Raw genomic sequence first — 45,400 nt, 5'->3', positions numbered from 1 at the left:
CGGTCCTGGGGGCAGCCGTGCCGGGGCGCGCGGCGGACCGGGCCGGGGCGCTCCGCGGCGCGGCCGTGCGGCGGCCCGCGGACGACGGCGCCGCGGGCTTGCGGCCGGCGGACGCGCCGGAGGCCGACCGCGGTGTCGCCCTGGTCCGCGGTGAGCCGGCTGCCCGGGGCGACGACCCGCCCGGCTTCCTGACGGCGCCCTGCGTTGTCGTGCTCTTGCTCGTCGTGTTCTTGCCCGCCGAGCTCTTGCCCGTCGTTCCCTTGCCCGCTGTCCCCCTGCTCGTCGCCCCCCGGGGCGTGGCGCCCTTGGCTGTCGAACCGGACGGCTTCTTCGGCGCGGACTTGCCGGTGGGCCCGGGAGTCGCCCCCTTGGTCTTCTTCGCGCCCGCAGCACCCGACGCCGCGCGCGGGGTCGATGACGGGCGCGCGCCCGAGCCGCGCGCCGCACCCGAGGGTCGCGCCGGGCGACGTGAGGAAGGCATGGGTCGATTGTGCCGATTCGCCAGGCCTTTGTACCGGCATTACCTCCGGCGCGCCGTGTGTCAAAGCAAAGGTCCGCCCCGACCAAGCCCTCCGGCACGCGTCTCGGACGAGACACATGCCGGGTCGCTTGGTCGAAGCGGACTCCTCAGAGCCGCCTGGTGAGCGGGCTCGACCAGTCGGCCTCTGTCAGCTCTGTCGGGCTCAGCCCTGGAAGCGCGGGAAAGCCGACCGACCGGCGTACGTGCCGGCCTCGTCGAGCGCCTCTTCGATGCGCAGCAGCTGGTTGTACTTGGCGATGCGCTCGCCACGGGCGGGGGCACCGGTCTTGATCTGGCCCGCGTTGGTCGCGACGGACAGGTCCGCGATGGTGGTGTCCTCGGTCTCGCCGGAGCGGTGCGAGGTCATCGTGGTGAAGCCGTTGCGCTGGGCCAGCGTCACGGCGTCCAGCGTCTCGGTGAGCGTGCCGATCTGGTTGAGCTTCACCAGCAGCGAGTTCGCCGACTTCTCGGAGATGCCGCGGGCGAGACGCTCGGGGTTGGTGACGAACAGGTCGTCACCCACGATCTGCACCTTGTCGCCGACCTTGCTCATGAGCCCGGCCCAGGCGCCCCACTCGTCCTCGGACAGCGGGTCCTCGATCGAGACCAGCGGGTAGTCGGCCACGAGCTGCTCGTAGTACGCGATCATCTCGTCCGAGGTCTTCTTGCCGCCCTCGAACGCGTACACGCCGTCGGAGAAGAACTCCGTGGCGGCGACGTCGAGCGCGAGCGCGACGTCCTTGCCCGGCGTCAGGCCGGCCCGCTCGATGGCGACGAGGATCAGGTCGAGCGCCTCACGGTTGCTGCCGAGGTTCGGCGCGAAGCCGCCCTCGTCGCCCAGACCGGTGGCCAGGCCCTTCTCCTTCAGCACGGACTTGAGGGAGTGGTACACCTCGGTGCCGGTGCGCAGCGCCTCACGGAACGTCGGGGCGCCGATCGGGGCGACCATGAACTCCTGGACGTCCACGTTCGAGTCCGCGTGGGACCCGCCGTTCAGGATGTTCATCATCGGCACGGGCAGCACGTGGGCGTTCGGGCCGCCCACGTAGCGGAACAGGTCCAGGCCGGCGCTCTTGGCGGCAGCCTTCGCGACGGCGAGCGACACGCCCAGGATCGCGTTCGCGCCCAGCTTGCCCTTGTTCGGGGTGCCGTCCAGGTCGAGGAGCGCCTGGTCGATGATGCGCTGCTCCTCGGCGTCGTACCCGACGAGCTCGGGGGCGATCACGTCGTTGACGGCCGCGACCGCCTTCTCGACGCCCTTGCCCAGGTAACGGCCCTTGTCGCCGTCACGCAGCTCGACGGCCTCGAACGCGCCGGTCGATGCGCCGGACGGGACCGCCGCACGGGCGAAGGTGTCGTCGTCCAGGACGATCTCCACCTCCACGGTGGGGTTGCCGCGCGAGTCGAGGATCTCGCGTGCTCCAACGGCTTCGATGCTAGCCACGGGGTCTCCTTCTAAGGATGTTGCTCGGAGGTTACGGCCTCAGCCTAGGACGTCCCGCGACGAGGCGGGCAACCGTCCACGGTCCGCCCGCCCCGGACGGCCAGGGCGTGGGACGACGCCGTACGCCTGCGGTTCACAGGGTCACCGCAGGTTGACGACAGGCTCACCACAGCAGGCCCACCTAGCGTCCGGATGGTCCGGCGCGGACCGCCCCGTGAGGCGATCGCCCCGCCCCTCACCCGTTCCCCGGGGCGCGGCGCTACGGCCCGCGAGACGGTCCGCGCACGGACACCAACGTCCCGTATGCCCCATCCCGACCCCAGGCAGGAACCCATGTTCTTCACCTATCTGCGCAGAGAGCTGCGCAACAGACGCAAGCAGACCGTCGTGGTGGCGATCGGTCTCGCGGTAGCTATCGCGCTGGTCATCGTCGTCAACGCGGTATCGACCGGCGTCAAGGACGCCCAGTCCGAGGTACTCGCGTCCGTCTACGGCGTCGGGACCGACATCACCGTCGACCAGCCCAGCGAGGGACCGGTCGCGGCCGGTAGCAGTCCGGGCCGTTTCGACTTCGACGAGGGAGAGGGTGAGGCGAACGAGGACGGCACGCGCGACCTCTCGGACGACCGCCTCAGCACGGCGATGGGTACTGCGCCGTTCGACGCCTCCGCCCTGGAGACGGTCGCCGGGCTGGACCACGTGTCCGGCGTCGCCGCGTCGCTCGACCTGGAGAACATGTCCTTCTCCGGCGAGATGCCGGACCTGGCGGCCATGGAGGAGAGCGGCGCCGGCGACGTCACCTTGCGGATGGGACAGGACGGCACCGGCGACGGCTCGGCGGGCGGCTCGTCCTTCGAGATCAACCGGTTCACGGTCACGGGCGTGGACCCCGACGCCGCCGCCGTCGGACCGCTGACCACTGCCGAGGTCGCCGACGGCCGGACGCTGGAGGCCGACGACAAGAACGTCGCCGTGCTCGATGCCACCTACGCCGAGCAGCAGGAGCTCGCCGTCGGCGACACGATCACGGTGGGCGGCAAGGACCTGGAGATCGTGGGCACCGTCTCGTCCACGACGGGTGACGGCGTCGCGACTGCGTCCGACGCCTACCTCCCGCTCGCCACGGCCCAGACCCTCGCGGACCTCGCGGACCAGGTCACCGACGTCTACGTACAGGTGGACTCGGCCGAGAACGTCGACGCGGTGGCCGCCGCCATCGAGAGCGAATTGCCCGACGCGTCGGTGAGCACCCAGTCCGACCTCGCCGAGGGCGTCACCGGATCCCTCTCCACCGCGTCCGACCTGGTCGGCACGCTCGGCACCTGGCTGAGCGCGATCGTGCTCGCGGCCGCCTTCGGCCTCGCGATCCTGTTCACCGTCTCCGGCGTGAACCGCCGGACGCGCGAGCTGGGCACGCTCAAGGCGATCGGCTGGAGCCGGAACCGGGTGGTGGGGCAGGTGGCCGGCGAGTCCGTGGTGCAGGGCCTCATCGGCGGAGCTGCGGGCCTCGCGCTCGGCGTGCTGGCCGTGTGGGCGGTGAACCTGGCGGGCATCACGCTCAGCGGCGCATCCGGCGGTCTCACCATGGGCGGGGCGAGCGAAATGATGCGCGCCGGCCCCGCCGGCACCGTCCAGGGCGGCGGCACCGCACCGGACGGCGGCGGGGGCGGTGCGTTCGGCGAACGCCCCGACGCGTTCGCCGGCGCCGCGGGCGACGCGGTCGACATCGTGCTGCAAGCGCCCGTGAGCCTGTGGATCGTCCTGGCGGCCATCGGGCTGGCCGTGCTGGGCGGGCTGCTCGCCGGTGTCGTCGGCGGGCGGCGGGCGGCGAAGCTGCGCCCCGCCGAGGCCCTCCGTTCCCTCGCGTGAGCCCGACCGAGCCCCGACCCGAGAAGAGGTAGACCCATGTACCAGATCGACGACCTGACCAAGACGTACCGCCAGGGCAAGCGCGAGGTACGCGCGCTCAAGAACGTGTCCCTGACGATCGGCGACGGCGAGCTCGTGGCCGTCCAGGGGCCGACGGGTGGCGGCAAGTCCACCCTGCTGCAGATGCTGGGCGGGCTGGACCGTCCGACGTCGGGCACGGTGAAGCTCGACGGCAAGGATCTCGCCGCCATGAGCGATACCCAGCTCACCGCCGCGCGTGCCGAGACCATCGGCTTCGTGTTCCAGAACTTCAACCTCATCCCCACGCTCACCGCGCTGGAGAACGTGGAGACGGCGCTCGTGCCCTCGAAGATCGCGCGGCAGAGCCGGACGGCGCGCGCCCTCGCCGCGCTGGACTCGGTGGGTCTCGGCGACCGGGGTGATCACCTGCCGGGTGAGCTGTCGGGCGGACAGCAGCAGCGCGTCGCCATCGCGCGTGCGCTCGTGAAGAACCCGAAGGTGCTGCTGGCGGACGAGCCCACCGGCAACCTCGACGAGGAGACCCGCGACGAGATCGTGGACCTCATCGAGGGCCTGTGGAAGGAGCAGGGCCTGACGATCGTGCTGGTCACGCACGACTCGGTGGTCGCGGCCCGGACGCCCCGCCGGCTGCGCATCGCGAAGGGAGCGATGAAGGAACTCCCGGCCTGAGCCGCACCCCGGCGTCTACCCAGTGATTGGGCCCGAAGTCCGTACGAGTTCGGGCCCAACCGCTGGGTAGACGCCGGGCCTTTCGTCGGCGTCCAGCGGCGCCTCTCGACTGCGGCGCCACCGCTGGCTACGCTGCCCCTACGACCGCCGCAGCACCGTCGCTCCGGCGTTCGCCCCCATCGGAGACACGCGCAAGGGAGCGCAGCATGCCGCGTCGAAATCGTTTCACCCCGGTAGACCCACCAAAGCGAAATCGTTTCACAGCCGCTGGCCTCGCAGTGCTCGTCGCTGCCGGAGCCCTCGGGGCGGCGCCCGCGAGCGCCGCCGGCGCCAGCACGACGCCGGCCACTACAGTCACAGCCACCGCCCGCACCACGGCCGACACGGTCGTCACCTCCGTCGACTTCGAGGACGGCACCACCGGCACCTGGACACCCAGCGGCGGCGCGGGTCTCGAGGTCGTACCCGACCCCGGCCCCGACGGCACGGGCAAGGTCCTCGCCATCACCCGAGCGGCCGACTACGAGGGCCTCCAGTCCCCCACCGGGATCTTCCAGCCCGGCTCCACCTACACCTTCAGCATGCGCGCCCGCCTCGCCGAGGGCGCCGACCCCGGCCAGCCCGCGCCCGCCAGCTCGGGTGTCCGGTTCGTCATGAAGCCGACCTACACCTGGGTCGGCAACACGACCATCGGCTCGGACTGGACCACCGTCACCGGCACGTACACGGCCGACGGCGACCCTGCCGAGCTGCAGGCCTACCTCGGCAGCGCCGACCAGGACGCGCCCTACACGATCCTCGTGGACGACATCATGGTGACCACCTCTGACCCCGTCGCGCCGGGCGACGTCGTCCCGGGCGGCGCGATCAACCCCGTACCGACCCCCGCCTACGCGGCGGGAGGCAGCGGCGACGTCTCGGCCCTGACCTTCGACGACGGTCCCAACCCCGGCACGACACCCGCCCTGCTCGACTTCCTCGCGGAGCACGACATCAAGGCGGTGTTCTGCGTGATCGGCCAGAACATCCAGGCCGACGGCGGGGCCGCGCTCCTTCGCCGGATCGTCGCGGACGGCCACGTGCTGTGCAACCACTCGACGGGCTACGCCGACATGGGCTCCTGGTCCGAGGAGCGGGTGCGCGCGGACCTGGTCGCGAACATGGGCATCATCCGCGACGCGCTCGGCAACCCGAACCAGAAGATCCCCTTCTGGCGCGCCCCGAACGGTTCGTGGGGCGTCACCCCCGGCGTCGCCGTCGAGCTGGGCATGCAGCCGCTCGCGGTCCGGAACACGATCGCCGACTGGGAGACGCAGGACGTCGACACCCTGACCGGCAACCTGCGCGCCGCGATGGTGCCGGGCGAGCTCGTCCTGGCCCATGACGGCGGCGGTGACCGGTCGGGCACCCTCGCCGCGGTCCGGACGGTCGTCACCGAGCGGCTGGCGGACGGCTGGGAGTTCGTGCTCCCCCAGGGCACTCCCCCGGCGTCGGGCCCGGTGATCAGCACCGACTTCGAGGACGGCACGCTCGGCGGCTGGGAGCCGCGCAACGGCACCGAGGCCTCGGACTTCATCCTCGCGGTCACCGACTCCGACGCCCACGACTCCACCCGCTCGGCGGCGCTCACCGGCCGCGATGCCACGGGCGACGGCATCGGCCGCGACGTCACCGGCGTGCTGCGCGCGGGCGTCACGTACGACGTCTCGGCCTGGGTCCGCTTTCCCGAGGGCCAGGCGACCGGCGACATCTGGCTGAGCCTGGCGACCGCCACCGACGGCGCCCAGACCTTCGCGACGCTCGGCCAGTTCGACGGCATCACCAGCACCGGCTGGACCCAGGTGACCTCCACCTTCACCATGCCGGCCCACGACAGCGCCCTGCTGTACTTCGAGACCGCCTACAACGGCGGGAACACCAGCGACTGGCTCGTCGACGACATCGTGGTCTCGGTCCCCGAGCCGCCGCTGATCGAGGACCTGACCGGGATCAAGGAGACGACCGACTTCCCCGTGGGCGTCGCGATCGACAGCCGCGAGACGTCGGGCGCCGCCGCCCAGCTCCTGGACCGCCACTTCGGCCAGATCACCCCCGAGAACCACATGAAGCCAGAGGCCTGGTACGACACCGACGGCACGTTCCGCCGGCATCCCGAGGCGACGGCGCTCATGGACTTCGCCCAGGCGAACGACCTGCGTGTCTACGGTCATGTGCTGGCCTGGCACAGCCAGACGCCCGACTGGTTCTTCCAGGACGACGCCGGCGAGCCGCTGCCCGCCGACGAGACGGGCAAGGAGATCCTCCGCGAGCGCCTGCGCGAGCACGTGTTCGCCATCGCGGAGGACCTCAGCGCCGACTACGGGCCCTTCGGCTCGGACACCAACCCGCTGGTCGCGTTCGACGTGGTCAACGAGGTCGTGTCCGACGGCGGCGAGAACCCGGACGGCCTGCGCCGCAGCGAGTGGTTCCGGGTCCTGGGCGAGGAGTACATCGACCTGGCGTTCCGGTACGCGGACGAGGCGTTCAACGAGACGTACGCCGCGCCGCCGTCGGCCGGTGCGGACCGGCCGGTGACCCTGTTCATCAACGACTACAACACGGAGCAGGGCGGCAAGCAGGACCGGTACCGCGCGCTGGTGGAGCGGCTGCTGGAACGCGGGGTTCCGGTGGACGGTGTCGGGCACCAGTTCCACGTGTCGCTCGCGATGCCGGTGAGCGCCCTGGAGGGAGCGATCGAGCGGTTCGCGGACCTGCCGGTGACGCAGGCGGTCACCGAGCTCGACGTCACGACGGGCACGCCGGTGAGCCAGGCCCGGCTGATCGACCAGGGGTACTACTTCCGGGACGCGTTCGACGTGTTCCGCACCCACGCCGAGCACCTGTTCTGCGTGACGGCGTGGGGCCTGACCGACGGCCGGTCGTGGCGGGTCGACAGCGGCGCGCCGCTGATCTTCGACGACCGGTACCAGGCCAAGCCCGCCTACTACGGTGCGGTCGGGGCGGAGCTCCCCGCGCGTCTGCGCACCGCGAACGTGTTCGCGGGTGACGTGCCGCTGGACGGGACCGCCACGGCGTCCCCGGAGTGGGACCGGCTGCCGAGGCACACGTTCGCCGCGCCGGACGGCGGCGAGGCCGCGTTCCAGCTGCGCTGGGCGTCCGACCACCTGACGGCGTTCGTCTCCGTGGACGACGCCGAGGCCATCCCCGGCGACGCCGTCACGCTCGTGCTCGGTGGCACGGAGGCCGGTCCTGACGCGGAGTACGTGGTCGGCCGCGACGGTTCCGTGACCGGCGACGGCGCGGATGCCGTGGTGACGGAGCGGGAGGGGGGCTACGACGTCGTCGTGCACCTGCCCGGGGCCCTCGAAGAGGGCGGCACTGTCACCTTCGACGCCCAGGTGACCAGCGGCGACGCGTCGACGGCGTGGAACTCGCCGGGTGCTCTCGGCACACTGACGCTGATCGAGGAGCTGTCGTACCTGGAGGTCCCGCGGGCCACCGCGGCACCGGTGATCGACGGCGACGTCGACGACGTGTGGGCCACGGCCGGCGAGGTGTCCACCACCAAGGAGGTGGAAGGCTCGGGCGGCGCGGTGGCAGAAGTCAGCACGTTGTGGCGGGACGGCACGCTGTACGTCCTGGCGGACGTCGCCGACCCCGCCGTCGACGTCTCCGGCTCCGACCCGTGGATCCAGGACTCCGTGGAGATCTACGTGGACGGCGGCAACGCGAAGAACGGTGGCTACCGGGCCGACGACACACAGATCCGCATCTCGGCCGAGAACGCCGTGTCGTTCGGGACCGGTGACGAGGCGGCGCAGCGCGCTCGCGTGGCGACCGCCACCACCCGGACCGACGGCGGGTACCGGGTCGAGGCATCGGTCGACCTGCTGTCCTACGGCGGGCTCGGCACGTTCCACGGCCTGGACTTCCAGGTCAACGACGCGACGGACGGCGCACGGACCGCCGTCCGGAACTGGGCGGACCCGACCGGGACCGGCTACCAGTCCACCGCCCGCTGGGGCGTGGGCCTGCTCGTGGCCGACGCCGGGCTGGTCAGCCTCACCCCGCCGCTGGTGACGGGCAAGGCAGTGAAGGGCAAGGTCCTCACGGCCGAACCGGGCACGTGGTCGCAGGAGGCGACGTACACGTACCGGTGGCTCCGGGACGGCGAGCCGGTCCACGGCGGCGGCAAGTCGTCCGGCGACGGCACGACCTACAAGGTGAAGCCGTGGGACGTCGGGCACGCGCTTTCCGTGCAGGTCACGGCCCGGGCCGCGGACGGCGCGACGGCGTCCGCGACGAGTGATCCGGTGACTGTGCGGCGCTGAGCCAGGGGCCGGAGTTGTTGCTGTCCCGAAAGGTTGAAACAGAAACAACTCCGGCCTCCACCCGGTCCGGACCTGGTTCCTCCTGCCCCAGGGAGGAAGGGGCCCTGACGAATCGTTACAGATGGTTTACACGAGTTTCCACGCAACGGGCCTCCCGTGGCGATATGGTCCAAACCTCCCCAACCTCTGATCGGGGAGACGAACTGGGGAGGCAAGCAATGACGCATGCACGAGCAGGACGAAGGGCGCCGCTCGCCACGGTTGCCGCGTGCGCCGCCGTGGCGCTGGCGCTCGCAGGATGCACCCCGAGCCAGACCGCGGACGACGACGCCGAGGGCCCGGTCACGCTCGAGACCTGGATCAGCCAGGACATGGAGACACTGTTCCCCGGCGACGCCGGCGCGTACGACAACATCAGCGTTCTCGACGTGGTCTACGACGGCCTGGTGCGGTACGACCCGGAGACCACGGAGCCGTACAACTACGTGGCCGAGTCGATCGAGCCGAACGACGACAACACGGTCTGGACCATCAAGATCAAGCCGGACCTGACGTTCCAGAACGGGGAGCCCGTCGACGCCGAGGCGTTCGCCCGCGCCTGGAACTACACCGCCGACGGTGACAACGGTCTGTACTCCGGTTACTTCTTCAGCATCATCCAGGGCTACGACGAGATGCAGCCGGAGACGGACGACGACGGCGAGATCGTCAAGGAGGGCGCGGCTGACGAGCTGTCCGGACTGAACGTCGTCGACCCCCTGACGCTCGAGGTCACGCTGAACTCTCCGTTCGCCGGCTTCGCGACGATGCTCGGCTACACCGGCTTCTTCCCCGTCGCGCAGGAGTGCCTGGACGACGTCGAGAAGTGCGCCCTCGAACCCATCGGTAACGGCCCGTTCCGGGTCACCGAGTGGTCGCAGGGTCAGGAGCTCACCGCGGAGAGGTGGGCGGACTACCCGCTCGACGAGACCCCTGAGTACGACACGATCCACTGGACCGAGTACGCGACGGGCGAGACCGCGGGGTGGGCCGACTTCAAGACCGGCGACCTCGACCTCTCGTTCCCGCCGACCGCAGAGGTCGAGGCGGCCAAGAACGACCCCGAGCTCGCCGAACGCTACATCGAGCGCCCCGGGGCCGCCCTGACGTACCTCGGATTCTCCGGTTACACCGAGGGCCCGTGGAACGACAAGGAGTTCCGCAAGGCCATCTCGATGGCGATCGACCGCGAGGGCATCATCGGCTCCCTGGGCAGCGGCCAGGCCACCCCTGCCGACTCCTGGGTGGTCCCTGGTGGCGTGCCCGGTGGCGAGGCGGGCACCTGCGAGTGGTGCGTCTTCGACCCGGAGGCCGCCAAGGCGGCGCTGGAGAAGGCGGGCGGCTGGCCCGAGGGCGAGAAGCTGCAGATCAGCCTGGGCGACGACGAGGCGGAGGTGGAGTACTTCACCGCGATCGGCAACTCGATCGAGGAGGTGCTCGGCATCCCGTACGAGCTCAACATCGACCCTGACTACTTCACCACCCGTGCGGAGCAGGGCTACGACGGCATGTTCCGGAACAACTGGTTCCCGGACTACCCGCTGAACGAGAACTACCTCAGCTTCTACGCCTCGGGCGAGCCCGGAGCGGGGCACTGGGGCTGGTACAGCGAGGAGTTCGAGGACAAGCTGGACGAGGCAGCCAGGGCCGGGTCGCTGGACGAGTCCGTCGCCCTCTACCAGGAGGCGGAGGCCATCCTGGCCGAGGAGTTCCCGACCATCCCGTTCCGCTGGAGCTTCAGCGCCACGTACTACAGCGAGCGGCTCGACAACGTGATCCTGAACCCCTTCTCGGGTGCGCCGATCCTGCGTGAGATCGAGGTCTCGGCAAGCTGACCACCCGCACGTGATCACCGCGAGGTAGTGCCACCGACGCACCACGGCACTACCTCGCGGTCATGGACGACCGAAGGAATCCATGGGCCGCTACATCTTCAGGCGTGTGCTGCAGGCCGTCGGCACGCTGCTGCTCGTGATGCTCCTGCTCCACCTGCTCACGACAGTCGCCATCCAGCTCAACGGCAACCCGGCGCAGGCGTTCTTCGGGGACAAGGTGGCGTCGCCGGCGCAGATCGCCGTCGTCGAGCAGCGTTTCAACCTCGACGACCCCTGCTTCGACCAGGTGGGCAACCCGTGCCTCGGCCCGTTCGTCGAACGCCTCGGCCAGTACGCCCAGGGCGACTTCGGCACCAACCTGCGCGGGCGTGAGGTCTCGGACATCGTCGCGACCGCGGCACCGAACACGCTCCGCCTGTTCTGCGTGGTCCTGGTCACCTGGCTGGCGCTCGGCATGGTGCTCGGCTCCGTCGCCGCCCGCTGGCGCGGCTCTCCGGGAGACCACGGCATCCGCCTCACGTCGGTGCTCATCGACGCCTTCCCCGTCTTCGTGCTGCTGATCGTCTACCGCTACGTGGTCGCAGTCCCCCTCAGCAGATGGGCCGAGGAGACGTTCGGCGAGGACAGCTGGCCGCCGTACTGGTTCAAGCCGTCGTTCGACCCGGAGCATCCGTGGGCCACGGTGCTCGTGCCGGGCATCCTGCTGGGCCTGGCCGGTTCGGCGGCGTTCATCCGCCTGGTCCGCGCGGGCCAGCTCGAGTCCTACCAGGGCGACCACGTGCGTACGGCGCGGTCGAAGGGCCTGGGCGAGCGGCACGTCGTCGTGCACCACGTGGTGCGCAACTCCTCGGTTCCCGTGGTGACCGCCGTCGGCCTGACCTTCACGGAGGCCCTGGGTGGCGCCGTGATCACCGAGGGCCTGATGAACATCTACGGGATGGGCGGCGTCCTGTGGGGCGCCGTGCGCGACGACGACGTCGGGCTCGTGCTCGGCATCGTCACCCTGCTGGCCGCCGTGACCGTCGTGGTGATGATCGTCGTCGACATCGCCTACGCCCTGCTCGACCCGAGGATCCGCTATGAGTGACGCCGCCACCCCCACTCCTACGGTGCCGCGGGGATCGGGTGCGTCGTCGAGCCCGGTGGCCGACGCCTGGCGCACGCTCCGGCGCAGGCCTGACACGATCGCTGCGGCGGCCGTCCTCGTCTTCTTCGCGGTGATGGCGGCCTTCCCCCGGCTGTTCACGGACACCAGCCCGCGGAGCTGCCCCATCCGGGAGGCTCGGACGGCGCCCCAGGGCTGGGGCGGTGAGCACCCGCTGGGCACCGATGCGCTCGGCTGCGACGTGCTGGCCACGATGGTGCACGGCGTCCGCCCGTCGCTGCTGCTCGCGATCGTCGTGGTCGGCGTCTCGCTGGTCATCGGCGTCACGCTCGGCCTGCTCGCCGGGTACTACCTCGGCTGGGTGGACTATCTGGTGTCCCGCACCGTCGAGGTGTTCCTCGTGATCCCGCTGCTGCTGGCGGCGCTGCTGGTGCTGTCCCTGTTCAAGGGTGTCGACCTGGGTGCCGGGACGTTCGACGTCATCCTGCTGCCCGCGGTCGTGCTCATCCTGTTCGGCTGGATGCCGTACGCCCGCTACGTCCGGGCCGCCACGCTGGAGGCCAAGAACCTCGACTACGTGACGGCCGCGCGGTCCCTCGGTGCCTCCGACCTGCGCATCATGGGCCGGCACGTGCTGCCGAACGCGATAGGCACGGTCACGGCGCTGCTGCCCACCTCGGTAGCCGGCGTGATCAGTGCGGAGGCGGTGCTGTCGTTCCTCGGTATCGGGGTGCGCCCCCCGGCGACGAGCTGGGGCATCCAGATCGAGCAGGGCTCGCAGTGGGTGCTCGGCGGCTCGCCGCACGTGTTGCTCGCACCCCTGATCTGCCTGGTCGCCACCGTGCTCGCCCTCGTCGTGCTCGGTGACGCCCTGCGTGACGCCCTCGACCCGAGGCTGAGCTCATGAGCCGCACGCGGAGCGCGGCGGAGGAGAAGACCGTGAACAAGGACGAGAGTTGCGCGCCTCCTCCGCTGCTGGAGGTGACCGACCTCAGCGTCGAGTTCCGTACCCCGGCCGGCCAGGTGCGTGCCGTGGACGGGCTGTCCTACCGGGTGGAGGCAGGCCGCACCCTCGCCATCGTCGGCGAGTCCGGCTCGGGCAAGTCGGTCTCGTCGCTGGCCGTGCTGGGCCTGCTGCCGGACACGGCCACCGTGACGGCAGGCACCGCGCGCCTCGACGGCGTGGACCTCCTCGCGCTGAGCCGCAAGGAGCACAGGGCGCGCTGTGGCGACCAGGTGGCGATGGTGTTCCAGGACGCGCTGGCCGCGCTCAACCCCGTGCACACGGTGGGCTACCAGCTCACGGAGGCGCTGCGCGCACGGCGGGGGATGTCCCGCGCGGACGCCCGCAAGCGGGCCGTCGAGCTGCTCGATCTGGTCAAGGTGCCGAACGCCAAGGCACGGGTCAAGGAGTACCCGCACGAGTTCTCCGGCGGCATGCGGCAGCGCGTCATGATCGCCTCCGCCCTGTCCTTGGACCCGGCGGTGCTCATCGCGGACGAGCCCACGACCGCCCTCGACGTCACCGTCCAGGCGCAGGTGCTGCGGCTGCTCGCCGAGATCCAGGCGGAGCGGCAGATGGGCCTGGTGCTGATCACCCACGATCTCGGCGTCGTGGCCGGCGTCGCGGACGACGTCACGGTCATGTACGCGGGCCGCGCCGTCGAGCAGGCACCCGTGGTTCCTGCCTACACCGCGCCGGCCCACCCGTACACCCGGGCGCTCCTGCGCTCGATCCCGTCCGCCTCCGGAACGGGACGGCTCTCCGTGATCCCCGGGCGCCCGCCGAGTCTTGCGGCGAGGCCGTCGGGCTGCCCGTTCCACCCGCGCTGCGACGCCGCCCGCGACGTGTGCCGCACCGAGGTACCGCCGGCCGCCGTCCCGGCCAAGGGCCGGATGTCGGCCTGCCACTTCGCGTCCGACATCATGGCGGGCCAGGAGCCGGCACCGGACGGCGCCGACGAGCACAGCACGGGTCGCACCACGGCCGCCGGGAACGCGGCCGCCACGGCGTTCGACCGTGGGGACGACCGCGGAGACTCTGGAGGGGACCATGGCTGAGCCCGTGCTCGAGGTGCGTGACCTCGTCAAGCACTACCCCGTGCGCAACGGCCTGCTGCGCCGTTCGGTCAGCGCGGTCAAGGCGGTCGACGGTGTCTCGCTCACCCTGGACCGGGGCCGCACCCTCGGGCTGGTGGGCGAGTCCGGTTCGGGCAAGTCGACGCTCGCGCGCGTGCTGGTCGGCGTCGAGACGCCGACCAGCGGCCAGGTGCTCGTGGACGGCGAGGACGTCTCCCGCCTGTCCCGGGCCGGGCGCAAGCAGCTGCGCCGGGACGTGCAGATGGTGTTCCAGGACCCGTACACCTCGCTGAACCCGAGGATGTCGGTGAACGAGATCGTGGGCGAGCCGTTCGCCATCCACGGCATCGACCCGGCCGGCGGACGGCGGGCCGCGGTGAGCGAGCTGCTGGAGCTCGTCGGCCTGGACCCGGATCACGCGAACCGATACCCCCACCAGTTCTCGGGCGGGCAGCGGCAGCGTGTCGGGATCGCCCGCGCACTCGCGCTGCGGCCGAAGATCCTGGTGTGCGACGAGCCCGTGTCCGCGCTCGACGTGTCGGTGCAGGGGCAGGTCATCAACCTCCTGGAGGACCTCCAGGCGGAGCTCGGCCTGTCGTACCTGTTCGTGGCGCACGACCTGGGCGTGGTGCGGCACATCGCCCACGACGTCGCGGTGATGTACCTGGGGCGGATCGTGGAGCAGGGAGCCGAGGCCGAGGTGTACGACGCGGCACAGCACCCGTACACCCAGGCACTGTTGTCGGCCGTGCCCGTGCCCGACCCGTCGGTCCGCCTGGTCACGTCGAGCCGCCCGGTGGAGCCCACGCCGGTGGCCGGGCCTGTCGAGACCCGGGTCCCGACAAGCTCGACCGGCAGCGTCGGTGCGATCGGCAGCGTCGGTCCGACCGGCAGCGTCGGTGCGATCGTCCTGGAGGGTGACCCACCCTCCCCGGTCGACCCGCCGTCCGGCTGCCCGTTCCACACGCGCTGCTGGCTCGCGCCGACACTGCCCGAGGCACGCACGGACGCGGCCCCGGCGCAGCCGCCTGCCGGCCGGCCCGACCTGGGTCTGCGGCTGGTCCCGACGATGTGCGAGACGGACGTGCCCGCGCTGGTCCCCCGCTCCGCGGACACCTCTCCTGGTGCCGCCTCGGACGTTTCCCACGTGGTGGCCTGTCACTTCGCGCGAGAGCTGGTGGACCCTAGGGTCGAGGTATGACGCGTGTCCTGGTTGTCCTGAACTCGCCCACCAGCCTGATGGGCCGGCTCGAACAGTGGCTGCCCGAGGCCGGCCTCGAGCCCGTCCTCGTTCCCGGCGCCGAGCTCCCCGAGAGTCTCGACGGGTTCGGGGGCCTGGTCCTGCTGGGCGGCGGCTTCATGCCGGACGACGACGTGCACCACCCGTTCCTGGCGCGCGAGCGGCGGCTGACCGTCGAGGCGCTGGACGCCGGGATGCCGCTGCTCGGCCTGTGCCTCGGCGGCCAGCTGCTCGCGCACGTCGCGGGCGGCGGCGTGACGGCACGGTCCGGCGAGACGGAGCGCGGCATGTGCCCGCTCACGGTGCTGCCCGCCGCCGCCGACGACCCCGTCTTCGGTGTGCTACCGGGGGTCCCGGACGAGCCGCTGTGGATGATCGAGAACCATGAGGACTCGGTGACCACCCTGCCGCCGTCGGCGACGCTGCTGGTCTCGAGCGGCGAGTGCCCGATCCAGGCGTTCCGCGTGGGCGATCGCGCCTGGGGCCTGCAGTTCCACCCCGAGGCGCGGCCGGAGCGGGTGGCGACGTGGGACGAGGCGGCGCTCTCCGAGCAGGGCATCGACCGGGAGGCGCTGGCCGCGGCCGCGATGGTCCATGCAACCGAGAATGAGGCGCAGTCGCGCGCGCTGGTCCACGCGTGGGCCGACGTCGTCCGCGAGGCCGCGAAGGAGGACGGGACGAAGCAGGACCGGGGCTAGGTAGGACCGGAGATCAGCAGGACCCGGGCGTCGTACGGCCAGGGCGAGGATCGACGAGAGGACGGACCGAGATGGTGTCCACAGGGACGCACAGCGACGGGGTACCCGTGGTGGCCTACCGGATAGCCCGGGCGTCGGGCGAGGTGCTGGCGGCGCGCCAGGACTACCTGGACTTCTACGCGGCCTCGACGGTGAAGCTCGCGGTGCTGGTGGCCGCGGCCCGCGAGCTCGACGCCGGGACGGCGAGCCTCGACGAGACCTGCACCGCCACCCGCACCTTCACGTCGCAGGTGCCCGGCGCGGGCGAGTACACGATCGAACCCGACGACGTCGACGGCGGCCTCCCGCTGGACGGCACGCCGATGCCGCTGGGCGACGTCGTCGAACGCATGATCGTGGTGTCCTCCAACGAGGCCACGAACATGGTCGCCGATCGCGTGGGCCTGCCCGCGGTGAACAAGGTCCTGGCCGACGCCGGCGCCATCGACTCGGTGTTCGGCCGCAAGTACTCCGACCTGGCCGCGGAGCAGGCGGGAGCCTCGCACCGGACGACGGCGGCCGACCTGTGCCTCCTGATGTCCGCCCTGGTCACCGGCAGGCTGGCGAGCCCAGAGCGGACCATCTGGATGTGCGAGATGCTCGGCCGCCAGACCGACCGCCTGCTCACGGCCGCCGTGCCGCACGGGACCCCGTTCGGCTCCAAGTCCGGCTGGGTCGACGGCATCCGGCACGACGTCGCGTTCGTGGGTGAGCCCGGCCCGGACACACTGGTCATCTCCGTGTGCACCCGCGGTTACGACGAGCAGGCCGCGGAGGAGACCCTCAAGTCCCTGGGCTCCCTGGCGCTCTCCCTGACCTGACCGCGTCGCCGTCACCTTCGAGGTCTAAGTTTCTCCGTTCTGAACCGATTCAGAACGGAGATACTTGGACCTCGTAGTGGTGTGGCGGCCGCTCCATGGCCGACGGCGGCGCCTCGCCCGGCCCCTCGCCCGACTCTCGCCCCGCCCCGCGCCGGGGTTGATCCGCGTGCCCGTTTCCTATTGAATGCGAGTGCAATAGCGGCGAGCCAAAGGGGGCGACGTGGTGACCACCGGAGCGACAGGGACACGACCCGACGGCCTGGCGCAGGTCGACCGCCGGGAGAACCTGATCAACCAGGGCTTCCATCTCGTCCGGTCGGGCGTCCTCGCCCCCGGCCTGCGCGTGCACCGGGACGTCGGCGCGATCTGGCAGCTGATCACCTGGGGGCCGTCGATCGCGGGCGGGTACCGCGCCAGTGCCGTCCGCGCCCCGCACCAGACCGGGGTCGTCGACGACCGGCGCACCCTGACCTTCCGCGAGCTCGACGACCGCACCAACCGGCTGGCCAACGCCCTCCGGGACCAGGGCGTCGGCGTCGGCACCCCGGTCGGCCTGATGTGTCGCAACCACGGCGGCCTGATCGAGGCGATGGTGGCGCTGGCGAAGGTCGGCGCGACGACGTTGCTGTTCAACTCCGGCCTGTCCCCCGCGCAGGTCTCGGCCGTCGTCGCCGAACAGGGTCCGGCCCTCTTCCTCGCCGACCAGGAGTTCCTGGACAAGGAGCCCGACCTGCCCACAAGCCTGCGCATCCTGAGCACCTGGTCGGACGACGGCGCTCCCGGCCTCGCGGAGCTCATCACCGCGGGCGACCCCGCCAAGGTTCCCGTACCCGAGCGGCCCGGCCGGACGGTCGTCATGACGTCCGGCACCACCAGCACGCCCAAGGGTGCCCGCCGCCCGCAGCCCCACGGGCTGAGCGAGGCGGCGTCGCTGCTGTCGGTCATCCCGCTGCGGACCGGCGACCGCATGATGATCACCACGCCCATCTTCCACACCTGGGGTCTCGCGGCCCTGCAGCTGGGCATGGCGCTGCACGCCGAGCTGGTCCTGCAGCGCCGGTTCGACCCGGAGCAGGTGCTCCGGGTCATCGCGGAACGCCGGGTGACCGCGCTGATCGCGGTGCCGGTCATGCTGCAGCGCCTCCTCGACCTGCCGGCCGAGGTGAAGGCCCGGTACGACACGTCCTCGCTGCGCGTCGTCGCCTACTCCGGCTCGGCCATGCCGCCCGACCGGGTCACCCAGTTCCTCGACGAGTTCGGCCCGGTCCTGTACGGGCTGTACGGCTCGACGGAGGCCTCGTGGGCCTCGATCTCCACCCCCGAGGACCTGGCCGCCGAGCCCACGACCGCGGGCCGCCCGCCCCTGGGCACCCGCATCGCCATCCTGGACGACGACGGCCGCCCGGTCCCCCGCGGCGACGTCGGCCAGATCTGCGTCGGCAACGGCATGCTGTTCGAGGGGTACACCAACGGCGCGGGCAAGCCGATGTTCGGCGACCTGATGGCCACCGGTGACCGCGGCCGGATCGACGCAGAGGGCCGGCTCTACGTGGTCGGCCGGGCCGACGACATGATCGTCTCCGGGGGCGAGAACGTCTTCCCCCGACCCGTGGAGGACGCGATCGCCGCCCTGCCGGAGGTCGCGGACGTCGCCGTGTTCGGCGTGCCCGACGACGAGTTCGGCAACCGGTTCGCCGCGTACGTGGTGCTGCACGACGGCGCGACGCTCACCGCCGACGCCCTGCTCGACCGACTACGGGACCGGCTCCCGCGGTTCTCGCTGCCGCGCGACGTCCATTTCCTGGAGTCGCTGCCCCGCAACCCGACGGGCAAGGTCGTCCGCCGAAACCTCCCCTGACCACCCCCGCTCGTTTCAGTGCTGGGTATTTGTGCGGTCAGAACGTTTCGACCCCACAAATATCCAGCACTCAACGGGGTGAGGTGGTTCGTCAGCCCACGAGGTCTCGGATCAGCCAGAGGCCGTTCGCGACCTCCGTGAAGCTCGTGCTCAGCGGGGACAAGCCGACGCGCAGGCCCTGCGGTGGCCGGAAGTCCGGCACCACTCCGCGCTCCCAGGCGGCCGCGACCACGCGCTTGAAGTCCGGGTGGTCGAGCATGATGTGGCTCCCCCGGCGCTGGGGGTCACGCGGCGAGGACACGCGCACGCCGGCCAGGTACTCGTCGGCGATCTCCGTCGCGAACCCGGTCAGCGCCAACGACTTCTCGCGCACCGCGGGCATGCCGGCCTCCTCGATGAGCGCGAGCATGTCGCGCATCGGCAGCATCCCGATCACCGGCGGCGTACCGCTGATGAGCTGGCGGATCCCCGCGGCGGGCTCGTACTCGGCGCCCATCGCGAACGGGTCGGCGGCCCCCATCCAGCCCTGGACCGGCTGACGCACCTCGTCCTGCAGGCCGGCGGCCAGATAGGCGAAGGCCGGCGAACCGGGCCCACCGTTCAGGTACTTGTAGGTGCAGCCGACGGCGATGTCCACGCCGTCGGCGTCCAGGTCGAGCGGGACGGAGCCCGCCGAGTGGCACAGGTCCCACAGGACGAGCGCGCCGGCGTCGTGCACGATCCGCGTGATCGCCGGAAGGTCCGCGACGTACCCGGACTTGTAGGCGACGTGGCTGAGCAGGACCAGGGCGGTGTCCTGCCCGACGGCGGCCGCGACGTCCTCCGGTGTCACGCCGGACTCGGCGTCGGGCGTGATCCAGCGGAGCTCCAGGCCGCGCTCGGCGGCGATGCCCTGCAGCACGAACCGGTCGGTGGGGAAGTTCTCCGTGTCGGCGACGATCACCCGGCGGCCCGGCCGGGCGTCGACCGCGGCGCGGGCCAGCTTGTAGAGCAGCACCGTCGTGGAGTCGGCGACGACCGTCTGCCCCGGGGCCGCGCCGAGGACCACTCGGCCCAGCGTGTCGCCGAGCTCGGTCGGCGCGTCCATCCAGCCCTCGTCCCAGGACCGGATCAGGCGTGCGGCCCACGGCCCGTCCACGAAGGACGCCAACCGCTCGCGCGTGGCGGCCAGCGGCCGGCCGAGCGAGTTCCCGTCCAGGTAGGCGACGAGGCCGTCACTCGGGGCGAAGCGGTCGCGGTAGCCGGCCAGCGGATCGGCAGCGTCGAGCGCGGTGGCTCGGTCGCGCAGGGCGTCGGGCAGGTTCACCGACAGGTTCTCGGGCAGGGGTACGGGTGTGGCGGGGTCGGTCACGAGTGCTCCAGGTCGTTCGGCTTCGTGCCGAGCGTACGTCCCGGACGGGCCCGACCGAACCGGTCCACGCCATGCGGCCCTTGACGCCCCAACCGTGCCGTCAGTACTGTCCGAGACGTCACAGCGCAAGAAGTCGACAACTTACTGCACATTTATCAACAGAGTCGCGGCAAGTACCGAAGATCTATCCAGTGACGACACCCGTCAACGACGACGGGAGATCGGGGACGACGATGTTCCGCAACGCCACGCCACGCCATGTACCGGGCCGGGGACCCAGACCGGGACGAGCTCCCGCTCTCCTGTCGGCGCTGACGACGGCCGCCCTCACGGCGGCAACCCTTGTGCCGGTGACCGCCGCCGCCGCACCGAACGTCCTCTCCACAGGCGCGCCCGCGGCAGCCAGCAGCAACAACGCGCCCTACCTCGCCGACAACCTGACCGACGGCAACCCGGCCACCTACTGGGAGTCGACCAACGGCAACTTCCCGCAGTGGGCCCAGGTGGACCTGGGCAGCGGCGCGACGGTCGACGAGGTGGTCCTCCGGCTGCCCACCACGTGGGAGGCCCGGACCCAGACCCTGTCCGTCCAGGCCGGCACCGACGGCTCCAGCTTCACGACCCTTGCCGCGAGCGCCCAGCGGCGGTTCGATCCGGCGTCGGGCAACACGGTGACCATCGACGTCCCGGACACGAAGGCGCGCTACCTGCGGGTCGCCGTCTCCGCGAACAGCGGTTGGCCGGCGGGCCAGCTGTCCGAGCTCGAGGTCCGGGGCACGCGGACGGCTCCCGACCCGGACGAGCCGGTGGAGGGCACCGATCTCGCGGCGGGCCGCGGTATCCAGGCGTCGTCGACGCAGTGGACGTACGTCGCCACGAACGCCAACGACGGCGACACCGCCACGTACTGGGAGGGTGCGGGCGGACAGTACCCGAGCACGCTCGCGGTGACGCTGGCGTCCCCGGCCGAGCTGAGCGCCGTCGTGGTGAAGCTGCCGCCGGCCGCGGCGTGGGGGCCGCGGACCCAGACCTTCGAGGTGCAGGGCCGCGCGGGTTCCGGGGACGACTGGGCCACGCTGGCGCCGTCGGCGGGCCATGCCTTCAACCCGGCGACGGGTAACACCGTGACCGTTCCCGTCAGCGGGACCGCGCGCGAGGTGCGGCTCCGGTTCACCGGGAACACGGGCTCGGGCAACGGGCAGGTGGCCGAGCTGCAGGTGTTCGGCGCTCCCGCGGCCAACCCGAACCTGACGGTCACCGGTATCACTGCTGACCCGGCGTCGCCCACGGAGTCGGACGACGTCACCCTGTCCGCCGTCGTGAGGAACATCGGGTCGAAGGCCTCGGCCGCGACGGACGTCTCGTTCACCGTCGACGGAGACCCGGTGGCGACCGGTCGGGTGGGTGCGCTCGACCCGGGCGCCGAGGCGACGGTCACCGCGGACATCGGCTCGCAGGAGGCGGGCTCCTACAGGATCGGCGCCACCGCCGACCCGTCGGGGGCGGTCGCGGAGCAGTCCGAGACGGACAACGCGTTCGTGCGCCCCGACCCGCTGGTGGTGACCGAGATCGCCAGCTCGGACCTGGTCCCGACGGTGTCGTGGACGCCGACCACCCCGGCTGCGGGCGAGACGGTGAAGTTCTCGGCCCGGATCGCGAACCGGGGCACGCTCGCCACCAGCTCCGGCGCGCACGGCCTCACGCTCACGGTGAGGAACGACCGGGGTGCGGTGGTCCGCACCCTGACGGGCTCCGTCTCGGGCGCCATCGCGGCGGGCGGCACAAGCCAGAGCGTGGACCTCGGCTCCTGGACCGCCGCCGACGGCTCCTACGACGTCACGGTCACGGCGGCGGCCGACCCGACGGAGGACGCGGCCAAGCGCGCGAACAACGAGGTCACGCAGTCGTTGTTCATCGGCCGCGGTGCGGACATGCCGTTCGACACCTATGAGGCCGAGGACGGCGTCTCGGGTGGCGGCGCGGTCGCCGTCGGACCGAACCGTGTGGTCGGTGACCTGGCCGGCGAGGCGTCCGGGCGGCGGGCGGTCACCCTGGACAGGACGGGCGCCTACGTCGAGTGGACGACGCGGGCGACCGCCAACTCCCTCGTGGTGCGGTTCTCCATGCCGGACGCCGCGGGCGGTGGCGGCACCAACGCCACGCTGGCCGTCTACGTCGACGGTCAGTTCCTCAAGAACATCGACCTGACCTCGCGCTACGCGTGGTTGTACGGCCCCGAGGCGAGCCCGGGCAACCAGCCGGGTCAGGGTGCGCCCCGGCACATCTACGACGAGGCGAACGCCCTGCTGGGTACCACCGTCGAGGCGGGGTCGACCATCCGGCTGCAGAAGACCGCGAGCAACACGAGCCGGTACACCGTCGACTTCGTCGACCTGGAGCAGGCGACCCCGCAGGCCAACCCGGACCCGGCCCGGTACGTGGAGCCCGCCGGATTCTCCCACCAGGACGTCCAGGCCGCGCTCGACCGGTTCCGGATGGACACGACGGGCAAGCTGGCCGGGGTGTACCTCCCCGCCGGCGACTACCAGACGGCCAACAAGTTCCAGGTCTACGGCAAGGCGGTCGACATCGTGGGCGCCGGGCCGTGGTTCACGCGGTTCCACGCACCGGCCTCGCAGGAGAACACGGACATCGGGTTCCGGGCCGAGGGCACGGCGAACGGCTCGACGTTCCGCGACTTCGCGTACTTCGGCAACTACACCTCGCGGATCGATGGTCCGGGCAAGGTGTTCGACTTCGCCAACATCTCCGACATGACCATCGACAACATCTGGGTCGAGCACATGATCTGCATGTTCTGGGCGGCCAACATGGACGACTCGGAGATCAAGGACTCCCGGATCCGCAACACGTTCGCCGACGCCCTCAACATGACCAACGGCAGCGCGAACAACCACGTGCACAACAACCAGGCACGCGGCACCGGGGACGACTCGTTCGCGCTGTTCGCCGCCACCGACGCCGGTGGCAGCGGCCAGCGGGGCAACGTGTTCGAGAACCTGACGTCGACGAACACCTGGCGGGCCGCCGGTCTCGCCGTCTACGGCGGGCAGGACAACACGTTCCGCAACATCTACATCGCGGACACGCTCGTCTACTCCGGCGTGACCATCAGCTCGCTGGACTTCGGGTACCCGATGGAGGGGTTCGGCCCGGCGCCGACCACCTTCGAGGGCATCTCGGTCGTGCGTTCCGGCGGGCACTTCTGGGGTGACCAGGTGTTCCCGGCGGTGTGGATGTTCTCGGCCTCGAAGGCGTTCACCGCCATCCGGGTCAACGACCTCGACATCGTGGACCCGACGTACTCCGGGATCATGTTCCAGACCCAGTACCTCGGCGGCCGGCCGGTGAACCCGATCCAGGACACCGTCTTCACCGACGTGTCGATCACCGGTGCCCAGCGCAGCGGCGACCAGTACGACGACCGGTCCGGGTACGGCATCTGGGCCAACCCGATGCCGGAGGCGGGGCAGGGTCCGGCCGTCGGCTCGGTGACGTTCAACAACCTCACCCTGGAGAACAACTACCGCGACATCGAGAACACGACCTCGACGTTCACGATCAACCGCAACTGACACGCACCACCGTTGGTCGGCCAGCTTCGGTCGGCCACCGGTCGAGCTTGTCGAGACCCCGCCACCACCGCGCGGGTGGAAGAGGTCTCGACAAGCTCGACCGACGGGCGTGCCGGCGTCTCGGGTGGTCGTCGTCAGACGGGCGTCATCAGAGGCGGCGAGAGGCGCGGAGCCAGGCGGTCAGCTCGGCCGCCGTCCGCGGCTCCGGGCCGGGTCCCGTCAGCGCCGGGGCGTCCGCCGGGCCCAGCACCGCGCGCAGCAACGCCTCGCCGCTCAGACCCACCTCGCCCAGCAGCTCGATCTCGCGCTCGTTCACCCCGACCGGCGTCGGGCCGTTGCCCATGTCCGTGCCGTAGACGAGCGTGCCGCCCGCCGCGACGAACCGCCGCGCGTTGTCGAGCGCCGGCTCCGGACCGGCCGGCTGCCCCGGCCGGTCGTGGATCGCGAGCGTGGAGATCCAGGTCATGTGGGCGGCCCGGGCGATCAGCTGCGGCGACAGCGGCTCCGTCCAGGGCACGTGCACCAGGGTGTCCGCCCCTGCGTCGACCGCACGCCCGGCCTGGCCCGCCCCCTCGGCGTGCACGACCACGGGCAGTCCCGCTGCGTGCGCCTCGGTGACCAGCGCCCCCAGGACGTCGTCGGGCAGCAGGGCCATGCCCGCGTGCAGGGCGACCTTGACCGCGAAGCCGCCGGCGGCGGCGACGTCAGCTACCGCCTCGGCCGCGGCCCGCCGCGAGGCGATGTGCCGCACCGCGGCGTCCGGCGCCCACGAGCGACCGCTCGGGTACCCGCCGGGCGCGGTGTGGAACGGCCCGACGTACCGCACCCGGACACCCGACGGCGGCGTGGCCGCCCAGTCGGTCGTCTCACGCGGGTCCCAGCCGAGGTCGTGCACCTCGGCGACCGGGCCGTCGGCCAGGAGCGCCCGGTCGACCAGCCCCAGGTGTACGTGGCGGTCGACGACGCCCGGGAGCGTCACGTCCGGCACGCCGTCAGGCACCGAGCGGGCCGTCGATCTCGGTGCGCACCGAGATGAGCTCGGGGAAGAACGTCAGGTCCAGCGCACGCTTCAGGAAACCGACGCCGCTCGAGCCGCCCGTACCGGTCTTGAAGCCGATGGTGCGCTGCACGGTGCGGAGGTGGCGGAAGCGCCACAGCTGGAACGCGTCCTCGATGTCGACCAGGTCCTCGCAGGCCTCGTACAGCTCCCAGTTGCCGTGCGGGTCCTCGTAGATCGTCTTGAAGACGGCGACCAGCTCCGGGTGCTCGGCCCAGGCCTGGGTGACGTCGCGGTCCAGGATCTCGGCCGGCACGGGATGCCCGCGCCGGGCCAGCAGGCGCAGGAACGCGTCGTACACGGTGGGCTCCGCCAGGAGCTGGGCCAGCTGCGCGTGCACCCCGGGCTTGTCGCGGAACACCTGGAGCATCCCGGCGTTCTTGTTGCCCAGCAGGAACTCCACGGCTCGGTACTGGTGCGACTGGAAGCCGGAGGACTGCCCCAGCGACCCCCGGAACTCCGCGTACTCGCTGGGTGTGAGCGTCGCCAGCACCGACCACTGCTCGGTGATGGTGCGCTGGATGTGCTTCACCCGGGCCAGCCCCTTGAGCGCCCGGGACAGGTCGTCGGTGTCGAGGAACCCGCGCACGGCACGCAGCTCGTGCACCACGAGCTTGAGCCACAGCTCGGTGGTCTGGTGCTGGATGATGAACAACAGCTCGTCGTGGTGCGGCGGGTCGCTCATCGGGTGCTGTGCCGAGAGGAGCTCGTCGAGCCCCAGGTAGGAGCCGTAGTCCATCTCGTCGCGGAAGTCCGTGCGGATGGAGGCCTCGATGGGCCGGGTGTTACCAGTCACCTCTGGAGCGTAACCCTCAGGCCGCTCGGGCCTCGTCGTGGTTGGGGTTCTCGAACGCCTCCGCCATCAGCGCGATCTCCTCGGGCGGGAGCGACATGTCGTGGGCGACACGCGACCAGCCCGACGTCGCCGCCGCGACCTCGGCGAGCACCCGGCGGGCATTGTCCTGCCGGAGACCGTAGGAGTCCGCGGTGACCAGCAGCTCCCGCACGTCCCGGTCGATACGGCTCCCGCCGGGGAGCAGCGGCGTCGACTCGGCGACCGCGAACGGGTTGGGGTTCACGTCGAACAGCGGAGAGAGCGACCAGCCGTCCGCACGGCGCAGGAAGCCGTGGTTCTTCATGTGGTCGTCCACGTTGCGCACGAGCAGCGTGAACGCGACGCGGCGGAACAGGTCGTGCCCGTCCGTGGCCGGCCGGCCCGAGTGGTCCGCCAGCGTCTCCGCGAGCGTCCGATAGTCGATGACCTCGAAGAACGCCTTCTGCGTGAGGCTGTCGGCGGACAGGAAGCCGATGCGTCCGCCGTCCGGCCGCCGGTCGAAGCGGCGCGTCAGCAGGATGGACCGTGCGGGGCCGATGCGGTGCAGGCGCGCCACGGGCACCTCGATGCCCGCGTCCGACGCCAGCCGCAGCGTCAGGTACTCCCAGGCCTGCACGTCCCACCGGTCGCCGCTCTCGGGCAGCTTGGCCATCCACAGGTCGCCGGCGCTGTCCTTCACCGTCACCTTCGGCCGCGCCCCGCCCATCGAGGTTCCGGCCGCGACCAGGAGCCGTACGTCGTGGTCGGTCTCCCGGTGCTGCGCGACGGCGTCCGCGGCGGCCGTCAGCGACGGCAGGTCCACGAGGTCCGGGACCTCCGCCCGCGGCGGTCCCATGAAGGTCCTGCCCTCGTCGAGCGAGAACCGCAGCGCCCCCAGACGGGTCTCGTCCTGCACCCCGAGCAGGAAGTCCACCTCGGTGAGGGTCATGAAGCCACGGCCCTCCGCGCGAGCGGCACGCCGCTCCGCGTTGAACAGCAGGGTGCGCCCCCACTGGTCGGGCTGGCAGTCCGCGAGGACACCGAACAGGGGCCGGTCGCTGCCGGAGGGGATGTTCCCCGGCGTCAGCGGCAGCTCCGGGCACAGGGCGTACGCACGGGGATCACGCAGGTAGGCGGCGTCGTAGCGGAACGTGCAGCCCACGAGGGCACCGCCCCGGTTGAGGTGCATGTCGAGGTCGCCGGCGCGGACCTGTCCCCCGCCTGGCAGCTCGACCTCGACATGTATCGACAACGCGGCTCACCTTCTCAGCTCGGCACTCTGACCCGCTGCGGCAGGGCGCGTTCCGCGTGGAACCTGCCCATCTCGGTCGTCAGCGGGTCGGTGGCGCCGACGACGGCGTCAGCCACCCCGAGCACCCGCAGTACCGCCAATGTGTTCTCCAGGCTCACCGTTCCGGTGCCCGTCTCGATCGCGCGGAGCGTGGTGCGCGTGATGCCCGCACGGTCGGCGACGAGCTGGGCCGTGAGGCCGTGGATCTTGCGCCAGGCACGGACGTGGTCGCCGAGTGAGGCGAGGTCGCGCCGGGTCCGGAGGGAAGTTCTGGCCATGGCTGCTCCTTTCGGTTACCAGGCTAACCGACGGGCCACGTAATGGTCACTAGGGTGACCACTATCTTGCAGACCGGATCGACGGTCGGCCCGACGGCGGGTCCTGGCACAGCAGAACGGGCCGCCCCACGGTGTGGGACGGCCCGTCGGCATGACGTTCAGCGGTGCGTCACGGCTGCTGGTTGTTGACCGTGGCCGTCGTCAGAGCGCCCGCCGAGAGGTCGTGCTTCTCGAGGATCTGGGCGTACGTGCCGTCGTCGATGATGCTCTGCAGCGCCGCCTGGTACGCGCGGACCAGCTCGACGTCGCCCTTGAGGAACCGGAAGCCGAGCGGCGTCGGGTTGATGATCTCGGTGTTCCCGACCTCGAAGACGTCTCCGGAGCCGATCTGCTTCGCGTTGTAAGCACCCGTGGACCACTGCGTGAGCTCGGCGTCCGCCTTGCCCGCCTGGACCTGCGCGAGCGCGTCGGCGTCGGTCTCGAACTCGACGATCTTGACCGGCTTCGCCTGGCACTTTCCCGCGTTGAGCCCGGTGAGCGCCTCCGCCTGCGTGGTCTCGACGAGCACGGCCACCGTGCGGCCGCACAGGTCGGTGAGCTTGGTGATCCCCTCGGGGTTGCCGGCCGGGACCATGATGGCGTCGCTGTCGTTGTAGTAGTCGACGAAGTCGGAGTCGACCTGGCGCTCGGGGGTGTCCGACATGGCCGCGGCGACGATGTCGACGTTGCTCGCGTACAGCTCCTCGATGAGGTCGTCCCACGGCATGTCGTGGAACGTGTACTTCAGGCCCAGCCGGTCCGAGGCGGCGTCGAACAGGTCGATCTCGAACCCGACGATGCGCCCGGCCTCGTTCGTGTACTGGAAGGGCGGGTAGCCCGACTCCGTACCGACCGTGATGCGCGTGGACTCGGCCAGCAGCTCGCCGGGCAGCAGCGCGCGCAGCTGCGGATCCACCTCGACCGTCTGCTCAGCGGCTTCCGCCGGCTGGTCCGAGCTGGTCGAGCAGCCGGTCATCAGCGCCCCGAGCGCGGTGGTGACCGCGATAGAGCCAATGACCGCAAGCGCGCGGTGTCCGAGTGCCATGCGGGGTCCTCCACACAAAAAAGACATGATGAGCGAGTTACGCGGGTGGAGCCTATACGTTCCTGGCGGGTTGCTGTGAATCTGAGTTTCACCTATGCCCACGGGCCACGACACCGGGGCTCAAGCGCTGGTGCCGACCTTAGCCGCAGCACCCACGTCCGCCAGAATCACCGCATCGATGAGGCCTCGCGCCCACTCCAGCACCTCGGTACCCCGCAGCGGCCGGCCGCCGAGCCGCGCGGTGGTCGGGAACGGGACGAGGATCGCCCGGATGCCGGGCTTGAGCACCGTCCCGGGGTAGAGCCGCTTGAGCCGCAGCTGCGCCGACTCGGGCAGGTTCACCGGCGCGAACCGGACGAACTTGCCCTGTGCGGTGATGTCCGTGAGCCCCGCCTGGCGGGCGTGGTTGCGGAAGCTCGCGACGTCGAACAGGGCGCCCGCGACGTCGGGCAGCGCGCCGTAGCGGTCGGTGAGCTCGGCACGCACCTCGTCCAGGGCCACGGCGTCGTGCGCCGTGGCGATCTTCTTGTACGCCTCCAGCCGCAGCCGTTCCGTGGCGATGTACGACTCGGGCAGGTGGGCGTCGACGGGCAGCTCGATGGTGACCTCGGGCGCCTCTTCCTCCGCGTCGCCGCGGAAGGCGGAGACCGCCTCACCCACCATGCGCACGTAGAGATCGAACCCGACGCCGGCGATGTGGCCGGACTGCTCACCGCCGAGCAGGTTGCCCGCCCCGCGGATCTCGAGGTCCTTCATGGCGATCTGCATGCCCGCGCCCAGGTCGGTGTGGGCTGCCATGGTGGCGAGCCGGTCGTGCGCCGTCTCGGTGAGCGGCTTCTCCGGCGGGTAGAGGAAGTACGCGTAGGCGCGCTCGCGCCCGCGGCCCACCCGCCCGCGAAGCTGGTGCAGCTGGGACAGGCCCAGCATGTCGGAACGCTCCAGGATCAGGGTGTTGGCGTTGGAGATGTCCAGCCCGGTCTCGATGATCGTGGTGCACACCAGGACGTCGAGCTCCTTCTCCCAGAAGGCGCGGATGACCTGGTCGAGCTGGTGCTCGCTCATCTTGCCGTGGGCGACGCCGATCCGGGCCTCGGGCACGAGCTCGTTCAGCCGTGAGGCGGTGCGCTGGATGGTCTCGACCTTGTTGTGCACGTAGAAGACCTGCCCCTCGCGGAGCAGCTCGCGGCGCAGGGCCGCGGCGATCTGCTTCTCCTCGAACGCGCCCACGTACGTGAGCACGGGGTGGCGCTCCTCCGGCGGCGTGGCCAGCGTGGACATCTCGCGGATGCCGGTCACCGCCATCTCGAGCGTGCGGGGGATCGGGGTCGCGGACATGGCCAGCACGTCCACGTTGGTGCGCAGCTGCTTGAGCGTCTCCTTGTGCTCGACGCCGAAGCGCTGCTCCTCGTCGATGACCACCAGGCCCAGGTCCTTGAACTGGACGGAACCGGTGATGAGGCGGTGGGTGCCGATGACGACGTCGACGCTGCCGTCCTTGAGACCGGCGAGCGTCTCCTCCGACTCCTTGGCCGACTGGAACCGGCTCAGCGCCCGCACGTTGACGGGGAACCCGGTGTACCGCTCGGAGAACGTCTCGAAGTGCTGCTGCACCAGGAGCGTCGTGGGCACCAGGATGGCGACCTGCTTGCCGTCCTGCACCGCCTTGAACGCCGCCCGGATCGCGATCTCCGTCTTGCCGTACCCGACGTCGCCGCACACCAGGCGGTCCATCGGCACGGACTTCTCCATGTCGGCCTTGACCTCGTCGATCGTCGCCAGCTGGTCCGGGGTCTCGACGTAGGCGAAGGCGTCCTCCAGCTCGCGCTGCCAGGGCGTGTCCGGGCCGTAGGCGTGGCCCTGCGTCGCCATGCGCGCGCTGTACAGCCGGATCAGCTCGCTCGCGATCTCCTTGACGTGCTTGCGCGCCTTGGCCTTGGTGTTCTTCCAGTCAGCGCCACCCATCTTGGACAGCGACGGCGACTCCCCGCCGGTGTACTTGGTGACCTGGTCGAGCTGGTCGGTGGGCACGAACAGCCGGTCGCCCGGCTGGCCGCGCTTGCTGCTCGCGTACTCGATCACGAGGTACTCGCGCGTTGCGCGGTTGCCGCCCGTACCCATGGTGCGCTGCGCCATCTCGACGAACCGGCCCACCCCGTGCTGCTCGTGCACCACGAAGTCGCCGGCCTTGAGCTGGAGCGGGTCCACCACGTTGCGCCGTCGGCTGGGCATCTTGCGCATGTCGCGCGTCCCGGAGCCCGCGCGCCCGGTCAGATCCTGCTCGGAGAAGACGGCGAGCCGCAGGTCGGGCGCCACGAAGCCCTTGCCGGCACCGCCCGCGACGACGTGGACGACGCCGGGCTCCGGCTCCTCCTCGAGCGAGATCGCCAGCCGGGCCGCGGTACCCGCCTCGGACAGCTGTTCGGTCATGCGCTTGGCGGGGCCGTGCCCCTCCGTGGTCAGCACGAGACGCCAGCTCGCGACCTGCAGGCCGTGCACGTCGTCCAGGGCGCGCGCGAGGTCTCCGCGGTACGACTCGACGTCCCGGGCGCTGATGGTGAACACGTTCTCGCCCGCCACGGCGGGGTCGTCGTCACCGGCCGGTCCGAGCTCGGTGTCCTGCGTGAACGACGAGAGTGTCCACCAGCCCAGGCCGCGCCGGGCCGCTACCTCACGCACCTCGGCGAACGTCGCGAAGGACGCGGCGGACAGGTCGATCGGCGCCGCTCCGCCCGCCACCGCCCCCGTCCAGGCGGCGGCGAGGAACTCCTCGGTGGTCGCCACCAGGTCGTGGGCACGACGGCGCACGCGCTCGGGCTCGTTGACCACGAGCAGCGCGTCGTCGGGCACCAGCTCCAGGACGGAGATCATGCGGTCCACCAGCACGGGCGCCAGCGACTCCATGCCCTCGACCGCGACACCGGCGGCCAGCTTGTCGAGCATCTCGACGGCGCCGGGCAGGGTCTCGACGAGCTCCGCGGCGCGCGTCCGGACGGCGTCGTCCAGCAGGATCTCGCGGCAGGGCGGCGCCCAGAACCCGCGCTCGGCCATCTCCAGGCTGCGCTGGTCGGCCACGGCGAACCAGCGGATCTCCGTGACCTCGTCGCCCCAGAACTCGCACCGCAGCGGGTGGTCCTCCGTGGGCGGGAAGATGTCGAGGATGCCACCGCGGACCGCGTACTCGCCACGCCGCTCCACCATGTCGACGCGGGTGTAGGCGGCGGCGGTGAGCCGCTCGGCGACGTCGGTCAGGTCAGCGGTGGCACCGATGTCGAGCTGAACCGGCTCGAGCTCCCCCAGGCCCTCGACGACGGGCTGCAGCAGTGCCCGGACCGGCATCACCAGGACCCGGATCTCGCCCGCCTGCCCGTGCCCCTCCGCCGGGTGCGCCAGGCGCCGGAACACCGCAAGGCGCTTGGCCACGGTGTCCGCGCGCGGGCTGAGCCGCTCGTGCGGCAGCGTCTCCCAGGCGGGGAGCACCGCGACGTCGTCGGCACGGTCCTCCGGGAGGTACCCACGCAGGCTCGCGGCCAGGTCATCGGCCTCGCGGCCGGTCGCGGTGACCACGACGAGCGGCCGCTCCGCGGACGCCGCGACCAGCAGGGGCGGACGCACGCCGGCGGGGCCCACCACGTCGGCGAAGCCACGGGCGCGCACGTGCTCCACCGCGGCGGCGGCGCCAGGGTCGCGCAGGAGGGTGGGAAGCAGGCCGGTGAGGTTCATGGGTTCTGTCCTTCGAGGGCGCACGACGACGGGCCCATCACGAGCACGACCGGGTGCGGCCGACGGGGTGACGGGCTGATCCCAGGCTACTCCCGACCACCGACACCGCCGCCCGGCACGGTGTCGGGCGGCGGTCGGGCACGGTGTCGGGGCGCGGTGTCGGGCACGGTGTCGGGCCACGGCGTCCGGCACATGTCCGACGTGTCGTGGCCGGCGCTGCCCTCCGACGGGACTCTGCACGTACGATGACCCGCGATGTTCACCCCCTCCGGGTCCCCGCGGCACGCAGGCGCGCCGAAGCCGGGACGAGACGCCGCCGTCGGGCCCCGCACCCCCGACCGCCTCGCCTGGCCCGACGCCGCCCGCGGCCTCGCCATCGGTCTCGTGGTGCTGTACCACGCGACCAACTGGACCTGGTCGACCGGGTACGAGGTGAGCGTGCTGCGGGAGGTCAACGAGACCCTGCGCAGCCTGCGCATGCCGCTGTTCTTCGCCGTGGCCGGCATGTTCGCCGGAAAGTGGATGACGGTGCCGTGGTCGCACCTCGCCCGCGGCAAGCTGCTCTTCTTCGCGTGGGTATTCGTCCTGTGGGAGCCGATCTCCCTGGTGGTCCGCCTGCTCACCGGCTACTACCAGGTGGTCGACGCCGACTGGGGCACCGTGGGGCAACACCTGACCTGGTCGCTCCTGGTCCCCCGGTCCGAGCTGTGGTTCATCTGGACGCTCGCCGCGTTCTTCGTGATCGCACGGGCACTGCGCCGGGTCCCGGCCCCCGTGCAGCTCGTGATCGCCGCCTGCGTGAGCGGGTGGGCGCTCGCCGGCTGGGAACCGGAGAGCATCGCGTGGCGCGGCACCGCGCAGTTCGTGGTCTTCTTCCTGGGCGGGCTGCACCTGCGGCCGCTGCTCGAGCGGTTCGCCCGGCGGGTCACCTGGCTCTGGACGATCGGCGCCGTCGGTGTCTGGCTCGGGATCCAGGTCGCCGTGCGCGAGCTCGGTCTCGCCGACGTCCCCGGGCTCTACCTGCTGGCGAACGTCGCGGGGGTGCCGGCCGGGGTGGCGGTGAGCGTGCTGGCCTCGCGAGTGCCCGGAGTGCGGGTGCCCGGCGTCGGGCATCTGCCCAGGTCACTCGGGTTGCAGTGGCTGGGCTCGCGGACGCTGCCGGTGTTCGTCACGCATACCTCCGTGGTGCTCGGGCTGCTGTACCTGATGTACAGCAACGCCGTGTGGGTCCCCGCCCCGCAGTCGCAGTGGCTGCCGGTGGTGCTCTGGGCGGCGGCGATCACCGTCGGACTAGGACTGGGTGCCCTGGCGCCCAGGATCGGCGCACGCTGGCTGTTCGCCCCACCGAGGTGGCTGTCGGGCTCCAGGCCCTGACGCCTCAGAGCGGGCGTGCCCCGTCGGTCCGTTCCGCGGTGGTCGCGACGTAGTCGGTCGGGGTCTGACCGTAGCGCTCGCGGAAGGCGCGGGTGAGGTGGCCGCTGTCGGCGAACTGCCACCGGGCGGCGACCTCCGTGACGGTCGTGCGCCGCGGCCCGGCGACGAGCGCACGACGGGCCTCGTCGAGGCGACGGGCCCGGATGTACGCACTCGGTGTCTGCCCCTCGGCCGCGAACGCCCGCTGCAGTGTCCGCACGGAGACGTGCAGCTGCCGTGCCAGGGTCGCCGGCGAGAGGGCGGGATCGGTGAGCCGCCGGTCGGCGATGTCCCGAGCGGCCTGCGCGAGCGCCGCCGCCAGGCGGGGCTCCACGTCGTCGAGGCCGCCGTGCACCACGGCCCGGGCCAGCTCGGCCAGGGTCTCACGTGCGGCGTCCACGCCGGCCGGCTCCAGATCGTCCAGCAGCCGGCTCACCATGGTGGCGTGCGCGGTCAGCAGGCGCACCCCCGCGGCGTCGGCACTGCCGGCCGCCGCGGTGCCCCTCGGGAGCGAGATCTCGGCGGCGGGCAGCACGAGCACCTGGGCCGAGGTGCGCGGCAGGGCCGCGAAGTACGACAGCTGCCCCGCCTGGACCAGGAAGCTGCCGGCCGGCGCCGAGTGCTCTGCCCCGCCGGGCACACCGAACCGCCAGCCACCCCGGTGGACGATCCACAGGCGCAGGTGGTCCTCCGCACCGACCCGCGGGCCCACGGTCCGCAGAGCGGCCGCGTTCTCGAAGTCGTTGAAGACCATGCCCCGCAGCCGGAACCCGCGGGACCGCGCCCGGAAACCGGAGACGGTCGCCGGGTTGTAGGGCGGCAGCGCGAACCTGTCGCCCATCCGGGAGCTCCACTCGCGGGCGAACTCGCTGAAGGCGTTCCCGCCGCTCGGGCTCATCGAGAACGTGCCGTCCATCGTGTCGCGCATCTTCCGTCCGGGTTGTCGCGCTGATCCGAGCCCGGTCACCCACGGCCTTCGTACGGTGTCCACGTGAACCGGAACAATGACACAAACAATGACACAGGTGTGGGCCGATGAGCACGATCGCGATCGTCGGCGCGGGACCGCAGCTCGGTCGGGCGATCGGTCAGCGGTTCGCCGCCGAGGGGTTCGACGTGGCGCTGATCGCCCGCAACCGTACGACACTCGAGGATGTGGCCGACAGCCTGTCCGAGGAGGGCGTCCGGTCCGAGGTGTTTCCTGCCGACGTCACCGACCGGCCCGCTCTGCATGCGGCACTGACCGCCGCGGAAGAACAGCTGGGACCGATCGACGTGCTGGAGTACTCGCCTGCGCCGAGCCCGGCCGACCTGCGCACGGCACCCATCGTCGAGGCCACGAAGGTCACCGTCGACTCGGTCCTCGACCAGCTGGACCTCTATCTGCTCGGTGGTGTCGCGGCGGTGCAGCACGTGCTGCCCGGCATGCTGGAGCGGGGCACCGGGACGGTCCTGGTCACCAGCGGAGCGGGTTCCGGGCCGATCATCGCCCCGCACGTCGCGAACGTGCAGATCGCCACCGGCGGCATGCGCAACTGGATCCTCAACCTCCATGCCGCGTTGTCCGGCACCGGGGTCTACGCGGCGCACGTCGCGATCGCCGCCTACATCGGCCAGGGCGGCCACGACTCCCAGCCACGGACGTTGGCCGACGCCTACTGGCGGCTGCACACCGAGCGCGCCGAGGCCGAGCTGCTCGTCCAGGATCTGCCGGCCGACTACCTGGAACGCGGCCTGGCGGACAAGTTCGTCGAGTCCTGACGCCTCCGCACCGGCATCAGCAGGCTCCGGTCGTCCGGCCGCGTGAGGCAGGCCACCGCCAAGACCTGACGAACAGCGTCCAGGGCGAGCGTCACGTCGTCGCCGTCGATCGCCGCGAGCGCCTCCAGCAGGTACGCGCGGTCGAACGTCACCGCGCCAGGGACGCTCGGCCGCACGACGTCGACCCCGTGGTCCCGTAGCAGCACCGCGACGACGTCGGGCCGTCCGTCATCGGCCGGCGTTCCCTCGTCGTCCGGCGTTCCGTCGCCGACCGGCAACCCGTCCACAACCCGGCTGACCAGGTCGGATGCCGGGATCCGCACCTCGCGGACCCAGCTGGCCCGCAGCAGCGCCCGGTAGTCGGGGTACTCTCCGGCGACCGGTTCAGCGGTGCTCGGGTCCGCGCCCGGAGCGCCGAGCACCACCCGGTCGACCCGCAGCTCGACGGACAGCACCGGCCCGTCCGCGCCGCGGTCCGCGCCGTCGGGCAACGCATCCAGGGCGGCGAGCGGCGCGACGACCCGAACGGGCGGCCCGTCGAGGTGCCGTACCGACACGGAGGCGACAGCGAGCCGAGCGCGATCGCAGGCCACCAGCCGTAGGCCGCCGTCCGAGCAGTCGAGCAGGATGCCGGTCAGCGCAGGCCACGCGGGATCCGAGCTCACGGCGTAGCGGACGGCGGCGAGCGCCCGCGCGAGGTCCCCCGCCGACACCTCGAAGCGGGTGGCGGGCGGGTCGGCGAGGAGTGCGCGAGCGTCGGACAGCTGCTCGCGAGCCGCAGCGAACCGTTCCTCGAGGGTGCGCTGGTGCCGCTCCAGCACGGCCAGCGCATCGACCGGACGGTGCCGCCCGGCAACCACCTCGGCGATCTCGGCGAGCGGCATCTCGACCTGCCGCAGCCGGGCGACCAGCCGAGCCTGGTCCACCTGGTCACGCGAGTACCAGCGGTATCCCGTGGCGGGGTCGGACCAGGCGGGGCGGAGCACGCCTGCGGCGTCGTAGAAGCGCAGGGCGCTGACCGGGAGGCCGCTCTCCGCGGCAACGGCCCCGATACCACGCAGCTGATCGTGCATGGGCTCACTGTGCACCCTCGACCTGCTCGAGGGTCAACCGTCGCAGGGCCGTCGCACCACAGACCGCGCAGCCCAGCAGCCCCAGCGCACAGACGCTCCCGGCGACCGCCACGGACGTGACGCTCGCAAGCGCCCCGAGCGCCGGGACGGTGATCGTGACCGCGACGGCCTGGACCAGCCCGACCAGAGCCTGCACCCGGGCGAGGTGCGTACGCGGGGCCCGGCCGAGCACGACCGGGGCGAGATGCGCGGTGAACAACCCGCTGCCGAGCCCGACTGCGCTCGCCGCGGCGACGCTCACCCAGCCCTCGGCGGGTATCGACGCCGCGATCACCAGTCCGGCCTGCCCCAGGGCAGCGACGGCCAGTCCGCCCGACACCGCCACGCCCGGGCGCCGTGCGCCGCCCCGGTGCACGACGACCAGGGTGACCGCGACGATCCCGGCCCCCTGCGCACCGGTGACCACGCCGGTCCATGACGAGCCCCACCCGGCTTCGCGCGCCAGCAGCGGGACGACGAGGGACATGGTGGGCAGCAGGAACGCAGCCGCTCCCCCGACCAGCGCAAGGGCCGGGAGCAGGCCGGGCGTGCGGCGTACCACCCGCACGCCGTCGAGCGCCGCGCGCCACACCGGCTCGCCCCGGCGCGGCGACGGCGTCGCGTACCGGGGGCGGACCAGCACCAGGACGACCAGGACCACGAGGAAGGTGCCCGCGTCGACCAGGGCCACCGAGCCGAGCCCGCCGGCCGCGACCAGGATGCCGGCGAGCGGCGCACCGAGGAGGAGCACTGCCTGGCCGGTGCCCTGCCGCAGCGCCAGGGCGCGGGTGAGCTGCCCGTCCGCGACCAGGCGCCGGGGCATCGACCCGGCGGACGGACGGTAGAACGCCGACACCGTTCCACGCAGGGCGCTCGCCACGAGCAGGAGCCACAACGGCGTGCCGACCCGGAGGACGCTCAGCGCCAACGCCACCGAGAGCAGCAGCATCACGGCATCGCCGGCGATCATCACGCGGCGCGCGCCGAACCGGTCGGCGATCGTCCCGCCCAGGAGGAGGAGCAGCACCGACGGGAGGCTGCCCGCCGCCAGTACCAGGCCGGCGGCGCTTCCGCCGTGTTCGGCCGCGACCCAGCCCACCGCGAACCCGAGCACCACGTCGCCGAGCTGGGAGATGGTGGAGGCACCGAGCCACACCAGGTACGACGCGGGGAGCGGAGAGCGGGTGTGCGGGTGTGGTCCCCGCCATCGGACGGACTGTGGTGATGTCATGCCGCGCAGCCTGCGACCTCGACCGGGTTCAGGGTCCAGCGGCATCTCGGACGACGGCGACCTCGGCCCGCACGAGCGCATGTTCTTTTTTGCCGACATCTACCCCGTACGTGGCATGTCCTGTTATTGTGTCCAACTCAGCAACGGCAAAGGCGCCGTCGCGACCGGCGGAGCCCCGGCCTCGCCCCGGTACAGCGGGAGGTCCTGTGCAACGCCTGCGACGCATCAGACGGACGGCTGTGCTCGCGGCCGCGGTCGCCGCCGCCTGTCTCAGCACCACGGCGCTGGTGGCTCCGGCGTCGGCCACGAACGGGCCGGGCACCGCACCGCGACCCGCGGCACTGGCCGAACCCACGCTCCCCAGCCCGGAGGCAGAGGTCAATGCCACGGGCACCCCCTTCACCGGCACCCGGCCCGACGGGACGGTGTACGGCCTCATCGACGCGCACAGCCACCTGTTCATGCAGGACGGCATGGGCGGAGCGGCCCTGTGCGGCAAGGTCTTCTCGGAGCGCGGGATCGAGACCGCGCTGCGGGACTGCCTGTCGCACGAACCCCACGGGCTGGGCGCCCTGCTCGAGAACCTGACCCGGGACGGCTCCCCCATCGGTACGCACGACACCACGGGATGGCCCACGTTCGCCGACTGGCCCGCCCACGACTCGCTCACCCACCAGCAGATGTACTACCGCTGGGTCGAGCGGGCCTGGCGCGGCGGACAGCGCGTGCTCGTCAACGACCTGGTCACCAACGGCCTGCTGTGCTCCATCAACCCGGGCACCCACCAGAGCTGTGACGAGATGACGGCGATCCGGCGCCAGGCGCAGGACACCTACGACCTCCAGGCCTACGTCGACGCGCAGTACGGCGGGCCGGGCAGGGGCTGGTTCCGGATCGTCACGAGCAGCGAGCAGGCGCGGCGGGTGATCGAGGAGGGCAAGCTCGCCGTCGTGCTCGGTGTCGAGACGTCGGAGCCGTTCGGGTGCAAGCAGACCCTGCGGATCCCGCGGTGCTCCCGGGCCGACATCGACGCCGGCCTCGACGAGCTGTACGACCTGGGCGTCCGCTCGATGTACCTGTGCCACAAGTTCGACAACGCGCTGTGCGGCGTGCGGTTCGACGAGGGGTCCATGGGCACGATCATCAACGCCGGCCAGTTCCTCTCCACCGGCACCTGGTGGGACGCGCGCTCCTGCCCCGCGGACCAGCCGCACGACCACAACCCGGGCAACGGGGAGCTCCCGCCGGAGCTGGAGGACGACCTCCCGCCGGTGCTGCCCCTCTACCCGCCGGGGACGCTCTGCAACACGCGCGGCCTGTCCGGGCTGGGCGCGTACACGGTCCGCGGCCTGATCGAGCGCAACATGATGATCGAGATCGACCACATGAGCGCGAAGGCGGCCGACCAGACGCTCGACGTCCTGGAGGCGGAGGGCTACCCGGGCGTCCTGTCGACGCACTCCTGGATGGACGAGCGGTATCTCGACCGGCTGTACGCCCTCGGCGGGTTCGCCACCATCTACGGGCATGCCGCCCACGAGTTCGTCGAGGAGTACGAGCGCACCGCACCGGTGCGCGAACGGTACGGCGCGGGCATCGGGTTCGGCTTCGACATGAACGGGTTCGGCGGCACCCCGCCGCCCCGGGGTGACGCGGCGGCCAACCCCGTCACCTACCCGTTCCGGTCGTTCGACGGCGGGACCGTGCTCGACCGGCAGACCACCGGCGAGCGCACCTGGGACGTCAACGTGGACGGCGTCGCGCACTACGGTCTGGTGCCGGACTACGTCGAGGACCTGCGCCTCGTGGGCGGGCAGGAGGTCATCGACGACCTGTCGCGCGGCCCGGAGAGCTACCTGAGAACCTGGGCGGGGGCGGAGGCGCACCGACCGGCACCCGCCGGCTGAGCAGCTCCGGTGGCCGGGCGGCCGAGAACTGGGTCTCGGTCCGCCCGGCCGCCGTGAGCATCACGCCTTGGCGGTGTGAAACTTTCCCTGCGCGGCGAGCAGACCCTCGGTGACCAGCAGCTCGACGGCGTCGGCGGCGTCGTCCACCAGGATCGGCAGGTCCTTCTTCTCCGTGGCGGAGAAGTCCTTGAGCACGTGGTCCGCGGTGTCCATCCGGCCCGGCGGACGGCCGACGCCGACCCGCACCCGGTGGTAGTCCTTGGTCCCCAGCGCCTTCGTGGTGTCGCGCAGCCCGTTGTGACCGCCCTCGCCCCCGCCGATCTTGAGCTTGATCGTGTCGAAGGGGATGTCCACCTCGTCGTGCACCATGACCACCTGCTCGGGGTCGATGTCGTAGTACTTCGCGAGCGCGCTGACCGGACCGCCCGACGTGTTCATGTACGTGGTCGGCTTCGCGAGCACCACCCGTGGGCCCGGTGCCCCGCCAGGGAGCACCCCGAGCCGCGCCTCGGCGACCACGGCCTGCGCGCGAGGATGCTTGGAGAAGCGCGCGCCGGTGCGCTCGGCGAGCAGGTCGAGCACCATCTGCCCCACGTTGTGCCGGTTGCCGGCGTACTTGGGACCTGGATTGCCGAGCCCGACGACGAGCCAGGGCCGGTCACTCATGTCGTGTCCTTTCCAGACAACGGACTTGCAAGACAACGGGGCTGCTCACGGCAGAGGATCGCCTGCCGAGGCCGGTACGAGCGGAAACAGGTCGGGCCGAGGCAGAACCCGCGCCGCGCACGATCTTCTCGTGCGCGCGCCTGGAGGTTCTGCCTCGGCCCGGTGCGCTCCGGCTCAGGCCGGGTCGCGCTGGGTGCTGCCGGGGGGGTCAGCCCTCCGAGGAGGCCTCGGCGGGCGACTCGGCGGACGCGGCGGACTCGTCGTCGTCGCCGGCCTCGCCGCGCGGCTCGGTGACGAGCACGACGACGGCCTTCGGGTCGGTGAGCAGGGTCGAGCCGGTCGGGAGGGCGACGTCCTCGGCGTGGATCTGCGAGCCGGACTCGAGGCCCTCGATGGAGACGTCGACGGACTCGGGCAGGTGCGTGGCCTCGGCCTCGACCGACAGCGTCTGCTCCTCGACCAGGTGGATCGTGCCGGGGGCCGACTCGCCCACGATGTTCACGGCGATGTCGACGGTGATCTTCTCGCCGGCGCGCACGACCTGCAGGTCGATGTGCTCGATCGTGTTCTTCACCGGGTCGCGCTGGACGTCCTTGGCGACGGCCAGCTGGCCCTTGCCGTCCACGTCGATGTTGAGCAGCACGTTGGTCTGGCGCAGCGCCAGCATCGACTCGTGGCCCGGCAGCGTGACGTGCACCGGGTCGCCGCCGTGCCCGTAGAGGACGGCGGGGATCTTGTTGTCGCGGCGGATGCGGCGGGCCGCACCCTTGCCGAACTCGGTACGGGGCTCAGCGGCGAGCTTGATCTCGGCCATGGGAATTCACTCCTGGAAGGTCTGTGTGTGCAACTCGGTCGGCGGCTGCGTCGGCGCGGGACACGTGACGGGCGCGGAGCGGGCACGTGGGACGGAGTGCTGGAGGGAACTCCACCCAGGGGCCGCCGACGGCCGCCCAGTCGATCACGGACGCCGTCCGGGTGCTAGCGGGATCGAGTCCCGCCGCGGCCGTCAAGCGTCCCTCGCCGAGGCAACCTGACTACTGTACCCGCTCGTCGGCGCGGTCCGCACCGACAGGCGGTGTGACGCCGATCGACGGCTGCGTGCGGCGCGGCCGGTAGACCACCTGGACGTGGAACACGAACCGCAGCAGGAACGCCACGACGAGCGTCACCGCCTGCACGAGCACCGGCCACATGCCCGTGAACTCGACCAGCCACCACAGCACGGGCAGCCGGATGGCTGCCTCGGTGCCGTTGAACGCGAACGAGTGCGCGAACCGCGACCAGACGCCGCGGCCCTCGTTCCGCAGGTCGCGGAACACGAACCGCTCCTGCAGCAGGAAGTTGGTCAGGATCGTCACGACGGCGGAGATCACGGCCCCCGCCACGTAGTGGACGCCCAGCGCGGTCAGGGCCCACAGGATGAGGATGTTGAGCACCGCGCCGAAGCCGCCGATGATCGCGAACCGCGACATCCGGCCGAACCGCAGGGCGGCGAGCTGCTCCAGGTAGCGCAGGCCGGTCTTGAAGGTGGCCTTGGAGTGCCCGGCGTACCGCTCGCCGAACACGAACGGTTCCTCCCCGACGGCCAGCGTGTTGCGGGCGAGGAGCTCCAGCAGGATCTTGAAGCCCCGCGGGTGCAGCGAGTCCAGGTCCAGCCGGTCCACGCGCGCGGCGAAGAACCCGGTCAGCGGATCGGTCACGTTGCGCAGCCGCACCGGGAACATCGACCGCGCGAGCAGCGCCGAGGCGATCGACACACCGTGCCGCCACCAGCCGTCCAGGCCCCCGGCGTCGCCGTCGCCCGTGTACCGGGAGGCGACGACGAGGTCGAGCCCCGACTCGCGCCCGCGCGTGACGAGCGCGGGCACGAGCTCCGGCGGGTGCTGCAGGTCGCCGTCCATGACCACCGCCCACTCGGTGGTCACCGTCCGCAGCCCGTCCACGACGGCACCGCTGAGCCCGCCCTGCGGCGTCTCGCGGTGCAGCAGGCGCACCGGGACGGGCGCGGTGGCCGCGACCTCGCGGATCAGGTCCGGGGTGTCGTCCGTCGAGTCGTCGACGAAGAGGATCTCCGACAGGCCGGGCGCCCCGACGGGAGCCGGGCCGCCCTCGGGGCCGTACACGGCGCCTGAGGTGCGACCGCCGTCGGGCAGCACACCGAAGGCGGCGCACAGCCGCTCCGTGAGCACCCGAACGTTGGGCCCCTCGTTGAACGTGGGCACCACGACGGTGACGGTCACTGACCCTCCCAGATCGTTGTCAAGACACGGTCCTCCGTTGACCGTATCCGAGTCAAGAGTCAGACCGTATACCCAGACAGGTGCCCCGGCGGACACACCCTGTGGATCAGGAGTTGTGGATCAGAAGTTGTGGATCAGAAGTTGTGGATCAGAAGTTGTGGATCAGGAGTTGCCGTCGAAGAGCGACGTCACCGAGCCGTCCGAGTGGACCTCGTTGATCGCGGACGCGAGCAGCGGCGCGATGGAGAGCACCTTGAGGTTCGGGAACCGGCGGTCGTCCTCGATCGGGAGGGTGTCGGTCACGACGACCTCGCGCGCCCCGCAGTCCGTGAGCCGCTGCGCGGCCGGGCCGGACAGCACGCCGTGCGTCGCCGCGACGGTCACGGACTTCGCCCCGGCGGCCATGATGACCTTGACCGCCTCGGCGATGGTGCCGCCGGTGTCGATGAGGTCGTCGACCAGCACGCAGTCGCGGCCCTCGACGTCGCCCACCACACGGTTGGCCACCGACTGGTTGGGCCGCGTGACGTCGCGTGTCTTGTGCACGAACGCCAGCGGGCCGCCGCCAAGCTTGGAGGCCCAGATCTCGGCGACGCGGATGCGCCCGGCGTCGGGCGAGACGACGGTGACGTTCTCGACGTCCACGCGGGTGCGCACGTAGTCGACGAGGATCGGCATGGCCCACAGGTGGTCCACCGGCCCGTCGAAGAAGCCCTGGATCTGCGCGGTGTGCAGGTCGACGCTCATCAGGCGGTCGGCGCCCGCCGTCTTGAACAGGTCGGCGATGAGCCGGGCCGAGATCGGCTCACGGCCGCGGCTCTTCTTGTCCTGGCGTGCGTAGCCGAAGAACGGCGCCACGACGGTCACCGAGTGCGCGGATGCCCGCTTGGCGGCGTCGACCATGAGCAGCTGCTCCATGATCCACTGGTTGACCGGCATGGTGTGCGACTGCAGCAGGAACAGGTCCATACCGCGCACGGAGTCGCTGAAGCGTACGTAGGTCTCGCTGTTCGCGAAGTCGTACGCGGACACGCCGAGCAGATCGATGCCCAGCTCCTTGGCGACGTTCCGCGCCAGCTCGGGGTGTGCGCGTCCCGATGCGAGGACGAGTGGATGGCGGTTCGGGCCGGGAGCAATGCTGGTCATCAGCGGGACTTTCCTTCCTTGTCGGCCCCGGGGACGGGGGCCAGGTCGGCCGGCTCGGCCTGGGTGGCCGCGGCCTGCGGGGCCGTGGGGGCCCCGGTTGCATTCTGCTGGGCAAGCTGACGCTGTGCCTGGTCACCGAGACCGGCCGCCCTTCCCTGGGCGTTCGACGCGGCCTCCGCCGCGGCCGTCCCCGGCCGGCGACGGGCGACCCAGCCCTCGATGTTCCGCTGCTGCCCGGCGGTGACGCCCAGCGCACCCGCGGGCACGTCCCGGCGGATCACGGAGCCGGCGGCGGTGTACGCGCCGTCGCCCACCGTCACGGGGGCCACGAACATGTTGTCCGCTCCCGTGCGGGCGTGCGAGCCGATCACCGTGCGGTGCTTGTGCACGCCGTCGTAGTTGACGGTCACCGACGCGGCACCGATGTTGGAGTGCTCGCCGATCGTGGCGTCACCCACATAGGACAGGTGCGGCACCTTGCTGCCCGCGCCGATCTCGGCGTTCTTCGTCTCGACGAACGTGCCGATCTTGCCCTTGCGGCCGAGGCTGGTCCCCGGACGCAGGTACGCGAAGGGCCCGACGGACGCGCCCTCACCGATGACCGCGAGCGACCCGTGCGTACGGACGACCGTCGCACCCACGCCCACCTCGACGTCGGTCAGCGTGGTGTCCGGACCGATGGTGGCGCCCGTGCCGACCACGGTGGCGCCCTGGAGCTGCGTGTTCGGCAGGAGCGTGACGTCGGGAGCGAGCTCGACGTCGACGTCGATCCACGTGGTGGCCGGGTCCTGCACCGTCACGCCCGCGCGCTGCCACTCCTCGACGATGCGCCGGTTCATCTCGCGCGCCAGGACCGAGAGGGCCACCCGGTCGTTGACACCCTCGACCAGCATCGGGTCGTCGGCGAGCAGTGCCCGCACGTGCAGACCCTCGGTACGGGCGAACGCGATGACGTCCGTCAGGTAGACCTCGCCCTGCGCGTTCCGGCTGTCGAGACCACTCAGCCCGCGGCGCAGCGTGGCGGCGTCGAACACGTAGACCGACGAGTTGATCTCGCGGATCTCGAGCTGGTCCGCACTCGCGTCCTTGTGCTCCACGATCTCGAGCACGTCGCCGGTGTCCGGCTCGCGCACGATCCGGCCGTAGCCGGCCGCGTCAGCGACCTCGGTGGTGAGGACGGTCACCGCGTTGCCGTCGGCGTGGTGCGCCGAGAGCAGCTGGCCGAGCGTGGCGCCGTCGAGCAGCGGGACGTCGCCCGCCACCACGACGACCGCACCGTCGATGCCGTCGCCCACGATCTCGCCGTCGGCGATGCCCGCGGCGGCCGCGGCCGCCTGCGCCTTGGAGTCGAGCGCCGCGAGGGCGCACTGCACCGCTCGGCCGGTGCCGGGGATGTCGTCCTGGTCCACGAGGACCGCGCCGGGATCGAGCTGACCGACAGCCTCGGCGACCAGCTCACGCTCGTGCCGGACCACCACGGCCACCTGCAGCGGCTCAAGCTCACGAGCAGCCGTCAGCGCGTGCCCGACCATCGGCTTGCCGCCGAGCGGATGCAAGATCTTCGGCAACGCTGACTTCATGCGGGTGCCCTGGCCAGCGGCAAGAACAATGACTGCTGCCGGCTGAGGTGTCTCGGTCACGAGTGCTCCGATCGGTGGGTTCGTCAGATCCGGATGGCTCCGCCCCCAGGATTCGAACCTGGACTAAAGGCACCAAAAACCTCTGTGCTGCCGATTACACCAAGGCGGACCGGGCGCGCGGGGGGCTCCGTCGTGACCCGAAGCGGGCGTGTGCCACCGTCGCACGTCCGTGAACAGTCTGCCAGGTCCCCGGGCATGCCCTCGCCCGCGCCCGGCGAGTCGTCAGCCACATCCGCTCCCCGCCGAGCACCTCGGACGGGAGCGTTCCGGATACGTCCCGAACTGTTCCGGACTCGTCCGGAACTACCCCTCGGGCACAATGAACACCATGGCCGCCGACAACCGACGTACCCACCGACCTCGCATGACGGCCAGTCAGCGCCGTGAGCAGCTGCTCGCGGTCAGCCGCGGACTGTTCGCCGGGAAAGGCTTCGAGGGCACGAGCGTCGAGGAGATCGCGGCGCGCGCCGAGGTCTCCAAGCCGGTCGTCTACGAACACTTCGG

General features: G+C 71.5%; 32 protein-coding genes, 1 tRNA gene and 1 pseudogene (1 of these 34 only partly in view). 16 read left to right on the top strand and 18 right to left on the bottom strand.

The window, feature by feature from the left end:
• A pseudogene (locus LUU90_RS23515) lies at positions 1-481 on the bottom strand (hypothetical protein); the annotation flags it as partial.
• A gap of 202 nt (positions 482-683) precedes the next feature.
• On the bottom strand, positions 684-1,964 hold the full coding sequence (gene eno, locus LUU90_RS23510) for a phosphopyruvate hydratase (RefSeq protein ID WP_275006387.1): 1,281 nt from the start codon (positions 1,962-1,964) through the stop codon (positions 684-686).
• 333 nt (positions 1,965-2,297) lie between these two features.
• Between eno and LUU90_RS23505 the strand changes: the two genes are divergently transcribed.
• From LUU90_RS23505 to LUU90_RS23455, 11 genes are all read left to right on the top strand, one after another.
• The gene (locus LUU90_RS23505; RefSeq protein WP_275006386.1) at positions 2,298-3,833 is read left to right on the top strand and encodes an ABC transporter permease; all 1,536 of its coding nucleotides are present in this window, start codon (positions 2,298-2,300) and stop codon (positions 3,831-3,833) included.
• 36 nt (positions 3,834-3,869) lie between these two features.
• Positions 3,870-4,544, top strand: a complete 675-nt coding sequence (locus tag LUU90_RS23500) for an ABC transporter ATP-binding protein (protein WP_275006385.1) — start codon at positions 3,870-3,872, stop codon at positions 4,542-4,544.
• 278 nt (positions 4,545-4,822) lie between these two features.
• Complete coding sequence (locus LUU90_RS23495; RefSeq protein WP_275006384.1) at positions 4,823-8,875, top strand: endo-1,4-beta-xylanase; 4,053 nt, start codon at positions 4,823-4,825, stop codon at positions 8,873-8,875.
• A gap of 218 nt (positions 8,876-9,093) precedes the next feature.
• Positions 9,094-10,749, top strand: a complete 1,656-nt coding sequence (locus LUU90_RS23490) for a peptide ABC transporter substrate-binding protein (protein ID WP_275006383.1) — start codon at positions 9,094-9,096, stop codon at positions 10,747-10,749.
• Between the two features lie 82 nt (positions 10,750-10,831).
• A complete protein-coding gene (locus LUU90_RS23485) occupies positions 10,832-11,836 on the top strand; it encodes an ABC transporter permease (RefSeq protein ID WP_274996972.1) in 1,005 nt (334 codons plus the stop codon).
• Positions 11,829-12,761 carry an ABC transporter permease gene (locus LUU90_RS23480; protein ID WP_275006382.1) on the top strand — a complete coding sequence of 311 codons (933 nt, stop codon included), beginning with the start codon at positions 11,829-11,831 and terminating at the stop codon, positions 12,759-12,761. The genes LUU90_RS23485 and LUU90_RS23480 overlap by 8 nt, the downstream gene beginning before the upstream one ends.
• Complete coding sequence (locus LUU90_RS23475; protein WP_275006381.1) at positions 12,758-13,915, top strand: ABC transporter ATP-binding protein; 1,158 nt, start codon at positions 12,758-12,760, stop codon at positions 13,913-13,915. Before LUU90_RS23480 ends, LUU90_RS23475 begins: the two co-directional genes overlap by 4 nt.
• Positions 13,908-15,134, top strand: coding sequence for an ABC transporter ATP-binding protein (locus tag LUU90_RS23470; protein WP_275006380.1), 1,227 nt, complete (start codon positions 13,908-13,910; stop codon positions 15,132-15,134). Before LUU90_RS23475 ends, LUU90_RS23470 begins: the two co-directional genes overlap by 8 nt.
• Entirely contained in the window at positions 15,131-15,871 is a 741-nt protein-coding gene (locus tag LUU90_RS23465) for a type 1 glutamine amidotransferase (protein ID WP_275006379.1), read from the top strand. The genes LUU90_RS23470 and LUU90_RS23465 overlap by 4 nt, the downstream gene beginning before the upstream one ends.
• A gap of 71 nt (positions 15,872-15,942) precedes the next feature.
• Positions 15,943-16,731 (top strand): serine hydrolase, encoded by a 789-nt coding sequence (locus tag LUU90_RS23460; RefSeq protein ID WP_275006378.1) that lies wholly within the window; start codon positions 15,943-15,945, stop codon positions 16,729-16,731.
• Positions 16,732-16,951: 220 nt separating this feature from the next.
• Complete coding sequence (locus tag LUU90_RS23455) at positions 16,952-18,589, top strand: AMP-binding protein (protein ID WP_275006377.1); 1,638 nt, start codon at positions 16,952-16,954, stop codon at positions 18,587-18,589.
• A gap of 91 nt (positions 18,590-18,680) precedes the next feature.
• On the opposite strand, the gene LUU90_RS23450 is transcribed toward LUU90_RS23455, so the two are convergent.
• Positions 18,681-19,940 carry a kynureninase gene (locus tag LUU90_RS23450; RefSeq protein ID WP_425596293.1) on the bottom strand — a complete coding sequence of 420 codons (1,260 nt, stop codon included), beginning with the start codon at positions 19,938-19,940 and terminating at the stop codon, positions 18,681-18,683.
• 350 nt (positions 19,941-20,290) lie between these two features.
• Between LUU90_RS23450 and LUU90_RS23445 the strand changes: the two genes are divergently transcribed.
• Positions 20,291-23,536 carry a discoidin domain-containing protein gene (locus LUU90_RS23445; protein ID WP_275006376.1) on the top strand — a complete coding sequence of 1,082 codons (3,246 nt, stop codon included), beginning with the start codon at positions 20,291-20,293 and terminating at the stop codon, positions 23,534-23,536.
• A 148-nt stretch (positions 23,537-23,684) separates the two neighbouring features.
• Here LUU90_RS23445 and LUU90_RS23440 read toward each other — a convergent pair whose 3' ends face one another.
• The 6 genes from LUU90_RS23440 to mfd all read right to left on the bottom strand — a co-directional run bounded on the left by LUU90_RS23440 (position 23,685) and on the right by mfd (position 31,780).
• Complete coding sequence (locus LUU90_RS23440; RefSeq protein WP_275006375.1) at positions 23,685-24,524, bottom strand: amidohydrolase family protein; 840 nt, start codon at positions 24,522-24,524, stop codon at positions 23,685-23,687.
• A gap of 4 nt (positions 24,525-24,528) precedes the next feature.
• Positions 24,529-25,389, bottom strand: a complete 861-nt coding sequence (kynA, locus tag LUU90_RS23435; RefSeq protein WP_275006374.1) for a tryptophan 2,3-dioxygenase — start codon at positions 25,387-25,389, stop codon at positions 24,529-24,531.
• 16 nt (positions 25,390-25,405) lie between these two features.
• A complete protein-coding gene (locus tag LUU90_RS23430) occupies positions 25,406-26,659 on the bottom strand; it encodes a type II toxin-antitoxin system HipA family toxin (protein WP_275006373.1) in 1,254 nt (417 codons plus the stop codon).
• 14 nt (positions 26,660-26,673) lie between these two features.
• Positions 26,674-26,976, bottom strand: a complete 303-nt coding sequence (locus LUU90_RS23425; protein ID WP_275006372.1) for a helix-turn-helix transcriptional regulator — start codon at positions 26,974-26,976, stop codon at positions 26,674-26,676.
• A 169-nt stretch (positions 26,977-27,145) separates the two neighbouring features.
• Positions 27,146-28,060, bottom strand: coding sequence for an ABC transporter substrate-binding protein (locus LUU90_RS23420; RefSeq protein WP_275006371.1), 915 nt, complete (start codon positions 28,058-28,060; stop codon positions 27,146-27,148).
• A 120-nt stretch (positions 28,061-28,180) separates the two neighbouring features.
• A complete protein-coding gene (gene mfd, locus LUU90_RS23415) occupies positions 28,181-31,780 on the bottom strand; it encodes a transcription-repair coupling factor (protein ID WP_275006370.1) in 3,600 nt (1,199 codons plus the stop codon).
• A gap of 255 nt (positions 31,781-32,035) precedes the next feature.
• On the opposite strand from mfd, the gene LUU90_RS23410 reads away from it, so the two are divergent.
• The gene (locus tag LUU90_RS23410; protein ID WP_275006369.1) at positions 32,036-33,154 is read left to right on the top strand and encodes an acyltransferase family protein; all 1,119 of its coding nucleotides are present in this window, start codon (positions 32,036-32,038) and stop codon (positions 33,152-33,154) included.
• 4 nt (positions 33,155-33,158) lie between these two features.
• On the opposite strand, the gene LUU90_RS23405 is transcribed toward LUU90_RS23410, so the two are convergent.
• The gene (locus LUU90_RS23405) at positions 33,159-34,121 is read right to left on the bottom strand and encodes a helix-turn-helix transcriptional regulator (RefSeq protein WP_275006368.1); all 963 of its coding nucleotides are present in this window, start codon (positions 34,119-34,121) and stop codon (positions 33,159-33,161) included.
• A 107-nt stretch (positions 34,122-34,228) separates the two neighbouring features.
• Between LUU90_RS23405 and LUU90_RS23400 the strand changes: the two genes are divergently transcribed.
• The gene (locus tag LUU90_RS23400; RefSeq protein WP_275006367.1) at positions 34,229-34,954 is read left to right on the top strand and encodes an SDR family NAD(P)-dependent oxidoreductase; all 726 of its coding nucleotides are present in this window, start codon (positions 34,229-34,231) and stop codon (positions 34,952-34,954) included.
• Here the strand turns inward: LUU90_RS23400 and LUU90_RS23395 are convergent.
• Together LUU90_RS23395 and LUU90_RS23390 are read right to left on the bottom strand one after the other, a co-directional pair.
• Positions 34,912-36,027: a MerR family transcriptional regulator gene (locus LUU90_RS23395; protein ID WP_275006366.1), complete on the bottom strand. Its 1,116-nt coding sequence runs from the start codon at positions 36,025-36,027 to the stop codon at positions 34,912-34,914. The two genes, LUU90_RS23400 and LUU90_RS23395, sit on opposite strands and share 43 nt — an antisense overlap.
• A gap of 4 nt (positions 36,028-36,031) precedes the next feature.
• Positions 36,032-37,297: an MFS transporter gene (locus LUU90_RS23390; RefSeq protein WP_275006365.1), complete on the bottom strand. Its 1,266-nt coding sequence runs from the start codon at positions 37,295-37,297 to the stop codon at positions 36,032-36,034.
• Between the two features lie 239 nt (positions 37,298-37,536).
• On the opposite strand from LUU90_RS23390, the gene LUU90_RS23385 reads away from it, so the two are divergent.
• Positions 37,537-39,204, top strand: a complete 1,668-nt coding sequence (locus tag LUU90_RS23385; RefSeq protein WP_275006364.1) for a membrane dipeptidase — start codon at positions 37,537-37,539, stop codon at positions 39,202-39,204.
• Between the two features lie 60 nt (positions 39,205-39,264).
• Here LUU90_RS23385 and pth read toward each other — a convergent pair whose 3' ends face one another.
• The 6 genes from pth to LUU90_RS23355 form a co-directional block, all read right to left on the bottom strand.
• The gene (gene pth, locus LUU90_RS23380; RefSeq protein WP_275006363.1) at positions 39,265-39,870 is read right to left on the bottom strand and encodes an aminoacyl-tRNA hydrolase; all 606 of its coding nucleotides are present in this window, start codon (positions 39,868-39,870) and stop codon (positions 39,265-39,267) included.
• A 208-nt stretch (positions 39,871-40,078) separates the two neighbouring features.
• Entirely contained in the window at positions 40,079-40,684 is a 606-nt protein-coding gene (locus tag LUU90_RS23375; RefSeq protein WP_275006362.1) for a 50S ribosomal protein L25/general stress protein Ctc, read from the bottom strand.
• A 220-nt stretch (positions 40,685-40,904) separates the two neighbouring features.
• Positions 40,905-42,110 (bottom strand): glycosyltransferase, encoded by a 1,206-nt coding sequence (locus tag LUU90_RS23370; RefSeq protein WP_275006361.1) that lies wholly within the window; start codon positions 42,108-42,110, stop codon positions 40,905-40,907.
• A 162-nt stretch (positions 42,111-42,272) separates the two neighbouring features.
• A complete protein-coding gene (locus LUU90_RS23365; RefSeq protein WP_275006360.1) occupies positions 42,273-43,256 on the bottom strand; it encodes a ribose-phosphate diphosphokinase in 984 nt (327 codons plus the stop codon).
• On the bottom strand, positions 43,256-44,896 hold the full coding sequence (gene glmU / locus LUU90_RS23360; RefSeq protein WP_275006359.1) for a bifunctional UDP-N-acetylglucosamine diphosphorylase/glucosamine-1-phosphate N-acetyltransferase GlmU: 1,641 nt from the start codon (positions 44,894-44,896) through the stop codon (positions 43,256-43,258). The genes LUU90_RS23365 and glmU overlap by 1 nt, the downstream gene beginning before the upstream one ends.
• Positions 44,897-44,930: 34 nt before the next feature.
• Positions 44,931-45,005, bottom strand: a tRNA-Gln gene (locus LUU90_RS23355).
• A gap of 255 nt (positions 45,006-45,260) precedes the next feature.
• On the opposite strand from LUU90_RS23355, the gene LUU90_RS23350 reads away from it, so the two are divergent.
• Positions 45,261-45,400 carry the beginning of a TetR/AcrR family transcriptional regulator gene (locus tag LUU90_RS23350; protein ID WP_275006358.1) on the top strand. It continues 463 nt past the right edge of the window, so the window shows 140 of its 603 coding nt (coding positions 1-140); the start codon lies at positions 45,261-45,263; its stop codon lies off the right edge, out of view.

Source organism: Promicromonospora iranensis (genome assembly GCF_028994775.1).
GTDB classification, from domain to species: Bacteria; Actinomycetota; Actinomycetes; order Actinomycetales; family Cellulomonadaceae; genus Promicromonospora; species Promicromonospora iranensis_A.
The sequence above is the reverse complement of the archived record's forward strand: the minus strand, read 5'-3'. Positions and strand labels throughout refer to the sequence as shown.

What these genes read in the sequence shown, in the direction of transcription:
- LUU90_RS23465 (WP_275006379.1), top strand. Translation starts at nt 15,131, where the DNA reads ATGACGCGTGTCCTGGTTGTCCTGAACTCGCCCACCAGCCTGATGGGC.
- LUU90_RS23470 (WP_275006380.1), top strand. Translation starts at nt 13,908, where the DNA reads ATGGCTGAGCCCGTGCTCGAGGTGCGTGACCTCGTCAAGCACTACCCC.
- LUU90_RS23395 (WP_275006366.1), bottom strand. Translation starts at nt 36,027, where the DNA reads ATGCACGATCAGCTGCGTGGTATCGGGGCCGTTGCCGCGGAGAGCGGC.
- LUU90_RS23425 (WP_275006372.1), bottom strand. Translation starts at nt 26,976, where the DNA reads ATGGCCAGAACTTCCCTCCGGACCCGGCGCGACCTCGCCTCACTCGGC.
- LUU90_RS23405 (WP_275006368.1), bottom strand. Translation starts at nt 34,121, where the DNA reads ATGCGCGACACGATGGACGGCACGTTCTCGATGAGCCCGAGCGGCGGG.
- LUU90_RS23490 (WP_275006383.1), top strand. Translation starts at nt 9,094, where the DNA reads ATGACGCATGCACGAGCAGGACGAAGGGCGCCGCTCGCCACGGTTGCC.
- LUU90_RS23400 (WP_275006367.1), top strand. Translation starts at nt 34,229, where the DNA reads ATGAGCACGATCGCGATCGTCGGCGCGGGACCGCAGCTCGGTCGGGCG.
- LUU90_RS23365 (WP_275006360.1), bottom strand. Translation starts at nt 43,256, where the DNA reads ATGACCAGCATTGCTCCCGGCCCGAACCGCCATCCACTCGTCCTCGCA.
- mfd (WP_275006370.1), bottom strand. Translation starts at nt 31,780, where the DNA reads ATGAACCTCACCGGCCTGCTTCCCACCCTCCTGCGCGACCCTGGCGCC.
- LUU90_RS23390 (WP_275006365.1), bottom strand. Translation starts at nt 37,297, where the DNA reads ATGACATCACCACAGTCCGTCCGATGGCGGGGACCACACCCGCACACC.
- pth (WP_275006363.1), bottom strand. Translation starts at nt 39,870, where the DNA reads ATGAGTGACCGGCCCTGGCTCGTCGTCGGGCTCGGCAATCCAGGTCCC.
- LUU90_RS23485 (WP_274996972.1), top strand. Translation starts at nt 10,832, where the DNA reads ATGGGCCGCTACATCTTCAGGCGTGTGCTGCAGGCCGTCGGCACGCTG.
- LUU90_RS23460 (WP_275006378.1), top strand. Translation starts at nt 15,943, where the DNA reads ATGGTGTCCACAGGGACGCACAGCGACGGGGTACCCGTGGTGGCCTAC.
- LUU90_RS23505 (WP_275006386.1), top strand. Translation starts at nt 2,298, where the DNA reads ATGTTCTTCACCTATCTGCGCAGAGAGCTGCGCAACAGACGCAAGCAG.
- LUU90_RS23420 (WP_275006371.1), bottom strand. Translation starts at nt 28,060, where the DNA reads ATGGCACTCGGACACCGCGCGCTTGCGGTCATTGGCTCTATCGCGGTC.
- LUU90_RS23475 (WP_275006381.1), top strand. Translation starts at nt 12,758, where the DNA reads ATGAGCCGCACGCGGAGCGCGGCGGAGGAGAAGACCGTGAACAAGGAC.
- LUU90_RS23480 (WP_275006382.1), top strand. Translation starts at nt 11,829, where the DNA reads ATGAGTGACGCCGCCACCCCCACTCCTACGGTGCCGCGGGGATCGGGT.
- LUU90_RS23500 (WP_275006385.1), top strand. Translation starts at nt 3,870, where the DNA reads ATGTACCAGATCGACGACCTGACCAAGACGTACCGCCAGGGCAAGCGC.
- LUU90_RS23410 (WP_275006369.1), top strand. Translation starts at nt 32,036, where the DNA reads ATGTTCACCCCCTCCGGGTCCCCGCGGCACGCAGGCGCGCCGAAGCCG.
- LUU90_RS23375 (WP_275006362.1), bottom strand. Translation starts at nt 40,684, where the DNA reads ATGGCCGAGATCAAGCTCGCCGCTGAGCCCCGTACCGAGTTCGGCAAG.